This window comes from Mesorhizobium sp. B2-3-6 (assembly GCF_006442305.1).
Classification (GTDB): Bacteria; Pseudomonadota; Alphaproteobacteria; order Rhizobiales; family Rhizobiaceae; genus Mesorhizobium.
This window is the reverse complement of record NZ_VFVW01000004.1, coordinates 227,717-283,626: the sequence shown is the minus strand read 5'-3', so window position 1 is coordinate 283,626 and position 55,910 is coordinate 227,717. Positions and strand designations below refer to the sequence as shown.

Below are 55,910 nucleotides of genomic sequence, written 5' to 3'. Positions count from 1 at the left end.
CTTGTACTTGGCGAAGGCGAACCCCCGACCGCGGCCCTCCGGCATAGGATCATTGCTCCAGCCGAATTTTTGAGCCGCAACCTCGATCACCTTCCTGGCGCGCGGGTCCTTCATGTGCCTCAGCCGGTATTCCACCGGGTCGGCGCCGGCCGCGAGCGCCAGCTCGTCCATGAAGCTTTCGATCGAGAAGACGTTGCAGTAGGCGCCGAGACCGCGCAGCGACGAGACGCGCACCGGCATGTCGGCGACGAAATGCCAGTTCACCCGCTGGTTCGGCACGTCGTATAGCGGGATGGCGTTGCGGTCGCCATTGCCGAGCGGCGAGATCTGCAGCTTGGCCGGATCGGGCGGGAAATGCTTCGCCACCAGCCGGCCGGCGATCAGCGAACCTGCCGTTCCCGGCCGCGTGCCGTGACTGTTGCTCCACAGATCATAGTGCCAGTTGACGATCTTGCCGCCGGCGTCGAGCGTTGCGCTGGCGCGCGTCAGCATGCCAGGGCCATAGGGCTCCCACAAATGCTCCTGATCGCGCATCCACTGCACGCGCACCGGCGTGCCGGGCAGCGCCTGCGCGATCAGCGCGGCGTCGGCCGCCGCGTCGTCGGCACCATTGTGGCCGTAGCAGCCTGATCCCTCGGTGTGGATGCAGCGCACCTTTTCCGGCCCGACGCCGAGCATCTCGGCGATCGCCTTGCGGTCTGGATAGACGCCTTGCGTGTGCGTCCACACCGTGATGAGGCCCTTGTCCGACAGGGCAACGGCAGCGGAAGGGCCGATCGACCCATGCATCTGGTAGGCGCGGGTGAACTGCGCCTGCAGCGTCTTTGCGCCGGCTGCCGTTTCCGCGCCGACCGAAGTCACGGTGCCGACCTCGGCGACCGAGCGTTCGAGGAAGGCGGGGATATTGTCCTGGTCCGGCAAGACCGGCTGCTCCTGCCACTTCGCCTTGGCGGCCATGGCGCGCATGGCCTGGACCGCCTGGAATTCCTGCTTGGCCACCACGGCCAGGAAGTCGCCGTCGCGGATTACCGCCAGCACGCCGGGCATCGTCTTGATGGCGGCCTCGTCGACGCTGACGAGCTTGGCCAAATAGCTTGGTGGGCGAACGACGCGGGCATGCACCATGCCGGGAAGCCGCATGTCCTGGACGTAGGCCTCGCCGCCCGTCACCTTTGCCGGAATATCGACGCGGGCGAACGGCTTGCCGATCGCGTGATAACTGTCCGGCGATTTCAGCGCCGTGTCGGCCGATGCGTCCACATGCAGCAAATCCGCCACCACGAGTTCGCCATAGCCCACGGACTTCCCGTCCGACCCGGTGATCCTACCGCTTGCCGCCTTGAGCTGGTCGGCCGGAACGCCGAGCTTTTCGCTGGCCTTGGCGATAAGGATCTGGCGCACCTGTGCCGAGGCGTAGCGTATGGCGGTGCCGCTGTTCTGGATCGTCTGGCTGCCGGCGGTATAGCCTTCGTTAGGAGTCAGCGCGGTGTCGGCGGTGATGAGCTTGATGGAAGCCGGCTCGACCTCCAGTTCTTCGGCGGCGATCTGGCGTAGCGACGTCCTGGTGCCTTGACCGAGTTCGGCCTTGCCGGTGAAGACGGTGATCGAACCGTCGGCATCCAACCTGATCCAGGCGTCGAGCGAGGGGGTATCGGCAAGGCTGCCCGGCAGTTTCTTGGCCGGGGCCGGCGTCGCGGGCGTCTGTGCCGAGGGCGCCGCCTCCTGAGCCTGCACGGGAATGGTGAAGGACACGACCAGCGCGCCGGTTCCGGCGAGAAAGCCGCGTCGTGTCAGCTCGGGAAAGGTTGGCGCGTTCATCATGCCCTCCCCGCGGCCGCAGCCGGCGCCAAGCCAGCCGATTTCGATTTCATCAGGTCGCGCGCGCGGCTCACGGCCCGCAGGATGCGTATATGGGTGCCACAGCGGCAGAGGTTGGGTTCCAGCGCCTGCCTGATATCGGCCTCACCGGCATCGGGTTTGGCCTCGAGCAGCGCTTGCGCCCGCATCATCATGCCGGCGATGCAATAACCGCATTGCGCCGCCTGCTCCTCGATGAACGCTTTCTGCATCGGGCCGGGGTTCTCGATCGTGCCCAAACCTTCGACCGTCTTGACCTCGCGGCCCTCCACCAGCATCGCTGGCGTCAGGCAGGAGAAGACGGGCTTGCCGTCGACCATCACCGTGCAGGCGCCGCATTGGCCAAGGCCGCAGCCGAACTTGGCGCCGTTCAGCTTCAAATCGTTGCGCAGCACGTAAAGCAGCGGCGTCGCGGGATCGACGTCGACGTCGTGGGAGGTGCCGTTGACATTGAGATTGATCATCTGTCCTTCGCTCCTACATTGTCCGGGCCGCGCTCGATGCCGTCCGAGGGCCGGACGCTGACCTGGTATTTTCCGCTCCTGGTGTCGGCGATCCTGGCGGCCGCATCCTGCCAGGCCGGCTTGCCGGCAAAGGCATCGCGCAGATAGGCCAGCAAGTCGTTTACCTGGTCGTCCTTCAGCGTCGCCGCGAATCCCGGCATGATCGCGCTCGGGCGTCCACCCGCCGCCGGCAGGCCGAACAGCACGGTGTTGATGACGTTCTGCGGATCTGGCGCGTTGACCGCGCTCGACAGATGGAAATTGATACCGCCAAAAGGCGGCGGACGGCCGCCGTCGTGGCAGGTGGCGCATGCGGCCTGGTAGATGACGGCTCCACGCGCCGCCGGCGTATCGGCGGATGTCGGCACCACGGCGGCGGTGGACGCCGGGTCGGCCGCGGCGCGGCCGCGGATGGCCTGCGCGGCTGCCGTCCGTTCGGCGGATGGTTCGCCCATGAGCGACATGACGTAAGTGGCCATGGCGTCGATGTCGGCATCGGGAAGCCGGCCGAGATTGCCCGTCACTTCGCCCATCGGGCCATTGGCGACGCCGTGGTCGGCATGCCAGCCTTGCCTGAGATAGGCAAACAGGCTGTCATGCGTCCATGGTATCGGCGCCGGTGAAGTGCCGTCGAGCGCAAATGCCGTCCAGCCTTCCGCCTCGCCGCCGGCCATGTGCGAACCCTTCTCTTCCGCGCCGAACCGATTGCGCGGCGTGTGGCAGGCGCCGCAATGCCCGAGCCCATCGACCAGATAGGCGCCGCGGTTCCACTGCGCGCTTTGTGAAGCATCGTTTTGATAGGCGCCCCTGTCGAAGAACAGCAGCTTCCAGCCGGCCAGCACCAGGCGCATATCGAGCGGGAAAGGCAACTCGTTCGGAGGCGGCCGGTTGTTCACCGGCTGGCGCGTCATCAGATAGGCGTAGAGCGCGCGGTTGTCCTCATCGGAGACACGCGTGAAATGATCGAATGGGAAGGCCGGGTAGAGATGCCTGCCCTCGCGGTCGACGCCTTCGCGCATGGCGCGGTTGAAGGCTGCCTGCGACCAGCGGCCTATGCCGGTCTGCGGATCTGGCGTGATGTTGGTCGAATAGATGGTGCCGAACGGCGTCGGCACGGCGAGCCCGCCGGCAAAGGACTTTTCACCGGGCCTGGTGTGGCAGGAGGTGCAATTGCCGACCGAGGCCAGCACAGCGCCTTTCTCGATCAACGCCGGGTCGAACGACGATCGTTGCGGCGGCTCGACAGGATCGATTGCCGGCTTCCAGGCATAGGCGAAAAATCCGGCGCCGCAGACAATGATGATGGCAAGAACGCCCAGCCAGAAGCGTTTCAAGATCTGCTCTCCCTCATGGCGGTACGCTGAAACGCTGCCGCCCCGGCCGTTACCGGCGCCGCGGACGCGTTCGTGCGGGAGAAACTAGGGGCGCTGCCCTCTTCGTCAATTGTCTGATTTATGGCGCCGAAAAGCGCATCTTGCAGGCGCGACCTGCCCGGGCACATCGTTTGGTGCTGCCGGCCTTCGGCTTGTCCGCCGGCCCATCTTCGTGGGCAAAGGAAAGGCTAGCTCGTCTTCTCGTCCAAAAGTCCCGAGACGAAGTCGAACAAGCCGGGCCGACGATCGCGCCGCAACCGCTCGGCGACAACGATGCCGCGCACTTCGGCGAAGGCGCGATCGAGATCATCGTTGACGATGACGAAATCATATTCCTTCCAGTGCTCGATCTCGTTGCGCGCGTTCTTCAGCCGCGTCTCGATCACCGCTTCCTGGTCCTCGGCGCGGCGCTTCAGTCTTGCCTTCAACTCCTTCATCGAGGGCGGCAGGATGAAGATCGAGACGATGTCGGCGCGCATCTTCTCCTTGAGCTGCTGGGCGCCTTGCCAATCGATGTCGAACAGCATGTCGCGCCCTTGAGCGAGCGCAAGTTCCGCCGGTTCGCGCGGTGTCGCGTAGCAATTGCCATGCACCTCCGCCCATTCGAGCAGGGCGTCCGAATCGCGCAGCCGCTCGAACTCGCGCATGGTGCGGAAATGATAGTGAACGCCTTCGATCTCCGAGCCGCGGCGCGGCCTGGTGGTGACGGAGACCGACAGTTCGAGGCTGGAATCGCTCTCCAGAAGGTTGCGCGCAATCGTCGACTTGCCGGCGCCCGACGGCGACGACAGCACGAGCATCAGGCCCCGGCGGCGAATGCGGGACCCTAAATCCCTGGCGACCATCGGCTACTCCAGATTCTGGACCTGTTCACGGAACTGATCGACCACGGCCTTCAGTTCCAGTCCAATGGCGGTGACCGCGGCAGCGTTCGACTTTGAGCACAGCGTATTCGATTCGCGGTTAAATTCCTGTGCCAGAAAATCGAGCTTGCGTCCGATGGCGCCGCCGCCGGAAAGCAATGCACGACCGGACGTCACATGCGTCTTCAAGCGGTCGATCTCCTCGCGAATATCGGCCTTGGTGGCGAGGAAGGCGGCTTCCTGGTGCAAGCGGCCGACATCGAGGTTGGCCGAAGCATCCATCAAGAGCCGCACCTGTTCGGCGAGGCGCTCGCGGATGGCCGCCGGTTCGCGCGACGGATCCGCTTCAGCGCCCAGCGTCAGCGCCTCGATGGCGTCGATGTGGCCCAGCAGAAGCGTGCGAAGTGCCGCGCCCTCACCCTGGCGGGACCGCTCCAGCCCCTCCAGCGCCACCTCGAGTGCCGCCATGACGGCGTTGTCGAGCGCCGTGCGCACATCCTCGGTTTCGGTGGTCTCGGGAATATCGAGCACGCCGCGCAGCGACAACAATCCGTCGGCGGTCGCAGAAGCAACACCAAATTGTTCCTCGATCCGCTTGGCGAGCCCGGCCAGGTCCTTGAGGAAGGCCTCGTTGACAACGGGCTGGGACTGCATTCCGACGGCGCGCGTGATGGTCAGCGTCGCCTGAAAATTGCCGCGCGCGAAACGTTTCTGAAGCGTCTGCCTGATGGCCGGCTCCAGCCGCTCGAAGCCCTGCGGCAGCCGCAGCCGCACCTCGACGCTCTTGCCGTTGACGGATTTGACCTCCCAGGCAATCGAGGTGCCGTCATGCTCGGCGACAGCACGCGCAAACCCGGTCATGCTCTGCAAATTCATGGTGCCTGCATACCCCCTGGCGCGTATTACGGATACTGCGTGATCCGGCCTCGCGCACCTTCAGAAAGCCGAAATGCCCGCCTGCCAATCGGCTTACGAGGCCCCGATAAATCCAAACGCTCCTGCTTCAACCGACAGCGTGGACGAGCTGGAAAACCGTGCGCCGCTACTGGGCCGCCCCCCCGTCGCCGTCAATGGGCGCGTCGGTCTGCCCCTCCACCTTGGCATCAGCCTTGGCCGCGTCGTCGACTTGCTTCTTCTGCTGGGCTCGATAGCGCGCGACGTTCTCATTGTGCTCGTTAAGCGTGGCGGCGAAGACGTGTCCGCCAGTGCCGTCGGCAACGAAATAGAGGTCGTCGGTCTTTGATGGATTGGCTACCGCCTCCAGCGCCGCGCGGCCGGGATTAGCGATAGGGGTCGGCGGCAGGCCGTTGATCACATAGGTGTTGTAGGGCGTCGGCTTCTGGATGTCCGACTGATAGATCGGCCGGTCGGCGGGTTTGCCCTTGCCGCCGAACAGGCCGTAGATGATGGTCGGATCGGACTGCAGGCGCATGCCCTTGGCCAGCCGGTTCAGGAAGACCGCGGCGACGCGAGAACGCTCATCGCCCTTGCCTGTTTCCTTCTCCACGATCGAGGCCAGCGTGACGAACTCGTCAATGCTGGCGAGCGGCAGGTCGGCGGCGCGCCGCTGCCAGACCTCCTCGACCAGCCTCTTCTGGTCGGCCAGCAGCTTGTCTATCATCTGCTGGCGCGTGGCGCCGCGCGTGAAGCGCAGCGTATCGGTGGCGAGACTGCCCTCTGGAGGCACGGTGGCCGGCATGTCGCCGCTCAGGGCGGGCTCGCCTGCGATGCGCGCCAGCGCCTGCTCGACTGTCAGACCTTCGGGAATGGTCAGCGAGTACATGACCGACTTGCCGCTCTTCAGCAATTCCATGATGTCGCGCATGGACGCCCTGGGCTTGATCTCGTATTCGCCGGCCTTCAGCGCCGAATCATTGCCGAAGGCCCTAACGCCAAGACGGAATATGCGGGCGTCGCTGATCAGGCCGCGCCGCTCGAGCTGGTCGGCGATATCCTGGACGCCGGTGTTCGGCTTGACCAGGAAGGTGTCGCCATTGGCCGATGGGCCGGGCTCGGTGAATTCCTGCTTGCCGAAGTAAAGCGCGATACCCGCCGCCAGAACCATCAGCATCACCAAGGAGATGACGAAGTTCATGAACACGACGACCTGACTGCGCGAAGCACGCGAGCGCTTCGGCGGCGGCGTGCCGGCCTCCGGCCGCAAGGCTTCGGCGGCTGTCTTCGGTACGATCGGCCCCGATGTCGCCTGCCCTTGCCCGAACTCTCCGTTGCCGGCCGGATTTGTGTTCATTTCGCCCTACCGTTTGATCTCTCAACGAATCCCCTGCGGCAGAGTAGGGGCGAATATGGCAAAATTGACGACACGCCGAAGCGCCGTCCGGCAGGCGGACGGTCAGCCATTGTAGCGCTGGAAGACCAGTGAAGCGTTGGTGCCGCCGAAGCCGAAGGAATTGGACAACGCCACGTCGATCTGGCGGGCACGCGGCTTGTTCGGCACCAGGTCGATCGCGGTCTCACGCTCCGGATTGTCAAGGTTGATGGTCGCCGGCGCGATGTTGTCGCGGATGGCGAGGATCGAAAAGATCGCTTCGGCAGCCCCTGCCGCGCCGAGGAGATGGCCGATCGACGACTTGGTCGACGACATCGAAATCTTCGATGCGGCATTGCCGACCAGCCGCTCGACAGCGCCGAGCTCGATCGTGTCGGCCATGGTCGAAGTGCCGTGCGCGTTGATGTAATCGACATCGGCGGGCGTCAGCTTTGCCCGGTTCAACGCCGCCGTCATGCAACGGAATGCGCCGTCGCCATCTTCAGCCGGTGCGGTGATGTGATAGGCGTCGCCGGTCAGGCCGTAGCCGGTCACTTCCGCATAGATCTTCGCGCCGCGCGCCTTGGCATGCTCGAGTTCCTCAAGCACGACGACGCCGGCGCCCTCGCCCATGACGAAGCCGTCGCGATCGCGGTCATAGGGCCGCGAAGCCGTTTGCGGCGCGTCGTTGCGCTCGGTCGACAGCGCACGGCAGGCAGCGAAGCCAGCGATCGACAGTCGCGTCACCGGCGCTTCGGCGCCGCCGGCGACCATGACGTCGGCATCGCCCCAGATGATCAGCCGGGCTGCGTCGCCGATCGCATGCGCGCCGGTCGAGCAAGCGGTGACGACGGCATGGTTGGGGCCTTTCAGCCCATGCCGGATCGAAACCTGGCCGGAGACGAGATTGATGATCTGGCCGGGGATGAAGAAGGGGCTGATGCGGCGCGGGCCGCGCTCCTTCAGGATCATCGCGTTCTCGGCGATGCCTTCGATGCCGCCAATGCCCGAACCGATCAGAACGCCGGTGGCGCACTGCTCGGCATGGGTCTTCGGCTGCCAGCCGGAATCCTTCAGCGCCTCGTCGGCGGCTGCGATCCCGTACAGGATGAAGTCGCCGATCTTGCGCAGTTCCTTCGGCTCGAGCACCGCCTCGGGATTGAAGGTGGCGTTGCTGCCGTCACCACGCGGAACGACATGGGCGATCTTGCAGGCAAGATCCTCCACCTCGAACTCGGTGATGCGCTTGGCGGCGCTGCGGCCGGTCAGAAGTTCCTTCCAGCTGTGCTCGAAGCCCATGCCGAACGGCGACAGCAACCCAAGGCCCGTGACGACGACACGCCTCATCGCAGGTCCTCCCCGGTGATGACTGCGGAAAGCGTCAGGCCGAAGCCTTGTCGATGTACTTCACGGCATCGCCCACCGTCAGGATGGTTTCAGCCGCGTCATCGGGGATCTCGACGCCGAATTCTTCTTCAAACGCCATGACGAGTTCGACCGTGTCGAGACTGTCGGCGCCCAGATCGTCGATGAAGCTCGCCTGCTCCGTCACCTTGTCGGCATCGACGCCCAGGTGCTCGATGACAATCTTCTTGACGCGCTCTGCGGTGTCACTCATTTGGGGCATCCTCGTCTTTTGGTTGTCTGTCTTCGTTAGCGGGCGGAATGCCGCTAATCAAGCTGAAAGATGGTCCCGCCGGAAACGCAATGGCCGCAGACCGGTTTTTGCCCGAACCGCCGGGTTGCGGGCCGCATTACACGAAAAATCGTGGGCGTCCAAGCCGAAATGGTCGCTTTTCACAGCCCGCCCAGGCGTTGCCTGTCGCCGTCTCAAAGCCACCGCGAATGCCCGGGCCCGGCCCGAAATGCATGCTTTGGCCGACCCGATCAGATCATCGCCATGCCGCCGTTCACATGGATGGTTTGGCCGGTGACGTAGCCGGCCTCGTTGGAGGCAAGATAAGCGACGGCGGACGCCACTTCGGCGCTGGTGCCCATGCGGCGCGTCGGGATAGCGGCCATGATCGCCTCCTTCTGCTTGTCGTTGAGCTTGTCGGTCATCGCCGATTCGATGAAGCCCGGGGCGACACAGTTGACGGTTATGCTGCGGGTGGCGATCTCCTGCGCCAGCGATTTGGAAAAGCCGATCATGCCGGCCTTGGAGGCGCAGTAGTTGGTCTGGCCGGGATTGCCGGTGACGCCGACCACCGAGGTAATGTTGATGATGCGGCCGTGGCGACGGCGCATCATCGGATGGGTCAGCTCACGCGTCAGCCTGAACACGGCCGTCAGATTGACTTCGAGCACGCTGTCCCAGTCGGCGTCCGACATCCGCACGAACAGCCCGTCCTTGGTGATGCCGGCATTGTTGACCAGGATGTCGACGCCCTCGAGATCGGCCTCCGCTTTCTGGCCGAGCGCCTTGACCTCATCGCGGTTCGACAGGTCGGCCGGAAACAGCTTCACCCGGTCGCCCAGGTCGGCGGCCAGCGCCTCCAGTCTCTCGACGCGCGTGCCGTGCAGGCCGACGATGGCGCCTTGCGCATGCAGCACCCTGGCGATCGCCTCGCCGATGCCTCCCGACGCGCCGGTGACAAGTGCCTTGCGGCCGGTCAGTTCGAACATGTGTTTTCCTCTTTGGTTTCGGAAGCTCAGCGAGCAACCTTATCTGTATACGTCTCGCGGGTATCCGATTGCCATCACCAACGGAATATCTTCAGCGATACAAGCCGCGCCATCAAATTCACACGCGGCGCCTCACCCGAGCGCCGCCAGTGCGGTTTCGACCTCGGCCGCGGAACCGACCGATGCCGTGGCGATTTCGCGGTTGATGCGCCGGGCCAGCCCTGAAAGCACTTTTCCCGCGCCGACTTCATAGAGCGTGGTGACGCCGTTCGCGCCGAACCACTCCACCGTCTCGCGCCAGCGCACGCGGCCGATCACCTGTTCGAACAGACGGCGCGCAATGATTTCGGGATCGCTGGTCGGAGTGACCGTGACATTGGAGACGAGCGGCACGACAGGCGCGTTCTTGGTTACCCCGGCCAGCGCTTCGCGCATGATCTCGGCGGCGGGCGCCATCAGCGCCGAATGGAAGGGCGCGGAGACCTGCAGCATCAGCGCTCGCTTGGCGCCTTTTTCCGTGCACAGTTTGGCAGCCAGTTCGACCGCTGCCTTGGCGCCGGAAATCACCAGCTGGCCACCGCCATTGTCGTTGGCGATCTGGCAGACCGATCCTTTGGCAGCCTCGGCGCAGGCGGCTTCGACATCGGCCTGCTCCAGTCCGATGATCGCCGCCATGGCGCCTTCGCCGGCGGGCACCGCCGCTTGCATGGCATTGCCGCGGATGCGCAGCAGCCTGGCGGCATCGGCAACCGAGACGAAGCCGGCGGCGGCAAGCGCCGAATATTCGCCCAGCGAATGGCCAGCGACGTAGGTAATCTTGTCCTTCAGCGAGAAGCCGCGCGCTTCCAAGGCCCTGATCGCGGCCAGCGATACGGCCATCAGCGCCGGCTGCGCGTTGGCGGTGAGCGTCAGCGTCTCTTCCGGCCCTTCCCAGATCAGCTTCGACAGGTTTTCGCCGAGCGCGTCGTCGACTTCGCTAAAAACCCTACGCGCCTCGGGGAAGGCATCGGCGAGGTCCTTGCCCATGCCGACAGCCTGGCTGCCTTGTCCCGGAAAGGTGAATGCAACGGCCATGTGTGGGCTCCCAAAGCTCGGTTCTGCTTGCCTGATACACGAATTTTCCTGCCTGTGACGCAACGCGGCCTGCCAAGTCAAGCCCGGTTCGACCCGGCCCCTTGGCAGCTTTGCCGGCCGAGTGCCTGTTCCAAAAGGCTTTTTGGCGATCACTCCTGATGAAAACCGCTCACGAATCGTTTGCTGGCTCTTCTTATTTCCGCCACAGGCGCTAGCTTTGCGTGACAATTCCATGACAATCGAGTGACGGGTCTGTCGCTGGGTGGGGAAGTTAAAGTGGCTAGGATTTCGAAAGGCGCAGGCAAAGCCGCGCCACAGTTTCTGGAAGACGATCCTTCCACCGGCTACCTGCCGGGACGGAAGTGGCCGACCATACGCTATGGGCTGACCAGCCTGCTGATCGCGGCCGTCCTGGTGTTCGCCATCGAATTGATCGTGCGCGGCGACTTCGCCGGCACGGTTTCCTTCTTCCTGCAGCCGCTCAAGCCGGGCTGGACCACGATCGTGGTGTTCGCACTGGTTCTGGTCGGCCTCGATGCCGTTTTCGGCCGCAGCTATCAAAGCCTGATGATCGTCGCGCCGCTGACGCTCTCGCTGGCTTTCATCGGTCACCAGAAATCGCATTATCTCGGCGATCCCCTCTACCCGACCGATTTCCTCTACTCCCGCCAGATCGTGGCGCTGCTGCCGCTTCTGGTGCGTGACCGTCCGATGACTGCCCTTGCCATGATTGTCGGCATCGTCGCCGGCCTGTCGCTGCTCATCTATGGCTGGCGGGTCTGGCGTCGAAAAGTGCCCATACTCAGCCGCAAGGGCCGTCTCGCCCGGCTGACGCTGGCCGTGCCGCTGCTCGCCTTCTTCGTCTCGATCATGGACTATGCCACCTTCTCCTGGACCCGGGACCGGCTGCAGATCATCCCGATTATGTGGGACCAGAAGGAAAATTACGCCTCCAACGGCTTTGCGCTCGCCTTCGCGCTGAACGTGCCGATGGCGCATGTCTCGGCGCCGCCAGGCTATTCGGAAAAGGCGATCGCGGCCATCGACAGGCCGCAGGTGACCGCCTCGGTGCCCCAGGAAAAGCCCGACATCATCGTCGTCATGAGCGAATCCTTCTGGGATCCGACCAAGCTGCCCGGGGTCACCATCACGCCCGATCCGATCCCCAACGTGCGGGCGCTGCGTTCGGGCTCCATGTTCTCACCCGAATTCGGCGGCATGACCGCCAATATCGAGTTCGAGGCACTGACCGGCTTCTCCAACGCCTTCCTGCCGGCCGGCAGCATCCCCTACCAGCAATATGTGCGCACGCCGACGCCGTCGCTGGCGACCTTCCTGAAGAGGGAGGGCTACAGGGCGCGCGCCATCCATCCGGGCACCAACTGGTTCTGGAACCGCGGCGCGGTCTATGCCGATTTCGGCTTCGACGACTTCAGATCGGAAGAGACGTTGCCGCCGATGCAAAAGCGCGGGCCGCTGGCATCCGACGCGGCGATGACGGACGAGATCATCAGCGAGGCCGATGCCAGCGATGCCCCGGTGTTCTTCTTTGCCGTCAGCCTGCAGAACCACGGCCCTTACGAGCCGAACCGCTACTACAACCCGACCCACACCGTGCAGGCGCCGATCAGCCAATGGGCGCGTGAATCGCTGCTGAGTTACACCGAGGGCTCGGCCGACGCGGACCGCGGTCTCGAACGCCTGATCGAATGGGCAAAGAAACGCTCTCGCCCCACCGTCATCGCCTTCTTCGGCGACCATCTGCCGCCGCTTGGGCCGGTCTATGTAGAGACCGGGTTCATGAAGGACAATGTCGCGCCGCGCAAGGAGGCTTCCGCCGAGGCGGCGCTGGAGCATCATCAGACGCCACTGGTCATCTGGTCGAACCGCACAGGCCCTGCCAAGGACATGGGCGCCGTCAGCCCCGCCTTCCTGCCCTATCACATCCTGAAAACGGCCGGCATCACCCACCCCTACTATACCGGCTTCCTGGGCGAGATGCGCGAACGCTACCGCGTGGTCGACCGCAATCTGCTGCTGACGCCGGCGGGAGAAGCCACGCCCGATTGGGCGCGGCAAAAGCAGATCGACCCGGCGATCCGCGACTTCCGGCTGCTGCAATACGACATGATGTTCGGCAAACGCCACGCGGCGCCCGACTTCTTCCCCGAAACGGTGGACAAGGTCGTCGCCCATATGAGCTGAAATTCGCGGCATCCTTCCAGGATGCCGCCCAGCGGGGTCGAGCGTTCAATTCGTCAGTTGCAATTTCGAGAATTTGTTGGCGATCTGCTGGAACACGTTCGGCAATTTGTTTGGATCGTTGACGGCGTAGTAGTCGCTGGGATCCGAGGCGCAGGCGCTGTAAAGCGTGCGGTTGGCGGCGGTATCGGATTGCAGCACCATCGTGTAGATTTCGGCGCCCTGCTTCTTCAACTGCGTGCAGACGCTTTTGGTCCATCCGTCGACATTGCGCGCGGCGGTGGTCTGATTGTCCGATCCAAGCCGACCGGCAGCGCCATAGGTTGAGCCCGCGAGAAAACCATAGGACGTATAGTCTGACTTGGTCGTCTCGTTGCTGGCGCCGTAGACGACATTCTCGCCGTCGGTGAGCAACATGACGATCTTGCTCACCCCAGGCGTCTTCCAAGGCGTACCCTCGGCGTATGGCGCACCCGGCGACAACACCCGCTGGCCCCAGGCCAGGCCCTCGGAAACATTGGTGCCGGACCCCGCCCATGCAAGCATCTTGGCGGCCTCGTTGCGAAGTTTTGTAAAGTCTTCGGTCAAGGGGACGATTGGCGAGGGACAGGACCGGTTTGGCCCCACCGTCAATTGCAAGGCGTTTGGATCGTTTGTGACCGCGGTGGCAATGGCGGTGTTCTGCGGCGCCACATATTTGGCGACTGTTTCAAGATCACCCCGCAAAAGCCCGGCAGCACTTCCAAGCAAGCCGCTCAGGTCTATTCCGAGAATATTCAGTCCGCCATTCCGAGCAAGTTTGGCCTCATCAGGGGCGTCGTCGATAAAGGAATTGTTGTAGTGATAGGCATCGTTTGAATAGCCGCTGGAAGGTCTCGTCCCCTTTCCCGGACTGTCCGGCGCGAAATAAGGCACGAACAGAGTGTCAGGGTAACGTGGATCAGGCGGCGTATCGGCGATATTAAGGACACCAGGCCGCGCCTCGACGCAGCCTTTCCAACCCGTATCCTCCCCCTTGCCGTCCTTCCACCCCGTCAATTTGGCGGCAGAGGCCGGATCTTTCATCAACTGCCTGAACAGCGCCATATGATTGGGACGCTTGTCGTTGATGACGGGGAAATTGATTCCATTGGTGGATGACTTGCCGTCCATGTCGATCCAGGACGGGTCGAACCCGTCGCCGTTGACATTGACAGCCGTGACGAAGGGTACCAGCGCCACGCGGACCTTGCGCGTCGGTGATTGCGCCGCTTCCAGATATTTGAGCAGATTGTCCGTCGCTGTCTTGAGGGCAGCAATTTTGGCGCCGGCCATCGAGCCGGTGTTGTCCAGAACCAGCACGACTTCGAGCTGGTTGTTCGATTCGACCGTCGAGGCATCGACCACGATGTGCCTGCTCTCACCGAGCAGGAAGGCGAAGTTCAAATCGACGTCAGCCGAGGCGACGGCCTTCGTCTTGACGAAGTTGACGCCCCTGTCGACCGTCAACGTGGCCCGCGCATTTGTGAGTTCGCCATGTCCGGCTACGTTGGCCTGGAAATAGCGGTTGAAGGCGTCGGTGCGGGTGATGTCCAGATCGCCGAGATGCGAGGAGGCGAGATTTGCCGCGTCGAGCGCATTCTGCAGGTTGCTCTTGGCCCGCATGATGGTGGAGACATCGGCTGCGAAGGCCACCGCCGACAGGATGGCCGGCAAGCCGATCCCGAGCAAAAGCGCGAAGTTGCCGCTTTTCGAGCGCCAGAATTTCTTGAGAAGCATCCTTACCCCCGGAAATGCCTAGCCCGTTGCTGACAGCGGGATGCCGCTTTTTGCGCCAGACATGATGAATCGGCGGTTGATGCCGGGGCCGCAACCCCATACAACCTGTCATGGTGGTTAAGGCCTGGTTTCCGGGAACCACGGAGTCCTATCGCCGCACATGCCGGTTTTCCGGCCCTGCGACATCCGGGATTGCCGCCTGCTCTTGCCTTCCACGTGGATTGCTATATAGACGCCGCCAATCTGCCGGTCCCAGCTGGGGGCTGAACGGAGGGCCGGAGGTTTTCGAAAACCTTCGCGTGAAGCCAGAAGCGCTTCCGCCTCCCGTGTCTCCGCTCTCGACCGTCTCGTCATGCTCCTTTCTTCCCCGCTCCTGGCGGGTCAGAGAAGTTGCAGAGGCTTTTGCCGCCGGGAACCGGGAGAGAAACGAAGAAAGGCGAAAAGACATAATGGCTCTTTACGAACATGTGTTTCTTGCCCGGCAGGACCTCTCGCAGCAGCAGGTCGATGCGCTTGTCGAACAGTACAAGGGCGTCATCTCCGCCAATGGCGGGTCCGTCGGCCGGGTCGAGAACTGGGGACTGAAGTCCCTCACCTACCGGGTCAACAAGAACCGGAAGGCATACTACACGCTGATGGATCTTGACTGCCCGCCGGCAGCGCTCAACGAAATGGAGCGCCAGATGGGCCTGTCCGAGGACGTGCTGCGTTTCCTGACCATCAAGGTCGATGCGCATGAGGAAGGTCCCTCCGCCATGATGCAGAAGCGCGAAGAGCGCTCGGAACGCGGCGGCTTCGGCGACCGCGACCGCGGCGACCGTGGTCCGCGCTCGTTCGGCGACCGTGATCGCGGCGATCGTCCGCCACGCAGCTTCGGCGGCGACGCTGGTGGCGATCGTGGTCCGCGCCGTCCGCGCGAAGGCTTTGAAGGGGGTGCAGAATAATGGTCGACATTAACCAGATCCCGACCCGGCGCCCGTTCCATCGCCGCCGCAAGACCTGCCCGTTCTCGGGCGCCAACGCGCCCAAGATCGATTACAAGGACGTGCGCCTCCTGCAGCGCTACATTTCCGAGCGCGGCAAGATCGTGCCGTCGCGCATCACCGCCGTCAGCCAGAAGAAGCAGCGCGAGCTCGCCAAGGCGATCAAGCGCGCCCGCTTCCTCGGCCTGCTGCCCTACGTGGTTCGCTAATCCTTGGCGCGGGCGGCTCCGCCCCCCGCTTCTCTTCCACGGCGACGGGCGCCGCTGGGTTGCGCATCAAATCCCGAGTTGAGGCCAAAAGCCTCTAACTGCCGCGACAGGCAGGACAGCGACACCGGCGGCAACGCCCTTTTGCTTCCTGACCTGTTCCAAAGAATTTCGCACCGATCCCGTGATTGGCGCCCTAACCAAAAGGAACAAAACCATGGAAGTCATTCTTCTCGAACGCGTTTCCCGCCTCGGCCAAATGGGCGACACCGTCAAGGTCAAGGACGGCTTTGCCCGCAATTTCCTGTTGCCGCAGGGCAAGGCGCTGCGCGCCAACGAAGCCAACAAGAAGAAGTTCGAAGGCCAGCGCGCGCAGCTCGAAGCCCGCAACCTCGAGCGGAAGTCCGAAGCCTCGCAGGTCGCCGAACAGCTCGACGGCAAGAGCTTCATCGCCGTTCGCTCGGCCGGCGAGACCGGCCAGCTCTACGGCTCGGTGTCGACGCGCGATATCGCCGACCTGCTGACGGCAGAGGGCTTTTCGGTCAACCGCAACCAGATCCAGCTCAACCAGCCGATCAAGACCATCGGCGTGACCAATGTGGCGATCGCGCTGCATCCGGAAGTCGAGGTCACGATCACGCTCAACATCGCCCGCACGGCCGACGAAGCCGAGCGGCAGGCCAAGGGCGAGACGCTGACCACCGCCGAGGCCATCTATGGCGAGGACATCAACGACAATGCCCGGCCGGAGAACTTCTTCGACCCGAACGCCGAGTTCGAGGGCGGCGAAGAGAACGCCTGACATCGGCGCGGCGCGCCTGCCGGCGCGCCGCATTCGGCTTCGGCCAATCAGCTCCGATCAGACTGGCAGCTCCGATCAGACTGGCAGTTCAAGCCAGACTGGACCAATGCCCGGGTTCACCACCTGGGCATTTTTGTGCCAAAAGGAACTTTTCGAAACCCTATATATTGATGCAGAGTAGGACAGCCTGTCTGACCGAGAGGGGACATTTGGGTCATGAATATTCTGTTGAAACGCGTTCTGGACCGCCTGGTGCGCACAGGCAATCTCAAGGTGACCGGCCCACAGGGCACGACATTCGTGTTCGGTGACGGCAGCGGCGAGCCGGTGCACCTGCACATCAAAACCAGGCACGCCGAGCGCGCCATTACTTTCGATCCGATGCTGGCCGTGCCGGAAGCCTACATGGATGGCGAACTCGACATCCTCGAGGGCGGCGTCCTTGGCCTGATGCGCATCGCTTTCCAGAACATGGGCAGCGGCGGCATCGACGCGACGTGGTCGAAAGCCATCGAAGGCCTGCGCCACGCTTTCCGCCGCCTGCAGCAGATCAACACCGCGTCGCGTTCGCGCCGCAACGTGCAGCGCCACTATGATCTGTCGGGTGACCTTTACCGGCTCTTCCTCGATGAGGACATGCAGTATTCCTGCGCCTATTTCGAGCAGCCGGACATGACGCTGGACGAGGCGCAGGCAGCCAAGAAGCGCCACATCGCCGCCAAGCTCAGGCTGAAGGCCGGGCAGACGGTGCTCGACATCGGCTCCGGCTGGGGCGGGCTAGGCCTCTACCTTGCCAAGGCCTTCGACGTCGACGTACAGGGCGTGACACTGTCGACCGAGCAGCACGGCGTCGCCACCGACCGGGCGCATGCCCAGGGCCTGGAAAACCACGTTCACTTCGAGCTGAAGGATTACCGCGAACTCAACGAACGCTTCGACCGCATCGTTTCGGTCGGCATGTTCGAACATGTCGGGGTCAATCACTACCGCACTTTCTTCGACAAGAGCGCGACGTTGCTGAAGCCTGATGGCGTCATGCTCCTGCACACGATCGGCCGCTCCGGCGTGCCGTGGGCGACCAGCGCCTTCATCCGCAAATACATCTTCCCGGGCGGCTACATTCCCGCGCTTTCCGAAGTCATGCCGGCGATCGAGAAGTCAGGCCTCGTCGTCACGGACATCGAAATCCTGCGGCTCCATTATGCCGACACGTTGAAGCATTGGGGCCAGCGCTTCGCCGCCAACCGCGACAAGGCCAAGGCGATCTATGACGAACGCTTCTGCCGCATGTGGGAATTCTATCTGGCAGCCTCGGAAGCCGCCTTCCGCTGGCAGGATCTGGTCATCTTCCAGATCCAGCTTGCCAGGAAGAACGACACCCTGCCGATGGCGCGCGACTATATGGTCAAATGTGAAAAGGCGCTCGAAATGCGCGACATGGGCCATCGCGAAGCGGCTCCGGTCGAAGAGGCCGCCAAGCCCGCCCGGCGCCGCAAGGTGGCGGAATAGGAACAGACCGCTTTGCCGCATTGGCGCTTGCCATTCCCGGCTCGTGCCCTGAAAAAGGCCTCGTGATCGTCGCGAGGCCTTTTTCATGACCTACCTCCTCTATGCAGCCGCGGCGCTCGCCGAGATCGCTGGCTGTTTTTCGGTGTGGGCGTGGTGGCGGCTGGAGAAATCGCCGCTGTGGCTGCTGCCAGGTTTCGTTTCGCTCGTTCTCTTCGCCTGGCTTCTGGCCCTGGTCGACACCAGCGCGGCCGGCCGCGCCTATGCCGCCTATGGCGGCATCTACATCGCGGCGTCGCTGGCTTGGCTTTGGTTGGTGGAAAGCGTGCGTCCCGACCGGTGGGACCTTGCGGGGGCGACGCTCTGCATAGTGGGCGCCTCTGTCATCCTGCTCGCACCACGAGGGGCATGAGCCGTGGAACTGCCTGCCCCGCTTCGACAGGCTGTCGATCGTGCCCTCGAAAATGTGCCGCTACCGGTGCTCAGGCAGGCGGCGAAAACCCTGTCGGACCGTTACCGCGCCGAGATGCGCGACGGTCGCCTGCATATGGCGCAGGATATGGCGGTCAAGGCTTATCTGGCGACGCGGCTGCCGGCGACCTATGCCGCCGTCCGCGCCAGTCTCGACGCGGTGAACGAAGCGCAGCCGGAATTCGCGCCGGAAACCCTGCTCGATGTCGGCGCCGGCCCGGGCACGGTGCTTTGGGCGACGGCGGACCTGTGGCCCGGTCTTCAACAGGCGGTTTTGCTGGAAGCCAGTGCTGCGGTGCGCAAGGTCGGCGAGGCGCTTGCCGCCGATGCGATCGCTGCCCGGATCGCCTGGCAGGCCGGCGACGTGACCATCGACCTTGACGGTTTGCAGCCGGCGGACCTGGTCACCTGCGCCTATGTGCTGGACGAGATCGCACCGGCATCCCTGCCCAAAATGGTCGATCGGCTGTGGCAGCTCACGACAGACACGCTGCTGATCGTGGAGCCGGGCACGCCGGCGGGCTGGCAGCGTGTTCTCGCGGTTCGCCGGCAACTGATAGAAGCGGGCGCGCATGTGCTGGCACCTTGCCCGCACGAAGCCCCCTGCCCGCTCATCGCGCCCGACTGGTGCCACTTTTCGCGGCGCGTCGCCCGCTCGCGCCTGCACCGGCTGGCCAAGGACGCCGAAGTGCCATGGGAGGACGAGAAGTTCATCTATGTCGCGGCTTCGAGGCAGCCGGCGCCAGTCCGCGCGGCGCGGGTGATCGCGCCACCGAAAACCGGCTCGGGCAAGGCGGCGCTCAAGCTTTGCCGGCCGGACGGCAGTGCCGGAGAGACGCTTTTCAGCAAGCGTGACGGTGAACTGTTCAAGGCGGCACGGCGGTCGGACTGGGGCGATGTGCTCGATACAGCGTAGGGATTCGGGTGACGATCGTTCTTGCTTTGTTCCAAACCGTCGCGTAGAATCAGCACCTTGTCGAGTCAATCGGAATCAGGGCACGGGAATACTGTCCTGTGGACGGTTTTTTGTTTCTGTGAACAGTGGGCATCAAATCTGCTTGGGTGATAACTGTTGCAGATAAGTCAGCACTCAATTTTCCGATTCTGATATCGAGAGACCGGGATCGAAATCGGGGACATCATGGCAGAGGCAGCGCGGAAATTCGGCGTGGCGGAGCAACCGCTCTATCGCGAGGCGCCGAACAACATCGAGGCGGAACAGGCGCTGCTCGGCGCGATCCTGGTCAACAACGATGCCTTCTATCGCGTCTCCGACTTCCTGAAGGCCAGCCACTTTTACGAACCCCTGCATCGCAAGATCTTCGAGATCGCGGCAGAGCTCATTCGCATGGGCAAGGTGGCAACGCCGATCACGCTGAAGACCTTCCTGCCGGCCGACGAGAAGGTCGGCGACATGACGGTAGCACAATATGTCGTGCGCCTGGCGGTCGAAGCCGTCACGGTCGTCAACGCCGCAGATTACGGTCGCGCCATCTATGACCTTGCGACGCGTCGCGCCCTGATCACCGTCGGCGAGGACATGGTCAACATCGCCTATGACGCGCCGGTCGACATGTCGCCGTCCGAGCAGATCGAGGATGCCGAACGGCGCCTGTTCGAGCTGGCCGAAACCGGACGCTATGACGGCGGCTTCGAGAGCTTCACCGACGCGGTCAAGACCGCGGTCGACATGGCCAACGCCGCCTACATGCGCGACGGCCACCTGTCGGGGCTGGCCACCGGCATGCGCGACCTCGACCGCCGCATGGGCGGCCTGCAATCGTCCGATCTGATCGTCCTTGCCGGCCGTCCGGGCATGGGCAAGACGTCGCTCGCCACCAACATCGCTTTCAACGTCGCCGAGGCCTATGTGCCGGCGCAGCAGGCCGACGGGTCGTTCAAGGCGGCGAATGGCGGTGTCGTCGGCTTCTTCTCGCTCGAAATGTCGTCGGAACAGCTCGCGACCCGTATCATCTCCGAACAGACGGAAATCTCCTCCTCGAAGATCCGCCGCGGCGAGATTACCGAAATGGACTTCGAAAAGCTGGTCGCCTGTTCGCAGACCATGCAGAAGATTCCGCTGTTCATCGACCAGACCGGCGGCATCTCGATCGCCCAGCTCTCGGCCCGCGCCCGGCGCCTGAAGCGCCAGCGCGGCCTCGACCTCATCGTCATCGACTATATCCAGCTGATGCAGGGCTCCAGCGCCAGGGCCTCGCAGAACCGCGTGCAGGAAATCACCGAGATCACCACCGGCCTCAAGGCACTGGCCAAGGAGCTCGCGGTGCCGATCATCGCGCTGTCGCAGCTCTCGCGACAGGTTGAAAGCCGCGACGACAAGCGCCCGCAGCTCTCGGACTTGCGCGAATCCGGCTCGATCGAGCAGGACGCCGACGTCGTGATCTTCGTCTACCGCGAGGAATACTACCTCAAGAACCGCGAGCCGAAGCTCGGCACCGACGAGTACATCAAGTGGGAAAACGAGATGAACGAGATGCGCGGCAAGGCCGAGGTGATCGTGGCCAAGCAGCGTCACGGACCAACGGGCACGGTCACGCTAGCCTTCCACGGCGAATTTACCCGCTTCTCGGATCTGGCGGAGGAACATCATATCGCGGAAAGGTTTGAGTAGCTTTTTTGACTCACCGTCACGCTCCGTCAAACCCCCTCTGTCCCGCCCACCTATCCAGCATCGGCGATCCCGAAGCAGGCCTCGCTAATGGCTAAATCCCGCGTCCAGTTCATCTGCCAGAACTGCGGATCGGTGCATCAGCGCTGGGCCGGAAAATGCGACGCCTGCGGCGAATGGAACACGCTGGTCGAGGAAGGTACGTCCGGCGGCATCGGTTCCGGGCCGGCCAATACGCGCAACGCACGCAAGGGCCGCGCGGTGGTGCTGACCACGCTTTCCGGCGATATCGAGGACGCGCCGCGCATCGTGTCGGGCATCGGTGAGCTCGACCGCGCCACGGGCGGCGGCTTCGTGCGCGGCTCGGCGCTGCTGGTCGGCGGCGATCCCGGTATCGGCAAGTCGACGCTGCTCACCCAGGCTGCTGCTGCCCTTGCCTCGAGGGGCCACCGCATCGTCTATGTCTCGGGTGAGGAGGCGGTCGCCCAGATCAGGCTGCGCGCGCAGCGCCTCGGCGTTGCTTCCTCGCCGGTCGAGCTCGCGGCCGAGACCAATGTCGAGGATATTCTTGCCACGATCGCCGATGGCAAGCGGCCGGACCTGGTGATTCTTGATTCCATCCAGACGCTGTGGACCGACCTCGCCGATTCGGCGCCCGGCACCGTTACCCAGGTGCGTGCCGCCGCCCAGGCGATGATCCGCTATGCTAAATCCACAGGCGCTGCGATCGTGCTTGTCGGCCATGTCACCAAGGAAGGCCAGATCGCCGGCCCGCGCGTCGTCGAGCACATGGTCGACGCCGTGCTCTATTTCGAGGGCGAAGGCGGCCATCACTACCGTATCCTGCGCACCGTCAAGAACCGTTTCGGGCCGACCGACGAGATCGGCGTCTTCGAAATGTCGGACAAGGGGCTGCGCGAGGTTGCCAATCCGTCCGAGCTGTTCCTCGGTGAGCGCCACGCGAAATCGCCGGGAGCGGCGGTTTTCGCCGGCATGGAAGGCACAAGGCCGGTGCTGGTCGAAATCCAGGCGCTGGTCGCGCCCTCCTCGCTCGGCACGCCGCGCCGCGCCGTCGTTGGCTGGGACGGCGCCCGGCTGTCGATGATCCTGGCGGTGCTCGAGGCGCATTGCTGCGTGCGCTTCGGCCAACAGGACGTCTATCTGAACGTAGCCGGCGGCTACCGCATTTCCGAGCCCGCGGCCGATGTGGCGGTGGCGGCCGCACTGGTTTCCTCGCTCACCGGTCTTGCCCTTCCCGCCGATTGCGTCTATTTCGGCGAAATCAGCCTTTCTGGCGCCGTGAGGCCGGTTGCGCATGCGCAGCAGCGTCTCAAGGAGGCCGAAAAGCTGGGTTTCGCAAGCGCGGTTCTGCCCTTGGGCAGCGAGGAACTTGCCGGAGGAATCGGGGCCGGCGCTTTCCAGCCCACCGAGCTCGCCGACCTCGTGGCGCGCATAGCCGGCTCACGGCGCAGCCGCGCCAACGACGAAGAATGACGGGCTCACCTGGTGGTGAGCGACAGGGAGTGGGGCGACAAAGATGCCGATAACGCTGCTTGACGGAATTCTCGTCGGCTTCACCCTGGTCTCGGCGATGCTCGCCATGGTTCGCGGCTTTTCACGCGAGGTCCTGTCCATCGTGTCCTGGGCGGCGGCAGCCGCGGCGGCGTTCTTTTTCTACAAGCCCGTGCTGCCCTACCTGAAACCCTACATCGACAATGAAAAGATCGCCATGGCGGCCTCCGCCGGCGTCGTCTTCATCATCGCTTTGATCGTCGTCAGCGTCATCACCATGAAGCTCGCCGACTGGATCATCGATTCCCGCATCGGCGCGCTCGACCGCACGCTCGGCTTCCTCTATGGCGCCGCCCGCGGCATTCTGGTGGTTGCCGTGGCCCTGCTGTTCTTCAATTGGCTGGCCGGCGCCAAGGCACCGGCCTGGGTCACGGAGGCCAAGTCGCGGCCGCTGCTGGAACAGATCGGCGCCAAGCTTGAAAGCCTGCTGCCCGAGGATCCGGAAAACGCCATCCTCAAGAAGCTCAATCCGAATCAGCCGGCCGCCGAAACGCCCGCCGCACCGGACGCACCGGCCACGGATGCCCCGGCGGGAGGGGACGATGCCAATGCGCCGGCTCCTGACGATAGCGATGCCGGAACGCCTCCCGCTGACAACGCACCGGCCAATCCGGCCCCGGCGGCGCCGGCGAATTGATGAGTGATCGGGCGCCGCAGAACAGGCGCCCGAGACTGGCGGTGATCGTGAACCATCGCCGGGCGCGTTGCTTTTACGGCGCTGTCGCCTTATATGGCGATTTTAGCGGAGCTTGAGCCCCATGGCAGACGCAGACCACGTGCTTTCCGCGGAAGCTGACGATCACTTCCACGACGAATGCGGCGTGTTCGGCATTTTCGGCCGGCAGGACGCGGCGGCCATCGTCACGCTCGGCCTGCACGCGCTGCAGCATCGCGGCCAGGAAGCGGCCGGCATCGTCTCCTACGACGGCACCCAGTTTCATGTCGAACGCCATGTCGGCCTGATCGGCGACACCTTCACCAAGCAACGCGTCATCGACAGCCTGCAAGGCAATCGCGCCATCGGCCACACGCGCTACGCCACGACCGGCGGCGCCGGCATGCGCAACATCCAGCCCTTCTTCGCCGAACTGGCCGATGGCGGTTTTGCCGTGGCCCATAACGGCAATCTGACCAACGCCATGACCGTGCAGCGCGCGCTGCAGAAGCAAGGCGCGATCTTCTCCTCGACCTCCGACACCGAGACGCTTCTGCACCTCGTCGCCACCAGCAAGGAGCGCGATCTCAACTCGCGCTTCATCGATGCGGTGCGCCAGGTCGAGGGCGCCTTTTCGCTGGTGGCGATGACGGCCAAGAAGATGATCGGTTGCCGTGACCCGCTCGGCATCCGCCCGCTGGTACTGGGTGACCTCGACGGTGCCTGGATCCTGGCCTCCGAAACCTGCGCGCTGGACATCATCGGCGCGCGTTTCGTGCGCGACCTGAAGCCAGGCGAGATGGTCGTCGTTACCTCCAAGGGCATCGAGAGCCTGTTCCCGTTCGAGCCGCAGAAAACCCGCTTCTGCATCTTCGAATATGTCTATTTCGCACGCCCGGACTCTTCGGTCGAAGGCCGCAACGTCTACGAGGTGCGCAAGCGCATCGGCGCGGAACTCGCGCAGGAAAATCCTGTCGAGGCCGACATCGTCGTGCCGGTGCCGGATTCCGGCACGCCGGCGGCAATCGGCTTTTCGCAAGCCGCGGGCCTCCCCTTCGAGCTCGGCATCATCCGCAACCACTATGTCGGCCGCACCTTCATCCAGCCCGGCGATTCGATCCGCCACATGGGCGTCAAGCTGAAGCACAACGCCAACCGCCGCATGATCGAGGGCAAGCGCGTCGTGCTGGTCGACGATTCCATCGTGCGCGGCACCACCAGCCAGAAGATCGTGCAGATGGTGCGAGACGCCGGCGCCAAGGAAGTGCATATGCGCATCGCCTCGCCGCCGACCAGCGCCTCCTGCTTCTACGGCGTCGATACGCCGGAAAAATCGAAGCTTTTGGCATCACGTATGTCGATCGAGGAGATGGCCGAATTCATCCGCGTCGATTCGCTCGGCTTCCTGTCGATCGACGGACTCTATCGCGCCGTCGGCGAGGCCAACCGCGACAACGAGCAGCCGCAATTCTGCGACGCCTGCTTCACCGGCCAGTATCCGACCCGCCTGCTCGACTTCGAAGGCCACGACAATGTGCGCACGCTGTCGCTGCTGGCGACGAGCGGCGCATAGGATTGCCGCACTGCCAGTTGCCATAGCCATATTTCCGGAATCTATCGCATGACCTTCGACCTTTCCGGCCGCGTTGCGGTCGTCACCGGCGCCTCGCGCGGCATCGGTTACTTCATCGCCAGGGAACTGGCTGCCGCCGGCGCCCACGTCATTGCCGTGGCGCGCACCGTGGGCGGGCTGGAAGAACTCGACGACCAGATCAAGGCCGAGCGCGCCAAAACCGGCAAGGGCGAAGCGACGCTGGTGCCGCTCGACCTTGCCGACATGGCCGGCATCGACCGCCTGGGCGGCGCCATCCATGAGCGGTGGGGCAAGCTCGACATTCTCGTCGCCAATGCGGGCGTGCTCGGCGTGATCTCGCCGATCGGCCATGTCGAGGCGAAAACCTTCGAGAAGGTGATGACCATCAACGTCATCTCGACCTGGCGGCTGATCCGCTCGGTCGACCCACTGCTGCGGCTCTCCGACGCCGGCCGGGCCATCATCCTGTCGTCCAACGCTGCTCACTCGGCGCGCGCCTTCTGGGCGCCCTACGCGGCTTCCAAGGCGGCGGTCGAGACGATGATGCGCTCCTGGGCACATGAGACGCAGAGCCTGCCCTTGCGCGTCAATGCCGCCGATCCGGGGGCCACCCGCACCGCGATGCGCGCGCAGGCCGTGCCCGGCGAGGACCCCGAAACGCTGCCGCATCCCTCCGAGATCGCCAAACGCATCGTGCCGCTGGCAAGCCCCGACCTGAAAGAGACAGGATTGATCTTCCAGGCCAAGCACAACCGTTTCGTCGCCTACCGACAGCCGGAATAGCCGCATCTTTTTTATCGGAAGAATTCGGCTCCGGGCGGCGTTCCTCGAATGTACATTCGAAGCTCAAACCCGGAGGACCGACATGCGCAGACTTATTCTCATCGCCGCCACCGCCATTGCCTCAGCCTTGGCCGCCGGCACAGCCTTGTCACAAGATGCCAAGATGAGCTTCTTCGTCACCAGCGTCGGCTCGGGCAAAGGGGCAGACCTCGGCGGCCTGAAGGGCGCCGACGCGCATTGCGCCTCGCTGGCGGAAGCAGCCGGCGTCACCGGCAAGACCTGGGCCGCATATCTGTCGACCAGCACCGAGGATGCGCGCGACCGCATCGGCAAGGGACCGTGGGTGAATGCCAAGGGCGTCAAGATAGCCGACGACGTCGCCTCGCTGCACGGCGATGCCAACGGCATCACCAAGCAGACGGCGCTCACCGAGAAAGGCGAGATGGTCAACGGCCGCGGCGACACGCCGAACCGCCACGATATGCTGACCGGCTCGAAGCCCGACGGCACCAGGATCGCCGACCAGACCTGCGGTGACTGGACGATGAGCGGCACGGAAGGGGCAGCCATGATGGGCCATCACGACCGCACCGGGCTCGACGATTCAGCTGCCGCCAAATCCTGGAACTCTTCGCATGCTTCGCGCGGCGGCTGCGGCCAGGAGGCGCTGAAAGGCACCGGCGGCGACGGCTTGTTCTATTGTTTCGCAACGAATTGACCAGACCCCGCCCGCCCGCCACATCACGCGGCTGTGATGTGGCGGCGGAAAGCTGAGTCGCGGTCATGCTTTCGTCATTTCCGCAGAGTTGATAGGATCGCATAGATTCCCACAACAAGCCCGGCTGGGCAGAGCAAGGAAATTCCCATGGCTTCGAGCGTAGCGTTGGTCTGGTACCTGGTAATCGCCGGCCCGCAAGGCGGCATGGTCGTGTTGCCCAGCACGTTCGACAAGCGCGAACAATGCACCGCCGCCATCACCGAATACCAGAAGCAGCCGGCCCCGACCGGCTGGTCGCTGCAATGCGTGCCGAGCGCGTCACCCTTCACCGATGAGGGCGACGCGGAGGAACCGGCAGCGCAGTAAGGCGCGATGCGGCGTCAGCGCCGTGCGCTGACCGTCAGTTCCGGCTTCTGGTTGATGGTCTGGAACACCACGCAGTAGCGTTCGGTCAGCTTCAGCAAGGAATCGATGCGCTCCTGCGGCTCATCGGTGTCGAGACTGAAATTCAGCCTGATGGCGCGAAAACCGACCGGCGCATCCTTGGCAACGCCAAGCGTGCCGCGAAAATCAAGGTCGCCTTCGGCCTCGACCGTGGCGGCGCCGAGCTTGAATTCGAGCGCCGTCGCCACCGCCTTGAGCGTCACGCCGGCGCAGGCCACAAGTGCCTCCAGCAGCATGTCGCCCGAGCAAAGCTCGAGCCCCGAGCCGCCGGTTGCGGGATGCAGACCGGCAATCGCGAGAGCCCTGCCCGTCTCGACCTTGCAGGCGATCGACTGGTCATCGAGACTGCCTCTGGCCCTGAGCGTGATGAGCGCGCGCGAAGCATCATCGCGATAGGTCTCTTTCAGCGGCGCCTGCATGGCCTTCAGTGCGGTGGCGTCCATTTCGCTGCCCCTTTCGACGATCGTTTCTGGCGCTGGCATGCGTCAACCCACCAAGATTTGACCCGATCACACCGGAAAGCAAACATAATCATCGCGTTGGGACACAGGCGCGCAATCACTATCCCAAATGGACATTGACGGACGAGGTCTCAAAGACCGTCTGAGCCGTGCGAGTGCCGTCGTCCCATTTTCTGGTGACCGACTCGGGTCAACAAGGCTGGCGATGGGCAGTCGGGTGTGCCAACGGTTTCTCCTGATAGGAATTTTTTCTTGACAGGGTGAAGGCAGCTATGGTACATTTCTGGTTATGGTGCTGAGTTGCGCCACGGACCCGCCGTACAGGCGGTTTTTTTCATTCAATGCTCTCTCAATAGCGCGTCGAGAAGGCTTGCACGGAACCGCTGACCCGGATTCGTTGCTTGATGGCGGGCGATCCGTCTTCAGCCGGACAAGCCTTTCCTTTGACTTCGATCGCATCGGCTATAGCTATGCGACAAGCGTTCTCGCGGAGGCGTCATGCCGTTCAAGTTGAAACTGATCTCTCTCATCCTGCTGATGCTTGCTGCCTTCGCACAGCCTGTCCTGGCTGAAACGCCGGAGAGGCCGGCGCCGACCGGCGGTGTGCTGTCGCTGCTGCCGCCGCCGCAGGTCACCAGCCATTCGATCACGGTTGCCGGACGCAAGCTGGACTATCAGGCCAAGACCGGCACGCTGGCGCTGCTTTCAGGCAAGGCCGACGTCACGGCGGAGATCTTTTATGTCGCCTATACGCTGCGGCCACCGGCCGACGCGGCAAAAACGGCACCACGCCCCATTACCTTCGTCTTCAATGGCGGCCCCGGGGCGGCTTCCGCCTATCTGCATCTCGGTGCGCTCGGTCCGCGCATCATCACGACCGGAGCCGATGGCGAATTCCTGCCGCCACCGCAAAAGATCGTCGACAATCCAGACAGCTGGCTCGACATGACCGACCTCGTCTTTGTCGATCCGGTCGGCACCGGCTACAGCCGCGAGGCTCCCGGGCAGAACACCCACGATTTCTGGGGCGTCAACCAGGACGCCAGCTCGATCGGCGCCTTCATCCGGCTCTATCTGGCGCAGAACGGCCGCAGCGGCTCGCCGCTTTTCCTTGCCGGGGAAAGCTATGGCGGGTTTCGCGCGGCACTGCTGGCCAGGACTTTGCAGGAAGATGTCGGCCTTAGCCCGAGCGGCATCGTGCTGATCTCGCCGGCGCTGGAATTCATGCTGGTGCAACCCGACGAATTCGAGCCGCTGCACTGGGCTCTCGAACTCCCCTCGCTGGCGTCGGTGCGGCTCAGTGCCGACGGCGTTACCGGCGAGGCGCTGCGGGCGCAGTTGGCCGCGGTCGAGCGCTATGCGCTTGGCGACTACCTCACGGCGCTGGCCAGCGGGCTGGAGCAAGGCGGGCGGCTGGCGAGCCAGCGGGTGGCCGAGATCACCGGCCTGCCCCTCGACCTCGTGCAGCGGAATTTCGCGCGTATACCGACCAGCCTTTTCGCGAGGGAGTTTGCCCGCTCGAAAAGCAAGGTGCTCAGCCCCTATGACGCCATGATCGGCACGGCCGACATCGCTCCTGAAAGCGCTCGCACCGCCGGACCCGATCCTGTGCTCGACCGCAGCGTTCCAGCATTGACCTCGGCTTTTGTCGGCTATGCCCGCGACGAATTGAACTACCACACCGATGTCAGCTACCGGCTGCTCAATGGCGAGATCAGCCGCAATTGGGACTACGGCACATCGCGGCAGGGCTATGCCGGCGTGATGAACGATCTGCAGCGGGCGCGCTCGCTCAATCCCGCGCTCGGCGTCGTCATCGTCAACGGCTACACCGACCTCGTCACGCCCTATCTGGCATCTCGCTATCTGGTGAACCAGGTACCGACGCTCGCCGGTGCAAAGCCCATCCGCGTCGATGTGCTGGACGGAGGACACATGATGTATTTCAGGCCGGACGGAAGGCGGGCGCTCAAGGCAGCGGCGGCGGAGCTTTACCAAGCGACGCAGTAAGCGTCGCTTGGTAGCACCGGAGTGACGGGCAGTCCGCGATACGCTGGCGGGACCGTTCGCTCCTCTGTCCTCCAGGCAAAGGAGCCGCGAAGGACATCGCAGTTCATCTTGGCCGCCGGCTGCCTTCAACCGGCCTGCGGCGCCGAAGCGATCTCACACCCGTGGCTGTGACTTCACATGGGCAATGTAGCCGCGCACGTCGCTGGCCGGGTCTGCATAGGCCTTGCCGAGCTTCTTCTCCATCGCGGCCATGTAGTCGCTGGCCCATTCGGGCAGGGCATAGTCGATGACGGCGAGAAATTCGAGTGTCGCCGCCAGGCGGATATCGGCGATAGACGGGTTCTTGCCTCCAATGAAGGGCTTGCCGTCCCTGAAGAAGGAGTGGAACACCTCCAGCGGTTCGGAGATGGCGGCGATCGCCGCCTTCTGGGCCTCGGCCTTCCTGTCGGGATGAGCGTCGCTGTGGCCGACCTCTCCGGCATATTGCGGGAAACCGAGCGCCGGATAGGTGGCGCGCGCCACATAGGGATAGAGCGTGCCGATCAGGTAGAACATGGCGCTGTCGATCATCGCCCGCTTGGCAGGCGCCTTGGGGTAGAATTTCTCCAGCCCGTGCTTGTTGGCGAGATACTGCATGATGGCGCAGCTTTCCCAAAGCACCCCTCGCGGCAGGCCCTTGTCCTCGATCATCGGAGTCAGATGGGCCGGGTTGCGCGCCATGAATTCGGGCGAACGCGTGCTGCCCCAGGCGTCGGCCTCGGCATGGTCCAGCCCGGCGGCGCGGGCAAACACCCGAACCGTCATGTTGTTGACGCTGGGCTTCAGCATGCTGATCATCAGGGCGGGGTTCTTCGCCGATTTCCCCTTGGTCCTGGACGCGGTTTTGCCGGCGGTTGCTGCTTTTGACGCCGCCTTGGCCGAAGGCTTTGCCGATATTTTTGGTGCCGGCTTGGCTGAAGCTTTTGCTGCTGGTTTTGCCATAGCCTTTGGTGTGCCCTTGGCCGCCGGCTTCCTCGCACCGTTCGTCGCTGTCTTCGCCATGTGTTCCTCCCTTTGCTTGTTCAAAAATCAATATGAATTGCGCGGCGTCCTGTCGGCCGACAATGTCGCGCGCGAGCGCTCGACCAGCGCCTGGATGGCGTCGGCCAGATGCGCCTCGGCGATGTTGTAGTCGCCACGCGCGACGCGGAGCTTGTGCGCTTCCATCAGCACGTCGGCATGGCCAAAGCCGGCCGGCGGCTCGAAACGGTAGGAAGCAAGTTCGATCAGCAGGCCAAGCGGATCCTCGAAATAGATCGAATCCATGAAACCGCGGTCCTTGACGCCACTGTGCTTGATGGCGCGCTCGTCAAGCCGGGCGACCGCCTGCAGGAAGGTGACGCGCGACACGGCAAAGGCGATGTGGTGGACGCAGCCCGTGTCGGTCGGGGTGCGGCGCTTTGCCGGCGTGCGGGTCTCGTCGGTAAAGATGGTGATCAGCCGCCCGTCGCCCGGATCGAAATAGAGATGGCTTTCGGCTGCCTTGTCGAGGTTGGGTTGCTCGAAAATGAAAGGCATGCCCAGCACGCCTTCCCAGAAATCGATCGATGTCTGGCGATCGGCGCCGACCAGCGTGATGTGATGGACGCCTTGCGATTGCAGTTTCTGCATTGCGTTCTCCCCCTGATGTCGGCGTTTCGATATCCGTAAGTGCCAGCTGTCAGGCCCGCCGCGCATGATGCGAATGGCGTCTCTTATGCGAGTGCTGGCTTCCTGATCCGCACCGTTCCCTTGGCTCGCCGAACCTTACGCGCCGGCTTTGTGAGACGATGCTAAACCAATCAGTCGCGCCGCGCCAGAAGCCGCATCGGGGGCCCTGCCCCAACGCAAGCACGGCGCTGGAGCAGCGCCATGCAAGGTTTCGCCCCTATAGCTGGCGGGAGCGGAGCCGACAGGGGCCGGAGCCGTTTTCACACAAGGCCGCTTGTCGCATGGCCGATGTCGCCATTCTCGAAACACGCGAAAGGGTTCTCGCCGGTATCCTCCTGACCGGCGCCGCCTATTTGCTTTTTTCGACGCAGGACGCTTCGATCAAGCTGCTGGTAGCCGGCATGAGCGTCTGGCAGATCCTGTTCTTCCGCAGCATCACCATACTGACCGCCTGCGCGGCGATCGGCGGACGGCATCTCTATGCGGAGACGGCGCGGTCGCCGATCGTGTGGCCGATGCTGTTGCGCAGCGTCTTCACCCTGGCGGCGTGGCTTTGTTATTACAATGCCGCGCGCAGCCTGCAGCTCGCCGAACTGACCACCGTCTATTACGCGGCCCCGATCATCGTCATCGTGCTTTCGGTGGTGATGCTTGGCGAAAAAGTGCCCATGCTACGCTGGCTGGCGGTGGCGATCGGCTTCGCCGGCGTCTTCGTCGCCTGCGACCCTGCCCATCTCGGCCTGTCCGTGCCGGTGCTGCTGGTGCTGGCCGCCGCTTTCCTGTGGGGCGTCGCCATCGTGCTGTTGCGCAAGACAGCACTTGCCGAGCGCTCGATGATCCAGCTCCTGCTCAACAATTTCTATTTCCTGATATTCTCGGCGGTGCCCGCGCTACTCTGGTGGCAGATGCCCGGCTGGAGCGAACTGCTTCTGCTTGCCAGCGTCGGCGCGCTCGGCGGCTTGGCGCAGTATCTTCTCTTCGAAGGCATGAAACGGACGCCGGCCTCGATCATCGCGCCGCTGGAATACACTTCGCTGTTGTGGGCCTTCGCGCTCGGCTTCGCCATCTGGGGCGACGTGCCGCGTCGCGAAGTGTTTTTCGGCGCTGCTCTCATCATCACCGCAGGGCTGCTGATCGTCGGCGGCGAGCATTTCCGCAAACGGCTGTGACGGGCCAGACTTCTGACACTACGATGTCAGGACAGAACCACGTAAATTGGCTTTCATGACCGATGTAGCAGCCGCCACCGACACCGCAGAACGGACACTTGGCATCATCCTGGTGTCGTCGTCGGCGGCGGTGTTCGGATTGACCGGCGTGCTGACCAAATCGATCCATGCCGATCCGCTGACCATCACCTGCTGGCGCGGTTTCGTCGGCTCGATCCTGATCAGCCTTTATGTGCTGTGGCGCCGCCACCGCTCCGGCAACCGCGAAACGCTGCGGCTCGGCTGGCGCGGCTGGCTGCTGGCGGTGGAAGGCGCGCTGGCCAGCATCGCCTTCATCTGCGCCTTCAAATTCACCTTCGTCGCCAATGTCACGGTCATCTACGCGACGTCGCCTTTCATTGCCGCGCTGCTCGCCTTCCTGCTGGTGCGCGAGCCCTTCCGCCTTCAGACGATGTTAGCCGCCGCCGTCTCGCTTTGCGGCGTTGCGGTCATGGTCTGGTCGAGCTTCAGCACAGGCAATCTGTTCGGAGACGGGCTGGCGCTGCTGATGACGATCGGCAGCGCGCTCTACATGATCATGGTGCGCGCCTTCCGCGACACGCCGGCGGTCTGGGCAGGCGCGGTCTCGGCCCTGCTGTTGTTCATACTCGGCTGGTTCGTCACCGACCCGCTTGCCGTCTCGGCAAGGGATGCCGTGCTGCTCGTCGCCTTCGGTTCGAGCTTTGCGCTCTCCTCGATCCTGTGGACGGAAGGCGCGCGGCTCATCCCGGCGGCTGAATCCGGCCTGCTCGGCTCTGCCGAAGTGCCGTTCGCGATCCTGTTTGCCTTCCTTTTCCTGGCCGAGATACCGCCCGTGGCCAGCATGATCGGGGGCGCAATCGTGCTTTGCGCGGTCTTTGCCCATGCCGGCCGCGACTGGCTGTCGGCAAAGCAGCAACAAGCGCCAGGTCCGTTGTGAAAGCCGAGCCAAAAAAAATTTGCGCAGTCACGGAACCATCATCCGGTTCAGGCATTGTTGAGCCGACGGACCACCCCCCGAGTCCCCCCAAACCCCTCGGTCCGTCCTACTCCAAGCCGACCGCAAGGTCGGCTTTTTCTTTGGCCCCACGCCTGAAGACAGGCAGCTGTCAGCCAAAAAGTCCTGGCACAGCCAGGCCGGCGCCGAGCAGTGCGGCCAAATCCCGCGCCGGGTTCTCGGCATCGGCGCGCAGCCGGATGGCGAATTCGGCAACGGGCACGGGCGGCAGGTCGAACGTGCGCGGTGCTTCGACGATGCCGGAATGGGCAAAGCGCGCGGTGCGCAGCGTCAACGCAATGCCGGCCTTGACCGCCGTGCGCAGGCCGGCCAGGCTCGCGCTGCCGGCCGCAATGCGATAGCGCCGGCCGGCCGAATCGAGCGCCGAGATCGCCGCTTCGCGGAAGCCGCAATGCGGATCGAGCAGCGCAAGCGGCAATTCGTCCTGTCGCGCAGCCAGCCCTTTTTGCGAACAGAGCCACATCATCGGCTCGCGCAGCATGCCGATTTCGTCCGGCGTCGCAGCTTGCCGCATAACGATCGCCAGATCCAGGCTACCGCCCTGAAGGGCTTGCGCCAGCTCGGCGGAGCGGCCGACGCGCAGCTCGATCCTGACGCGCGGATGGCTTTCAGCGAAGGCACGCAGCAGATCGGGCAAGCCGCTGTCGGCGAAATCCTGTGTCGTGCCGATCGCGATGCGTCCATCGGCCTTTGCGCCCTTCAGGCCGAGCCAGGCTTCACGATGCGCTGCAAGGATACGCCGGGCATGGCCGACAAGCTCCTCACCGGTCGGCGTCAGGCTGCGGCCCCTGCCCTGCGGTGCCAGCAGCGGTTCGCCGACAGCCTCTTCCAGCCGCTGCATCTGCGCCGTCACAGCCGACGGTGAACGGCCGACGATAGAGGCCGCCTGCGCCAGCGAGCCGCCGTCGGCGAAGGCGAGGAATGTCCTCAAGAGGTCGGGATCGAGCGTTTTCATGATTCGATATTATCGAAGTATTCTCTGAAAACAATTCGATTTTCATGTTTCCTGGTTGGTGACAGGGTTGCGTCATCGGCTGACAGAGGCCGCCAGAACCAAGGAGAAGGACAATGCCCATCATCAACGTCAGCGTCACCGGGAAGCCCGACGCCACGCTGTCCGCCAGGATCGCCAAGGAGGCGACCGAACTCACCGCCACGCACCTTCGCAAGGATCCGACCATAACGGCGGTTGCCGTCTCCTATCTCGATCCGCAGCACTGGTTCGCCGGCGGCACATCGCTGGCCGAGCATGGGACCAATACGTTCTGGCTCGACATCAAGGTGGTCGACGGCACCAACACCAAGCTCGAGCTGGAAGCCTATCTCAAGGCGATCTTCGCCGCCTTCGGGCGCCTGCTCGGGTCCGTGCACGAAGAAAGCTACGCCTTCGTCCACGAAGTGCCGGCCGCCGCCTACGGTTATGGCGGCAAAACGCAGGAATTCCGCTTCATCAGCGGGAGACTGAAGGCGGCGTAAAGGATGCCGCTTTTGCCCTTCCCTTCGTGAGAGGCGGCAAGAGGCCCTTGCGCATTGACCTTGCCCGCACATCGTCTAGGTTCTTGCCGAAGCGGCCGCAGAGCCGAGGTGCAAGGAACGTTGGGAGAGACGCGGCATGATCCTGACACTGGCGCTGCTTGCGGGTCTGGTCGTGGCCTGGCTGCTGATCGGGGTAGTGGAAAAGTTCCGCCTCGGCCTGCGCTTTGCCCAGGCGCTGCTCTACGTGCCGTTCAAGCTCGCCTACCGGATCAGCGACAGCCGCATGGCAATCGCGCGCGATGCGGCGGCGCCAGTCATCTATGTCATCTCACATCAGTCGCACTTCGAACCGGCGCTGATGCTGTCGCTGCTGCCTGACGACACGCTGCACATCCTCGACGGAGCCTCGGCCAGGGCACCATGGCTAGAGCCGTGGCGCGAGCTTGGCCGCACCATCGCCTTCAACGCCGAACACGTCTTCGTCAGCCGCAGGCTGGTGCGCGTGCTGAAGGGCAAGGGCCGGCTTGCCGTCTACCTGCCGAACGCGGTCGAGCCCGACGTCAAGTCGTTCCGGCTGTTTCGCGCTGTCACGCGCATCGCCATGCAGGCCGACGCCCGCATCGTGCCGATCTTCGTCGGCGGCGCCCGCGACCTTCCGGTCTCGTTGACGCCGGCCAGCATCGTGCCAAGGCGCTGGTTCCCGCGCCTGTCGATCAGCGCATTGGAACCAATGACCATTGCCGAGCTGGTGGCGCGCATTCCCGAGCAGGCCTCGAACACCAACGCGCTGTTCGACCGCTTCGCCGAGGCGCGCTTCGCAGCCGCCGATCTCGATCGCGGCCTGTTCCTGGCCATGCGTGACGCCGCAACCAGGGTCGGCGCATCGCATCCGATCATCGAGGACGTCGTCTCGGGCGCGCTCAGCTATCGAAAACTGTTTATCGGCGCGCGCGTGCTGGGCAGGCGTTTCGAGACGGTGACGGCGCCCGGCGAAGCGGTCGGCCTGCTCCTGCCCAACGCCAATGGCGTGGTGCTGTCCCTGGTCGGGCTGCTCTCGGCCGGGCGGGTGGCCGCGATGATCAACTACACCGCGGGTCCGGCCAGCGTCACCGCCGCCATCCGCACGGCGGTGATCCGCACGGTCGTCTCCTCCCGCGCCTTCATCGAGAAGGCCGACCTCGGCGATATCGTGACGGCGGTCGAAAAGGGCGGCGCGAAATTTCTCTGGCTGGAGGATACACGCGCAAGCGTGACGGCGCTGGAAAAGCTTACCGCCGCCTTGCTGTGGCGCTGGCCGCTGCAGCGCCAGGACGCAGCCAAACCCGCGGTCATCCTGTTCACCTCCGGTTCGGAAGGCACGCCGAAGGCGGTGGTGCTGTCGCACAAGAACCTTTACGCCAACGCCATGCAGGCGGAAGCCCGTATCACCATCTCGCCGGCCGATATCCTGCTCAACGTATTGCCTGTGTTCCACTCCTTCGGGCTGACGGGCGGCACCATCCTGCCGCTGGTTACAGGCGTAAAGCTGTTCCTTTACCCTTCGCCTCTCCATTACAAGATCATCCCCGAGATCGCCCGTAAGGTGAAGCCGACGGTCATGTTCGGCACCGACACTTTCCTCGCCAATTACGCGCGCACCGCCAAGGACGGCGATTTTTCCAGCCTGCGCTTCGTCGTCGCCGGCGCCGAAGCGGTGAAGCCGGAAACCCGCCGCACCTATCGCGAGCGTTTCCAGGCCGAGATCATCGAAGGCTTTGGGCTGACCGAGGCCGCGCCCGTGGTTGCCGTCAACACCGCCATCCATAGCCGCGACGGCACCGTCGGGCGGCTGCTGCCGGCCATCCGCATGAAGCTCGAACCCGTCGACGGCATCGATGGCGCCGGCCGTCTGTGGCTCGACGGCCCGAATATGATGATGGGCTACATGACCGCCGACCGACCGGGCGAATTGCAGCGGCTCGAGGGCTGGCACGACACCGGCGACATCGTCTCGGTCGACCGCGAGGGCTTCATCACCATTCGCGGCCGGGCCAAGCGTTTCGCCAAGATCGCCGGCGAGATGGTGTCGCTGGGTGCGGTCGAGATGCTGGTGCAGTCGCTGTGGCCGGAAGAGCGCCATGCCGCCGTGGCGGTGCCCGACAAACGGCGCGGCGAGCGCATCGTGCTGGTGACCACCGCCGACGATGCGAGTGCCGAGGAACTGCGCCAATTCGGCAAGAAGGCCGGGGCGGCCGAACTGATGGTGCCCAACGACATCGTCAAGGTGGAAGAGATCCCGGCGCTGGGCTCGGGCAAGACCGACTACGTGTCGGCCCGCAGACTGGCCATCGATCGTCTGGGGCTGAGTGCGGCGGCGTAGGCGAACGGCCTGAAGGGTCGTCTCGCCTAAATCGCAGGCCCGGGCGCAAAGCGTTGGCGTTCAATGCACCCTCTGTCGCCTTCAAAGAGGGATAACAGCGTTATCCTATATCCGAAGGCGGCACCTGCTCGCCTTCCAGCCTGGCGCGCTTCGAATAGGCACGCACGCTGAAGGGCAGGAAGAGGAGATAACCGGCGACGGAGGCCGTCAGCGTGTACCAGGGATAGGTCATCAAGAGCAGGATGTAGAGCACGACCCCCAGGATGACCGGCAATACCTTGTCACCCGGCACCTTGACGCTCTTACCCGAATAGACCGGCAAACGGCTGACCAGCAGGAAGGCGACCAGTACGGTGAAGCCGGTGGCGATGAAGGCGGCCGGGCGGCCGGGCTCCAGCCCAAGCCGCAGGAAATACAGATAAAGCGGCAGCATCACCAGCACGGCGCCCGCCGGCGCCGGTACCCCAACGAAATATTCGGTCTGCCATGCCGGCCGCTCGGCCTTTTCCTCGTCAAGAACATTGAAGCGGGCGAGCCGCATGCCGCAGGCGATGGTGAACAAAAGGGCGGCAATCCAGCCCGGCGATCCCGCGCGGTCGAGCAGGAAAGCGTAAAGCACCAGCGCGGGTGCGACGCCGAAATTGACGATGTCGGCCAGCGAATCCATCTGCGCGCCGAATTTCGACGTCGCCTTCAGCATTCGCGCCAGCCGGCCGTCTATGCCGTCGAGAAACGCGGCGAGCAGTACCATGACCACCGCGGGCTCGAAGCGGTTCTCGAAAGCGAAGCGGATGCCGGACAAGCCGGCACAGATGGCGAGCACCGTAACCAGATTGGGCAGCACCATGCGCATCGGGATTTCGCGGATGCGCGGGCCGCCGCTGGCATGTGCCTCGAATTTCTTGAACGGCGCGCCCACCGGTCAGGATATCCGCACGAGAGGCGTGGCGGCGATACCGCCGAATTCCGCCAGCACCGTTTCGCCGGCGACCGCCGTCTGGCCGACGGCCACGCGTGGTGTCGCCGCCTCCGGCAGGAAGACGTCGACGCGCGAGCCGAAGCGGATCAGGCCGAAACGCTCGCCGATGGCGATCGAGCCGCCGGTCTCGGCCCAGCAGACGATGCGCCGCGCCACGAGGCCGGCGATCTGCACCGCCGCGACGGTGCCGTTGGGGCTGTCGATGACCAGCCCGTTGCGCTCGTTCTCGGTGCTTGCCTTGTCGAGTTCGGCATTAAGGAACTTCCCGGGCCGATGCTCGATACGGGAAATCTTGCCACGCACCGGGGCGCGGTTCACGTGGCAGGAAAAGACGTTCATGAACACCGATATGCGGGTCATTTCGGCATTGCCGAGGCCAAGCTCGCGCGGCGGCACGGCCGGGCCGACCGCCGAGATGACGCCGTCGGCGGGGCTCACCACCAGACGGTCGTCGACCGGCGTCACCCGCTCGGGATCGCGGAAGAAATAGGCGCACCAGGCGGTGAGGATGAGCCCGATCCAGAACAGGATCGAGGAGAAATAGCCGAGGAAAAGCGTGCCCGCGCCAAAGGCGGCGATGAACGGATAGCCCTCGCGATGGATCGGTACGAACGCGTTCTTGACCGTATCGACAAGGCTCATGGGATGGGGCAGTCCCTGTTTCAGGTCCGGCCTCAATAACCGAAACACCCTCTGCCCGCAACGCGACAATGGCGAGGGAGGGGCGCGCAGTAGCCTTTTAGAATTGTCGGCCGCCATGTCGGCAAGCCATACGCTCGCCCGTCCTTGGCAGGACAGTGCCCCGCGACGCCTTCGGAACGGTGACGTGGGTCACGCAGCCAAGGAGCCAGCCAATGTCATCCGTTGCCGAGAACGCCAAGATTATTGCCAAGGGCCTCGCTTTCGGGGAATCGCCGCGTTGGCATGAGGGACGCCTGTGGCTCTGCAACTGGGGTACCGGAGAGATCGTCGCCGTGAGCGACGAGGGCAAGAGCAGGGTGATGCTCACCGTGCCAGCGGTCCTGCCCTACTCCATCGACTGGCTGCCGGATGGCAGGTTGCTCGTGATTTCAGGCCGCGAAGGCCTGCTGCTAAGGCAGGAGGTGGATGGCAGGCTCGTCACCCATGCCGATCTGCGCGACCTTTCGAAAAGCCCCTGGAACGAGATCGTCGTCGATGGGCGCGGCAATATCTATGTCAATGGCGGCGGCCCGGCGCCGGCACCCGGCCAGCATTTCGGCCCGGGCACGATCGTGCTGATCACGCCGGACGGGACGGCCATGCAAGTGGCTGGGAATATCGCGTTTGCCAATGGCATGGCTGTGACCCCGGACAACAGGACGCTGATCATTGCCGAGTCCCACTCCAACCGGCTGACCGCCTTCGACATAGCCGCCGACGGCACTCTGGCTAATCGGCGGGTGTGGGCCGATGTCGACGGCTATCCCGATGGCATCTGCCTCGATGCCGAAGGGGCGGTCTGGTACGCGGATGTTCCCAACAAGCGCTGTGCGCAGGTACGCGAAGGCGGTGAAGTGATGCAGACCGTGACCGCCGATCGCGGCTGCTTCGCCTGCATGCTGGGCGGTGTCGACGGCAGGACGCTGTTCATCACCGCAGCCGAGTGGCGCGGCTTCGACCACATGACAAGCGACGCCCGCACTGGTCAGGTGCTGGGCGTCGCTGTTTCCTCGCCTGGCGCGGGATGGCCGTCTTACATTTCGGTCACACGCTGATTGGCGAAAGCGACGGAGATAGCCAACGCCGCTACGACAGCTCCGACGTGCGCCTGCGCACCACCACACCCAGTTCGTCGCTTTCGCGGGCGATGCGCAGACGCTCCTCGGCTTCGGTCGCCTCGCGCTGGCGGTCCCACATCGAGGCATAAAGCCCGTGCTTGCGCATCAGATCGGCATGTGTGCCGCGTTCGGCGATCTGGCCGTCCTTGAGCACGATGATTTCGTCGGCCGTGATCACCGTCGACAGCCGGTGGGCGATGACGATGGTGGTGCGGCCCCGGCTGACCAGGTCGAGCGCGGCCTGGATTTCCTGTTCGGTATGGCTGTCCAGCGCCGAAGTCGCCTCATCGAGCATCAGGATTGGCGGCGCCTTGAGGATGGTGCGGGCAATCGCCACGCGCTGCTTCTCGCCGCCGGAAAGCTTCAGCCCGCGCTCGCCGACCATCGAGCGGTAACCCTCGGGCAGCCGCTCGATGAAGGGGCCGATCTGGGCGAGTTCGGCCGCCTTGCGCACCTCCTCCTCGCTGGCGCCGATGCGGCCGTAGCGGATGTTGTAGGCGATGGTGTCGTTGAACAGCACGGTGTCCTGAGGCACCATGCCGATCGCCGCGCGCAGGCTCTCCTGCGTCACCTCCCTGACATCCTGGCCGTCGATCAGCACCTGGCCCGACTGGATGTCGTAGAAGCGGAACAGCAGCCGCGAGATGGTCGACTTGCCCGCGCCCGAAGGACCGACGATGGCGACGGTCTTGCCGGCCGGCACCTCGAAGCTGATGCCTTTCAGGATCTTGCGGTTCGGGTCGTAGGAGAAATGCACGTCACGGAATTCGACCTTGCCGGCCTCGATCGCGAGCGGCCTGGCATCAGATTTGTCGACGATCTCCTGCGGCACGTCGAGCAGGTCGAACATCTGCTCGATATCGGTGAGGCCCTGGCGAATCTCGCGGTAGATGAAGCCGATGAAATTGAGCGGCACCGAGAGCTGCATCAGCATGGCGTTGATGAAGACGAAATCACCGACGGTCTGCGTGCCACGTTGCACTTCGAGCGCGGACATGCACATCACGATGACCGTGCCCAGCCCATAGATGACGCCCTGGCCGAAATTCAGCCAGCCGAGCGACGTCCAGATTCTCGTCGCCGATATCTCGTAGCGCGCCATGGAGCGGTCGAAGCGCTCGGCCTCCATGGCCTCGTTGTTGAAATATTTGACCGTCTCGAAATTGAGCAGAGAGTCGATCGCCTTGGTGTTGGCGTCGGTGTCGCTGTCGTTCATGTCGCGGCGGATCGAAATGCGCCAGTCGCTGGCGCGAACCGTGAACCAGACATAGAGCCAGACGGTGACCGCCACCACGGCTACGTATTTCCAGCCATAGGTGTAGGCGAAGATGCCCGTGGTCAGCGCGAATTCGAGGATGGTCGGCGCCGTGTTGAGCATGATGAAGCGCACGATCGTCTCGATGCCCTTGGTGCCGCGCTCGATGATGCGCGACAAGCCGCCGGTGCGCCGTTCGAGATGGAAGCGCAGGGACAACTGGTGCATGTGGACGAAGGTGCGGAAGGCAAGCTGGCGCACCGCGTACTGGCCGACGCGGGCAAACAGCGCGTCGCGCAACTGGTTGAAGCCGAGTTGCACGAGCCGCACCACATTGTAGGCGACAACCAACATGACTGGGGCGAGCAGGAAGGCGGGCAGCGGCGGCGTCGATCTGCCGTCACCGGCCAAGGCGTCGGTCGCCCATTTGAAGAAATAGGGTCCCGCGACCAATGTCAGCTTGGCAACCACCAGCAGAATTGTCGCCCAGGTGACGCGCGCCCGCAGATCGGCACGATCCGCCGGCCACATATAGGGCCAGAGGTTAAGCAGCGTCTTGAAGGTCGGGGAATCGGCGGAGACGGTTTTTTCGGCCACTTTTCTTGCCTTTTGGGTGAGAGGGTCAGCGGCTGGTCGAGCAGGAAACGACGAGCGCGCTCAGCGAAGCCGACACGCCGGCAAGCGCGGCTTGGTCCACCTCGTAGCGCGAGCGCTGGCGGTCAGGCGCGAAGCGCACCAGCCCCGCCTCGACCAGGATCTTCAGATGCTGCGAGACGGTCGACTGGGCGAGATCGAGATGGTCGACAACGTCCCGACAGCAGCAGAAACCGCTGGCGGACAGGCGTTTCAGGATCTCGATGCGCGCAGGGTGCGAGAGCGCGGCGAAGCGGGCCGCGATGGAGTGGCTGTCGGTGGTGCAAGAGGTTGGCGCGCTCGTCGCGCGGTCCAATTCAGGCAGGGATTCGGTCATCGTTCATCGGCGATAGACGATGAACGATGACGAGGCAAGCTGGCCGGATGGGGAGATTGCAGGCGGAGGGCTGCGAAGGATCGGCTTCGGAACGGCTTGCAGCCGCCCCGCTGACGCTTGCCTACTCCGTCTTCGCCGAATGCGTCGTCATCTGGTCACCCATCGCTTTGAGGTCGGCGGCCTCGCCTTCCTTCGACCGTGGCGGGACCTTGAACACCTGTCCCGGCCAGATGCGGTCGGGATTGCGGATCTGGTCCTGGTTGGCGAGATAGATGGTCGAGTAGCGCATGCCATAGCCGTAAACGCGCCGCGAAATCCGCCACAGCGTGTCGTGACGGCGGATGATCACGGCTCCATTGGCATGTTCGAGCTTAGGTGAAACGGTCTCGGCCACATCGGAAGGCGGCGTAGCCGCTGCATCGGCCGGAGCCGGTTCCGCCGGGTTGGCGGGCGCTTCAGCGGCAGCCGACGGTTCGGCAGACTTTGCATCGGCCGCCTTGGATCCAGCAGGCGCCACGGCAGCGACCGCCTCGCCCGGTTCGCGCTCGAACGGTACGGCGGCGCGGGCCACCACCTTCACCCCGTCGGCATCGAGGCCATCGACACGGATGGTGTAACTGCCGACCGGCACGTCGCGCCTCGCCTCAACCAGGAAGTGGCCATTCGGCGATGCCTGCGCCTCGCCAAGCAGGATGTCGTTGGCATAGGCGCGCACCTTGCGGCCCGGGTCGGCGAGGCCGGCGACAAAAATCTTGCTGCCGTCAATCTCGACCGCTTCGACGACGATCTTGGGTTCAGCCACGGATGGCGCGGGCGGCGTTGTCGGCGCCGCAGGAGCAGGCGTTGCTTCGATGGCGGCGGACGTGCCTGGCGCCGGAGCCGCGGCTGCAGGCGCTTCCGATGTTGTCTGCGGCTGGGGCACGGTCAGCAGTTCGGCCGGCTTGCCCGGTTCCTCGACCATGGCCAGCACCTGGCCGCTCGCATTGGCGGGAATGGAGACGACGGCCGTCTGGGCGGAAGCGGTCGCGACATCGCCGGCGGTGGAGCGCAAGGCAATCGTATAGTCACCAGGCTTCAGCGGATCATCGAGCACGATGACGAAGGCGCCATCCGGACCGGCGACCGTCGAGCCGATCACGGTCGAACCGTTGAGGATCTCGACCTTTGAATTGGGCGCGGCATTGCCGGCGACGACGATCGAACCATCGCCTTCAACGCGCACCACGTCGAAGGTCGGGGCGATCGGACCCGCGACGGCAGGCGCGGTTGCCTCAGAGGTGGGAGCGGACGGTGCCGCAGCCTGCGGCAGCCGCGCTTCCGTGCCCGGATTGGCCGGCTCCGGCGCCACAGGCGGAGCCTGCGCCGCGACGTCCGCCGGCGGCGTGCGATTGAAATATGGGTCGAGCGCGCCCGACACATAGGCGGTTCCCGCGACCGCAACGGTCCCACCCGCCGCGAACAGAAACGCCTTCAACGGATTGATCGCCATCTACTTCCCTGCCCCTTAGCCACCTAACGCCGGTCTAGCCTGTTTTACCATCACCGACAAGAAAAAGCCCGGACTTCTCGGCCCTTAGGGCTTGACCGCGCTTTCAGACCCAATCACCAATCATCGGCATGAATACGATTCGATCCGTCTGCGTGTATTGCGGCTCGTCTCCGGGCCGTGATGAAACCTATGCCAAGGCTGGTCACCTGCTCGGGCGATCGCTTGCGCGCTCCGGCCTCAGGCTGATCTATGGCGGCGGCACCAAAGGTATCATGGGCGCCGTCGCTGAAGGCGCGCTCAAGGCCGGCGGCAAGGTCACCGGCATCATTCCCCGCTTCCTGATCAACAGGGAAGCAACCGAAACCGCGCTAGACCGGCTCGACGAGCTCGTGATCACCGAAAACATGCACGAGCGCAAACATAAGATGTTCGAGAAATCCGACGCCTTTGTGGCGCTGCCGGGCGGCATCGGCACAGTCGAGGAGATCGTCGAGGTCATGACCTGGGCGCAACTTGGCCATCACCGCAAGCCGATCGTCTTCGGCAATGTCGGCGGATTCTGGGATCCCATGCTGGCGCTTATCGACCATATGGCAACCGAAGGCTTCATTCACACCGCACAGCGGGTCAAGCCGCTGGTCGTCAATGACCCCGAGGCAATCGTCGCCGCCATCATGGTGGCAGGCTCCTCGGTCGATGCGCCGACGGAGGGCGTGCAGTCGGTGATAGACAAGATGTAAGGCAGTAGCTGAAGACAGAACCTACTGCCCTACTGCCCTACTGCCCTACTGCCCTACTGCCCTACTGCCCTACTCCCCTACTCCCCTACTCCCCTACTCCCCTACTGCCGGCCAGCCGCAGATCAGCGATTACCGCCCGCCGATCTTGGCGCCGCCAGGCAAAATGGATCGAGACCTTGCGCTCGAACCATGGCAGGTCCCGAAACAGGATCCCGGGAGGCGCGGCGATGCGCAGGCTCGACTGGACGGTGGCAAGGCCGAGGCCGGCGCTGACAAGGCCGAGCGAGGTCAACGGGTCCGCCGTCTCATAGGCGATATCGGGCAGGAAACCCGCCTTGGCGCAGGCGGCCAGGAACTGGCCGCGATTGGTGTCGTCGGGCTGGCGCACGACGGTGATCCAGACGCGGCCGTCGAGATGGTGCGGCTGGATATCGGCCACTTCGGCGAGCGGATCGTCTTCGCGCATCGCCAGCACCAGCGGCTCGTGGCGCAGCGGCGTGCTGGCGATATCGGGATCGTCTGCGGCGGGCGGCGAATAGACCAGGCCCAGATCCAGCGACCGCTGCCGCAGTTCCTCGATCTGCGCCGCCGAGCGCAGGCTTCTCAACTGGAGATGAAAATCCGGCCGGTCGCGGCGGAATTGGCGTAGCATCGCGGCGACAAGCCCGGCATGCACGGCGCCTTCGACATAGCCGATGGCAAGACGCCCGACAGACCCTCTGGCAAGGTTTCGACCAAGTTCCTCCAGCCGGCGCGCGTTTGACAGCAGCGCGCGGGCCTCGGCGAGAAAGGCGCGGCCCTCGGCATTGAGATGGACGCGCTGTTTTACCCGTTCGAACAGGGTCACGCCAAGCTGCTGTTCAAGCTGCATGATCTGCCGGCTCAGCGGTGACTGCGAAATATGCAGCAGTTCGGCGGCGCGACCGACATTGCCGGTTTCCGCGACGGCGACGAAATATCGGATCTGGCGCAAGTCGAACATTTTTGCTCCACGGCATCAAGTCCCCAAAGGTCTCAACTTTAGCCTAATCAATCTTGGACAGTCTGACCACCCAGCGCCATACCTGCTGTGATCAACCGCTGACAAACAGGAGACCAACATGCAGTTCTTTGCCCTTCTCACCCGCAACACCGAAAAATTCACCGATGCCGATTTCGCGCCGCTGCTGCCCGGCGAGGCCGAGCAGCGGCGCACGCTCTACGCCCAGGGCGCGGTTCGCCAGGTCTGGAACCGTGGCGACATTCCCGGGAGCGGCATGATGTTCGAGGCGGCCAGCGATGCCGACGTGCGCAGTCATCTCGGCAGCTTGCCGCTGGTCAAGGCCGGCATGATGGACATTGCCGCAATCGTGCCGCTGAACCCTTATCCCGGTTTCGGTCCGAAGCGCTAAGTGTGGCAGTCGCAATGCGGTGGCGGCGAAAGGCGCCGCCGCACTGACGCGGCCGCTGGAGAGAGTGTGATCGGCTGTCAAGGAACCGTCACACGAAACCCCGCCGCCCATGCTAGATGTTGCAATCACGCGCCGCCAAGCGGTGCGATGCTCGAAATATGCATCCGGCACTACACCATGGATACTGCTCTCGCCCCGGAAGGCGCCGACCTGTCGCCCTACCTGCCAGACGAGCATGGGCTGTTCTTCATCTATCATTTCACCGCCGACGGCCTGCGCACCAAGGATGCCGCCGGCGCGCATTGGACGTGGCGCAGCTACCAGCTTTCCGACATGCGCGCACGCCACGAGATCGCCGCCGAACAGGCCCTGCCGGCGCCAGTGCGCGAGGCCTTCCTGTCCGCCAGCCATGGCTGCCACATCGACCTCGAGGATGACTGGCTCTACGGCGACCTGCCGGACCTGCGTCACGACTATTCGGCGGAAGCCGGCGGGCTCGGCCATTTCCGTTTCGCCCTCAACGACACCATGCTGGTCGGCGCCCGCAAGCAGCCCTTGCAGTCGGTCGACAATATCCGCAAGGCGATCGAGAACGGCTCGCGCAAGTTTCGCTCGCCGGCCGAGCTGATCGAGGCGGTCGTGGGCCAGTCGTTCGACGGCATGGCGGTGGAACTCGCTGCACTTGGCGACAGTCTCGACGGCATCGAGGACCGCATCGTCTGCGACGCATGGCACAATGAGCGGCAGGCGCTCGTCGATGCGCGCCGGCACCTGGTGGTGATCCACCGGCAGATGGCGACCCTGACCAATCTGTTTCGCCATCTCGACCATTCGCACCGCAACGACCTGCCCGATTCGATCAACGACATGGCAGCACGGCTTTCGCACCGCGCGCAGACGCTGCACTATGATGGCGAGCAGTTGCAGGCGCGCGCCAGGCTGTTGCAGGACGAGCTGATGGCCAAGCTGACGACGCAGTCGAACCGGCTGCTCTACGTGCTGTCGGTGATGACCGCAGTGCTGTTGCCAATGACGATCATCTCGGGCCTGTTCGGCATGAATGTCGGCGGCTTGCCGCTGGTCAACACGCCGATAGGCTTCTGGGTGGTGACCGCGGTTTCGATGCTGATCGCCGGAGCGACCTATCTCTTCGTCAGGCGGCTCGGGCAGATGTAGCCCGGCGCGCCGTCGCCAGCATCGACCAGGAATACATGGCCAGCGCCGCCCAGATCAGGGCAAAGGCGACAGCCTGGGTGGTGTCGAACGGCTCTTTGAAGATCAGCACGGCGATCAGGAACACAATGGTCGGCGCAATATATTGCATGATGCCTATGGTGGAGAGACGCAAAAGCCTGGCGCCGAATGCGAACAGCAGCAGCGGCACCGCGGTCACCGGCCCGCAACCGGCCAGCAACGCCGCATCGACGCCGTTGCCGGAAACGAAATGGTCCTGTCCGGTGGCGATCAGCCAGGCGATATAACCCAAGGCCGGCACCGACAACAGAAGCACTTCGAGCAGAAAACCCTGGCTGGGGCCGATCGGCAGCGTCTTGCGGAAAAAACCGTAGGCGGCGAAGGAAAAGGCCAGCGCCAGCGATACCCATGGCAACTTGCCAGCCTCGATCGTCAGCACGGCGACCGCGATCGCCGCAAGCACCACGGCCGCGATCTGCAGCCGATCGAGCCGCTCGCCGAGCAGCAGGGCGCCGACCACGACGCTGACCAGGGGATTGATGTAATAGCCAAGGGCGGTTTCTACGGTGCGGTCGACGGCGATCGCCCAGACGTAGACGCCCCAATTGACCGAGATCAGCGCCGCCGTCAGCGCCGCCATGGCGATCGTGCGGGGCGAACGGATTGCCGCCTTGAAATCCGCCGTGCGGCCGGCCCAGACCAGAACCGCGGCGGCGATCGGCACCGACCAGACGATGCGGTGGGCAATCACCTCGGCAAGCGGCAGGTGCGCAACCGCTTTCATGTAGAAAGGCAGCAAACCCCACAAGAAATAGGCACCCAGCGCCAGCAGGAAGCCGCGGCGGGCTTTTGAAACTGCGTCCTGGGTAATTGCTTCAGCGGCCATGGCCCAACGCTATGGCCCAGTAACCTTGGCAAGACCATCGCAAAGTTCTGATGGATCAATGGACTTTCGCTGATGGTTCAAACTTACTCCGCCGCCACCAGACCCGCCATGTCCCGGTTCTTCATCAGCTTGTAGATGATGGAATCCATCAGCGCCTGGAACGAGGCGTCGATGATGTTTTCGGAAACGCCGACCGTCCACCAGCGGGCACCGGTCGCATCATGCGATTCGATCAGAACGCGAGTGATCGCCTCGGTGCCGCCATTGAGGATACGCACCTTGAAGTCGGCGAGTTCCAGATCGGCGATTTCGCCCTGGTATTTGCCGAGATCCTTGCGCAGTGCGATGTCGAGCGCATTGACGGGGCCGTGCCCCTCGGCCACCGACATCTTCTCCTCGCCCTCGACCAGCACCTTGACCACCGCCTCCGACACCGTCTTCAACTGGCCATTGGCATCGAAGCGGCGTTCGATCATGCAGCGGAACGAGGTGACATGGAAGAACTCGGGCAAACCGTGCAGCATCTTGCGTGCCAGAAGCTCGAAGGAGGCGTCGGCGCCCTCATAGGCATAGCCGGAGGCCTCACGCTCCTTGACCACCGATATCAATGCGTCGAGCCGGTGATCGTCCTTCGGCACATCGATGCCGCGCCGCTTCAGCTCGGCCAGGAAATTGGCCTTGCCGCCCTGGTCGGAAACCATGACGCGGCGGCGGTTGCCAACCGCTTCCGGCGGCACATGCTCGTAGGTCGCAGGTTCCTTGGCGAGCGCCGAAGCGTGGATGCCGGCCTTGGTGGCGAAGGCGGAAGCGCCGACATAGGGCGCCTGCGCCTCCGGAGCGCGGTTCAAGAGTTCGTCGAAGGCGCGCGACAAGCGCGAAATGCCGGTAAGCGCCTCGGCGGAAATCCCCGTCTCGAAACGGTCGGCGAAGGCCGGCTTCAACGCCAGCGTCGGCACGATGGAGATCAGATTGGCGTTGCCGCAGCGTTCGCCAATGCCGTTCAGCGTGCCCTGGATCTGGCGCACGCCCGCTTCGACCGCGGCCAGCGAATTCGCCACCGCCTGGCCGGTGTCATCATGGGCATGGATGCCGAGATGGTCGCCGGGAATGCCCGCGGCGACGACCCTTTTGACGGTTGCGCGTAGTTCCGAGGGCTGCGTGCCGCCATTGGTGTCGCACAGCACCACCCAGCGCGCGCCGGCATCATAAGCGGTCTTGGCGCACGCCAGCGCATAATCCGAATTGGCCTTGAACCCGTCGAAGAAATGCTCGCAATCGACCATCGCCTCCTTCCCCGCGGCAATGGCGGCTTCCACCGAGGCCTTGATGGACTCCAGATTCTCCTCATTGGTACAGCCGAGCGCCACACGGACATGATAGTCCCAGCTCTTGGCGACAAAGCAGATGGCGTCCGACCGCGACTGGACGAGTGCGGCAAGCCCGGGATCGTTGGAAGCCGACACCCCCGCCCGCTTGGTCATGCCGAAGGCGACGAACTTTGCCTGCGCGGTGCGCTTCTCCCTAAAGAAGGCCGTGTCGGTCGGGTTGGCGCCGGGGTAACCGCCCTCGACATAGTCGAGGCCGAATTCGTCGAGTAGCTTGGCGATGGCGATCTTGTCCTCGACCGAGAAGTCGATACCGGGCGTCTGCTGGCCATCGCGAAGTGTTGTGTCGAAGAGGTAGAGGCGTTGCTTTTTCATCGTCCTGTGGGCGCTTGAACGCCCCCCTCTGGCCTGCCGGACATCTCCCCCTCAAGGGGGGAGATCGGCAGTTCGAATGTCCCGCCATCACCTGCGGCGCTGAAAATTTGCGAAACCCCAGGTGATGGCCAATCTCCCCCTTTGAGGGGGAGATGGCCGGCAGGCCAGAGGGGGGTGAGCGCCGACATCAGTTTTTCCCCACAAACCGATCCGTCGCCCGGATCAGCCGGTCCAATATCCCTGGCTCGGAATAGGCATGGCCGGCACCCTCGATCAGGTGAAAATCCGCCTTCGGCCAGGCCTTGTGCAGCGCCCAGGCGTAGCGTGCCGGGCACGGCATGTCGTAGCGGCCGTGGACGATGGTGCCGGGAATGTCCTTCAACTTCCAGGCATCGCGCAGCAACTGTCCCTCCTCCAGCCAACCGGCATGGACGAAGTAGTGGTTCTCTATGCAGGCGAAGGCGACGGCGTAGTCGTCCTCACCAAACGGTCCGCTGGTCTCCGGCTCGGGCAAAAGCGTGATCGTCTCGCCTTCCCACAGGCTCCAGGCGCGGGCCGCCTCGATCTGCGCGTTTCTGTCGGACCCCACCAGCCGCTTGCGATAGGCGGCCATCAGGTCGCCGCGCTCGGCCTCGGGGATCGGCGCCAGGAAGCGCTCCCACTTGTCGGGAAACATCTCGGAGACGCCGAACTGATAGTACCATTCGAGTTCGGGGCGGGTCACCGTATAGATGCCCCGTACGACGAGCTCACTGACGCGTTGCGGGTGCGTCTCGGCGTAGGCGAGCGCCAGCGTCGAACCCCAGGAACCGCCGAAGACCAGCCATTTGTCGAAGCCGGCCATTTCGCGCAGGCGCTCGATATCGGCGACCAGGTGCCACGTGGTGTTGGCCTCCAGCGAGGCATTCGGCGTCGACTTGCCGCAACCGCGCTGGTCGAACAGGATGACGTCGTAGAGATCGGGATCGAACAGCCGCCGATGCTTTGGCGAGATGGTGCCGCCCGGCCCGCCATGCAGGAATACCGCCGGCTTGGCGCCTTTGGTGCCGGAGCGTTCCCAATAGACCTGGTGGCCGTCGCCGACGTCGAGCATACCGCTCTCGAAAGCTTCGATCTCGGGATAAAGCGTGCGCAGTTCAGAGCTCATAGTTGCAAACCTTTGGACGGCCAGTCCGTCGTTTCATGGTCGGGATGCTGGAAGGAGATGATCTCCTCCTGCCTTGCGTAATAGTCTGGATCCTGGTGGACGGGCTGTTCGAAGATCGTCTCCACCCAAGGCAGCCGCCCGGCGTAATTGACCTGGATCTGCGGCGCCAGGTCGGAGCGATCGTCGAAGGCGCCGATGGCGATCTCCAGGCCGCCGGGCTGGCGGTAGGTCAGCGGCGTGCCGCAGCGGGCGCAGAAACCGCGATCGATGTTGACCGAGGACTGGAAATAGCTCGGCTCCTCACGGGTCCATTCGACGCCGTCCTTCGGCGCTGTCACCAGGGCGCCGAAAAAGGAACCGAACTGTTTCTGGCACATGCGACAGTGGCAGATGGACGGGCGTCCAAGCTTGCCTTTGATGCGGAAGCGCACGGCGCCGCACTGGCAGCCGCCGGTTCGAATGGTCTCGCTCATGATGTTTTCTCCGGCGGCCATTGCTCGGTGTCGTGGTCGGGATGCTGGTAGGAGACAAGCTCTGCCAGATAGGGGGCCGAACCCATATCCGCCATCGTATCCTCGCCCGGCAATTCTGGAATGGAATCGACGTAAGGCAGCTTTGCCTCGGTGCCCCATTGGATGGTCGGCGCGATATCAGCCGGAGCGTCGAAGGCGGCAATCGCCAGCGCCATGCCGTCCGGCGCCTCGAAAGTCAGCGGCGTTCCGCATTCGGCGCAGAACCCACGCCAGGCAGCGTTCGACGAGCGGAAGCGCTTGGGCTCGCCGCGCGTCCAGTCCACCTTGGCGCCGCGCACCGAGACCAGCGGAAGGTAGAAATTGCCGCTCGCCTTCTGGCACATGCGGCAATGGCAGACCGAGGCATCGCCGAGTGCGCCCTCGACGCGAAAGCGCACGGCGCCGCACTGGCAGCCGCCGGTGTAGATCGGCCGGTTGTCGAGGCTCATGGCAGGTCACTCCGCATCATGGCAGACGGCCTCGACATTGTTGCCGTCGGGATCGAACACGAAGGCGCCATAGTAGTCCGCATGATAGTGCGGGCGCAGGCCCGGCCCGCCATTGTCCTTGCCGCCGGCGGCGAGAGCGGCAGCATGGAAAGCATCAACCTCGGCGCGGCTGCGCGCGGTGAAGGCAACGTGCTGGCGGGCCTTTTGGCCCTCCTTGCCTTCCTGGAGCCAGAACACCGGCCGATCGCGGCCGTAGCCACCGACCTTGGCGCCGCCGGTGTATTCCAGCGGCACCATATGGAGCAGCGAGGCCCCAAGCGGCGCCATCGCCTTGTCATAGAAAGCCTTCGAAGCGTCAAAGTCAGCAACGTCGATGCCGAGATGGTCGATCATGGAACGAACTCCTCCGTTGCTGGTTCCGGCATTTCCGCGCCAGCCAGGCCGGCCGCAATCACGATGTGCTGACAGACATTGTCGATATCCCGGATCACGTCATCATTCCAGAAGCGCAGGGCGGTCCAGCCGCTGGATGTCAAGTAGGCGGTCCGTGCCTCGTCGCGTTCCGCGTGCTCAGCGTCTGCATGCTGGCTGCCGTCGACTTCGACGATGAGGCGATGAGCTGAACAAGCAAAGTCCACGATATAGGGGCCGATCGGCACCTGCCGGCGAAAGCTTAGCCCCATCAGCCGATGAGCGCGAAGTTCATTCCATAGCTTTAATTCGGCGTCGGTCATGACGCGACGCATGGACTTTGCGTTCTTGCGCTGGCGTGCGGGAACGAGGTCGTGCCCCATGGCTAGACAACACCACGCTGAAGATTAGCGAAACCGCTGATAGCCGTCATCAAAGCCTCCGCCAACTTTGAAACGATGCTCTGCAGCGCCCTCACCGCTTCACCTCCCACGTTGTCACACGCGCGCCCGTGACCGGGTCCTTGCCGTCCTTCAGTTGCACGCCTTGCGCCAACAACTCGTCGCGGATGCGGTCGGCTTCGGCCCAGTTCTTGGCGGCGATCAATTCCAGGCGCCTGGCGATCGCCTTGGCGACCGCGGCTTCGTCGACCTTGGCCGCCCCCACATCGAAACCCAGGAAGGCAAGCGCACCCTTCAGCGAGGCCGCTGCGGCGTTTTCGCCATCGCCGCTGAAGTCGACCGCCTCGCCGGCCAACTGGGTCAAAACCTGGAAGGCGGCGTAGGTGGCGAGATCATCCGACAACGCCTGCACGACCTCGTCCGGCAATTGCCCGACCGCCGGCGCCAGATCGGCCGCGCGTTTCCACTTGCGCAGCGTGTTCTCCGCTTCCTCGAGCTTGCGCACGGAAAAGTCGATCGGTTCGCGATAATGGGTCATCAGCATAGCCAGCCTGAGCACCTCGCCGGGCCATTTGCGGCCGCCGAACGTTTCGGTCTCCAGCAGCTCGTTGATCGAGTAAAAATTGCCGAGGCTCTTCGACATCTTCTGCCCTTCGACCTGCAGGAAGCCGTTGTGCATCCAGATGTTGGCCATCACATCGGTGCCGTGCGCGCAGCGTGACTGGGCGATCTCGTTCTCGTGGTGCGGGAAGATCAGGTCGAGACCGCCGCCATGAATATCGAAGACCTCGCCCAGATAGGCGGCGGACATGGCCGAGCATTCGATGTGCCAGCCCGGCCGGCCCCTGCCCCATGGGCTCTGCCAGCCCGGCTCCTCCGGGGACGACAACTTCCACAGCACGAAGTCGCCAGGATTCTTCTTGTGCGCGTCGACTGCAACGCGAGCACCGGCCTGCTGCTCGTCGAGATTTCGCTTCGACAACTGGCCGTAGTCGGGCATCGAAGCGGTGTCGAACAGCACTTCGCCTGCGGCAACATAGGCATGGCCGCGTTTGATCAGGCTTTGAATCAAGGTGATCATGTCTGCCTTGCCGTCGGCACGGGGCTCGACGAACTCGGTGGCGCGCGGCTCGACTGTTGGCTCCAGGCAGCCGAGCGTCGCGACGTCCTTGTGGAATTGGCCCGCGGTCTTCTCCGTCACCCGCCTTATCGCCTCGTTAAGCGACAGTCTGCCGGCTGATATCTCGCTGCCGAAATCGCGCAGTGCGCGTGCGTTGATCTTGTCATCGACATCCGTGATATTGCGCACATAGGTGACGTGCGTCTCGCCATAGAGATGGCGCAGCAGCCGGAACAGCACGTCGAAGACGATCACGGGCCTGGCATTGCCGATATGGGCGAAGTCGTAGACGGTCGGACCGCAGACATACATGCGCACGTTCAGCGCGTCGATCGGGACGAAATCCTGCTTCGCGCGCGTCAGCGTGTTGTAGAGGCGCAGGCCCTTCGATGCGTCAGACATTCCATGCCTTTCCGGTTCAGAACTTTTGCCTGGATGAAGCCAGCTCCGCGCCGTGGCGCAAAACGGACTCCAGCCTGCTGGCCGGGGCGTTTGTCCAATCTAGGGGAAGATGAGGCGAAAACGTCCGGACCAGCGCGAAGCTAGCCAATAATGCAAATGCCACAAATGGCGAAAGACGTTTTCATAGGCGGCTTTATCGCCTTGGCCAGTGTTGCCGTCAAGTCGCTTATCCCGAGAAAAACGACGCCAGAACCTGCAAATGCGTCGCCCGATCACACGGAATCAGCCACTGAAACATTTTATTAAACATGTCGGCACAGTCATGAAACATACGCCGGCTAGATCAACCTGCGTCACGATTTGGTCGGATTCGGCCGCCAAACGCAGACACGGAAACGTTATCTGGGAAGAGACACATGCCTCGAAGCAAGCAGGAAGCCAACCGCGCCAAGCAACCAGCGCTGGCAAACCATTATCGCGCAATCGGCCCGGCCGCGATCGTCGCCGCCCTGCTCCACACCGCGAAGAAGAAAAAGCCGGTGCAGAAAATCGTATCGCCCCGCGCTGCCTGAAGCGGTGCGCGATCGGCCCAAGGGTCGGAACGAGGCGCCAAACCGCACCTCGAACAGAGTTCTTGCTAAAACAGCGTCATCTGACTGTCGTCCGCGCCGGGTTTCCGGCGCTTGACCTTCTCGGGCTCGGGCCCGATCTCCCCCTTCTCCTGAATCTCCGGCCCGGTGTTGGCGACCTTGTTGACGAGGTCGGAGACCGGAATCGCTTCGAAGAAGTCGCGTTGCGCCGGCCGCAACAGGTCGGCGACGTCGCGCGGCTCAAGTCCGCGGCAATCGAGCCAGCGGGTGAAGTCTTCAGGTGCGATCACCACGGGCATGCGGTCATGGATATGCGCGACGTCGGCATTGGCCTCGACCGTCAGAATGGCGCCGGTGTCCAACTCCGAGCCGCCCGGTTCCGCATAGGTTTCAACCAGCCCGGCAAAGGCGACCAACCCGCCATGCCGCGGCCTGATCCAGTAAGGCTGCCCCTTCCTGCCGCCCGCCTCTCCGGGCCGCGCCTGGCGCCATTCGTAAAAACCTGATGCCGGCACCAGCGCCCGGCGATGGCGCATGGCGGCTTTGAACGAGGCCTTTTCGATCACGCCTTCGGAGCGTGCGTTGAACAGCAGCGGAAATTCGCCGACATCCTTTACCCAGGCGGGGATCAGGCCCCAGCGCACCAGCATCGGCCGGCGGTCCGGCAGGTTGGAACCCGGCGCCCGCGGCGGGCCTGAGATCGCCATCAGCACCGGCTGCGTCGGCGCTATATTGTAGCGCGTAGGAAACTGCTCCACCTCCGCCAGCCCGAGGAAAGCGGCTGTCTGGTCCGGTGTCGCGGTCAAGGCAAAACGTCCGCACATGTCTATTGGTCCTGATGTCCGGTTTCGAAAGTGGCGATGGAACAGCAGCACTGCAACCGTTAAAGCTGTCCGGCGTCGGCCGGTCCACAACAGGCTGCCGTAAATCAGGGCGATCGGATATCCATGGACGAAGTGCGAAAAGTCATTCCCGCGGTCTCGGTCGCCGTTGTGCGCGGCGACGCCGTGCTTCTGGTCAAGCGGGCGCGACAACCCTCGCAAGGGTTCTATGCATTCCCGGGCGGCAAGGTCGAAGCCGGTGAGACGCTGGAACAGGCGGCACGGCGCGAATTGCTGGAGGAGACGCAATTGCAGGCCGAAAACTACCGACGGCTGCGCGAAATCCTCATCGACGGCACGCTCGACGGGCATCCGGTCGATTACCTGCTGACGGTGTTCGGTGCGGCCCATGCCGGCGGCGAGGCCGTGGCCAGCGACGACGCCGAGACCGCCGCCTTCTACACGCTGGCCGAAATGGCTGATCTGCCGCTTGCCGGTTCGGTGCTCGCGGTCGCCGAGGAACTGCTCGGACGGCCGTCGCAAACCCCTGAGCGACCCTGAAATCCG

At 64.0% G+C, this 55,910-nt stretch carries 55 protein-coding genes (1 of these 55 cut by a window edge); 25 read left to right on the top strand and 30 right to left on the bottom strand.

The features are described 5' to 3' along the window. The 10 genes from FJ953_RS13895 to fabD all read right to left on the bottom strand — a co-directional run. A protein-coding gene (locus FJ953_RS13895; RefSeq protein ID WP_140624559.1) for a molybdopterin cofactor-binding domain-containing protein crosses the window boundary here: on the bottom strand, positions 1–1,818 show its 5' portion. The gene continues 432 nt to the left of window position 1, outside the view; 1,818 of the gene's 2,250 nt are visible here — the first part of the coding sequence; its start codon is at positions 1,816–1,818; its stop codon lies beyond the left edge, outside the window. Next, positions 1,818–2,321: a (2Fe-2S)-binding protein gene (locus FJ953_RS13890; protein ID WP_140517851.1), complete on the bottom strand. Its 504-nt coding sequence runs from the start codon at positions 2,319–2,321 to the stop codon at positions 1,818–1,820. Before FJ953_RS13890 ends, FJ953_RS13895 begins: the two co-directional genes overlap by 1 nt. Then, positions 2,318–3,694 carry a cytochrome c gene (locus FJ953_RS13885; protein WP_140624558.1) on the bottom strand — a complete coding sequence of 459 codons (1,377 nt, stop codon included), beginning with the start codon at positions 3,692–3,694 and terminating at the stop codon, positions 2,318–2,320. The genes FJ953_RS13890 and FJ953_RS13885 overlap by 4 nt, the downstream gene beginning before the upstream one ends. 227 nt (positions 3,695–3,921) lie before the next feature. Continuing rightward, on the bottom strand, positions 3,922–4,578 hold the full coding sequence (gene gmk / locus FJ953_RS13880; RefSeq protein ID WP_140494448.1) for a guanylate kinase: 657 nt from the start codon (positions 4,576–4,578) through the stop codon (positions 3,922–3,924). A gap of 3 nt (positions 4,579–4,581) precedes the next feature. Further along, positions 4,582–5,472 carry a YicC/YloC family endoribonuclease gene (locus FJ953_RS13875; RefSeq protein ID WP_140624557.1) on the bottom strand — a complete coding sequence of 297 codons (891 nt, stop codon included), beginning with the start codon at positions 5,470–5,472 and terminating at the stop codon, positions 4,582–4,584. Positions 5,473–5,638: 166 nt separating this feature from the next. Continuing rightward, positions 5,639–6,847: an endolytic transglycosylase MltG gene (gene mltG, locus FJ953_RS13870; RefSeq protein WP_140624556.1), complete on the bottom strand. Its 1,209-nt coding sequence runs from the start codon at positions 6,845–6,847 to the stop codon at positions 5,639–5,641. A gap of 102 nt (positions 6,848–6,949) precedes the next feature. Beyond that, positions 6,950–8,212, bottom strand: a complete 1,263-nt coding sequence (fabF, locus tag FJ953_RS13865; protein WP_140494455.1) for a beta-ketoacyl-ACP synthase II — start codon at positions 8,210–8,212, stop codon at positions 6,950–6,952. A gap of 34 nt (positions 8,213–8,246) precedes the next feature. Next, positions 8,247–8,483, bottom strand: coding sequence for an acyl carrier protein (locus tag FJ953_RS13860; protein WP_006203723.1), 237 nt, complete (start codon positions 8,481–8,483; stop codon positions 8,247–8,249). Positions 8,484–8,752: 269 nt separating this feature from the next. Further along, positions 8,753–9,490: a 3-oxoacyl-[acyl-carrier-protein] reductase gene (gene fabG / locus FJ953_RS13855; RefSeq protein ID WP_140494457.1), complete on the bottom strand. Its 738-nt coding sequence runs from the start codon at positions 9,488–9,490 to the stop codon at positions 8,753–8,755. 132 nt (positions 9,491–9,622) lie between these two features. Continuing rightward, complete coding sequence (fabD, locus tag FJ953_RS13850) at positions 9,623–10,564, bottom strand: ACP S-malonyltransferase (protein WP_140517846.1); 942 nt, start codon at positions 10,562–10,564, stop codon at positions 9,623–9,625. Positions 10,565–10,840: 276 nt separating this feature from the next. Between fabD and FJ953_RS13845 the strand changes: the two genes are divergently transcribed. Continuing rightward, complete coding sequence (locus FJ953_RS13845; protein ID WP_224646406.1) at positions 10,841–12,769, top strand: LTA synthase family protein; 1,929 nt, start codon at positions 10,841–10,843, stop codon at positions 12,767–12,769. 45 nt (positions 12,770–12,814) lie between these two features. Here the strand turns inward: FJ953_RS13845 and FJ953_RS13840 are convergent, their stop codons facing one another. Continuing rightward, complete coding sequence (locus FJ953_RS13840; RefSeq protein WP_140624555.1) at positions 12,815–14,524, bottom strand: pilus assembly protein; 1,710 nt, start codon at positions 14,522–14,524, stop codon at positions 12,815–12,817. A gap of 449 nt (positions 14,525–14,973) precedes the next feature. Here FJ953_RS13840 and rpsF point away from each other — a divergent pair, with 449 nt between their 5' ends. From rpsF to FJ953_RS13775, 13 genes are all read left to right on the top strand, one after another. After that, positions 14,974–15,468 (top strand): 30S ribosomal protein S6, encoded by a 495-nt coding sequence (gene rpsF, locus FJ953_RS13835; protein WP_140494463.1) that lies wholly within the window; start codon positions 14,974–14,976, stop codon positions 15,466–15,468. Further along, positions 15,468–15,716, top strand: a complete 249-nt coding sequence (gene rpsR, locus FJ953_RS13830) for a 30S ribosomal protein S18 (RefSeq protein WP_006203718.1) — start codon at positions 15,468–15,470, stop codon at positions 15,714–15,716. The genes rpsF and rpsR overlap by 1 nt, the downstream gene beginning before the upstream one ends. Positions 15,717–15,930: 214 nt before the next feature. Then, positions 15,931–16,515, top strand: coding sequence for a 50S ribosomal protein L9 (gene rplI / locus FJ953_RS13825; RefSeq protein WP_140494465.1), 585 nt, complete (start codon positions 15,931–15,933; stop codon positions 16,513–16,515). Between the two features lie 216 nt (positions 16,516–16,731). Continuing rightward, complete coding sequence (locus tag FJ953_RS13820; RefSeq protein WP_140517844.1) at positions 16,732–18,024, top strand: cyclopropane-fatty-acyl-phospholipid synthase family protein; 1,293 nt, start codon at positions 16,732–16,734, stop codon at positions 18,022–18,024. A gap of 85 nt (positions 18,025–18,109) precedes the next feature. Continuing rightward, positions 18,110–18,433 carry a YnfA family protein gene (locus tag FJ953_RS13815; protein ID WP_140624554.1) on the top strand — a complete coding sequence of 108 codons (324 nt, stop codon included), beginning with the start codon at positions 18,110–18,112 and terminating at the stop codon, positions 18,431–18,433. Between the two features lie 3 nt (positions 18,434–18,436). Then, the gene (locus FJ953_RS13810; protein WP_140624553.1) at positions 18,437–19,408 is read left to right on the top strand and encodes a small ribosomal subunit Rsm22 family protein; all 972 of its coding nucleotides are present in this window, start codon (positions 18,437–18,439) and stop codon (positions 19,406–19,408) included. Between the two features lie 225 nt (positions 19,409–19,633). Then, a complete protein-coding gene (locus FJ953_RS13805; RefSeq protein WP_140494474.1) occupies positions 19,634–21,124 on the top strand; it encodes a replicative DNA helicase in 1,491 nt (496 codons plus the stop codon). Between the two features lie 87 nt (positions 21,125–21,211). Then, positions 21,212–22,615 carry a DNA repair protein RadA gene (radA, locus tag FJ953_RS13800; RefSeq protein ID WP_140624552.1) on the top strand — a complete coding sequence of 468 codons (1,404 nt, stop codon included), beginning with the start codon at positions 21,212–21,214 and terminating at the stop codon, positions 22,613–22,615. Positions 22,616–22,658: 43 nt separating this feature from the next. Next, positions 22,659–23,330 carry a CvpA family protein gene (locus tag FJ953_RS13795; RefSeq protein WP_140494478.1) on the top strand — a complete coding sequence of 224 codons (672 nt, stop codon included), beginning with the start codon at positions 22,659–22,661 and terminating at the stop codon, positions 23,328–23,330. A 121-nt stretch (positions 23,331–23,451) separates the two neighbouring features. Further along, positions 23,452–24,921, top strand: coding sequence for an amidophosphoribosyltransferase (gene purF / locus FJ953_RS13790; RefSeq protein ID WP_140624551.1), 1,470 nt, complete (start codon positions 23,452–23,454; stop codon positions 24,919–24,921). 48 nt (positions 24,922–24,969) lie between these two features. Then, the gene (locus FJ953_RS13785) at positions 24,970–25,725 is read left to right on the top strand and encodes an SDR family NAD(P)-dependent oxidoreductase (protein WP_140580931.1); all 756 of its coding nucleotides are present in this window, start codon (positions 24,970–24,972) and stop codon (positions 25,723–25,725) included. An 82-nt stretch (positions 25,726–25,807) separates the two neighbouring features. Beyond that, the gene (locus FJ953_RS13780) at positions 25,808–26,443 is read left to right on the top strand and encodes a hypothetical protein (protein WP_140555762.1); all 636 of its coding nucleotides are present in this window, start codon (positions 25,808–25,810) and stop codon (positions 26,441–26,443) included. 147 nt (positions 26,444–26,590) lie between these two features. Continuing rightward, positions 26,591–26,809, top strand: coding sequence for a hypothetical protein (locus FJ953_RS13775; protein ID WP_140494486.1), 219 nt, complete (start codon positions 26,591–26,593; stop codon positions 26,807–26,809). A gap of 14 nt (positions 26,810–26,823) precedes the next feature. On the opposite strand, the gene FJ953_RS13770 is transcribed toward FJ953_RS13775, so the two are convergent. Beyond that, on the bottom strand, positions 26,824–27,330 hold the full coding sequence (locus FJ953_RS13770) for an OsmC family protein (protein ID WP_140494488.1): 507 nt from the start codon (positions 27,328–27,330) through the stop codon (positions 26,824–26,826). Between the two features lie 516 nt (positions 27,331–27,846). Here FJ953_RS13770 and FJ953_RS13765 point away from each other — a divergent pair. Continuing rightward, complete coding sequence (locus FJ953_RS13765; protein WP_140624550.1) at positions 27,847–29,358, top strand: peptidase S10; 1,512 nt, start codon at positions 27,847–27,849, stop codon at positions 29,356–29,358. 153 nt (positions 29,359–29,511) lie between these two features. Here the strand turns inward: FJ953_RS13765 and FJ953_RS13760 are convergent, their stop codons facing one another. Next, on the bottom strand, positions 29,512–30,399 hold the full coding sequence (locus tag FJ953_RS13760; RefSeq protein ID WP_140624549.1) for a glutathione S-transferase family protein: 888 nt from the start codon (positions 30,397–30,399) through the stop codon (positions 29,512–29,514). A gap of 27 nt (positions 30,400–30,426) precedes the next feature. Further along, entirely contained in the window at positions 30,427–31,008 is a 582-nt protein-coding gene (locus tag FJ953_RS13755; RefSeq protein ID WP_140624548.1) for a VOC family protein, read from the bottom strand. A 320-nt stretch (positions 31,009–31,328) separates the two neighbouring features. On the opposite strand from FJ953_RS13755, the gene FJ953_RS13750 reads away from it, so the two are divergent. Both FJ953_RS13750 and FJ953_RS13745 read left to right on the top strand, forming a co-directional pair. After that, positions 31,329–32,216, top strand: coding sequence for a DMT family transporter (locus FJ953_RS13750; protein ID WP_140624547.1), 888 nt, complete (start codon positions 31,329–31,331; stop codon positions 32,214–32,216). A 55-nt stretch (positions 32,217–32,271) separates the two neighbouring features. Continuing rightward, entirely contained in the window at positions 32,272–33,174 is a 903-nt protein-coding gene (locus FJ953_RS13745; protein WP_140624546.1) for a DMT family transporter, read from the top strand. A gap of 169 nt (positions 33,175–33,343) precedes the next feature. On the opposite strand, the gene FJ953_RS13740 is transcribed toward FJ953_RS13745, so the two are convergent. Then, the gene (locus FJ953_RS13740; protein ID WP_140624545.1) at positions 33,344–34,207 is read right to left on the bottom strand and encodes a LysR substrate-binding domain-containing protein; all 864 of its coding nucleotides are present in this window, start codon (positions 34,205–34,207) and stop codon (positions 33,344–33,346) included. A 113-nt stretch (positions 34,208–34,320) separates the two neighbouring features. Here FJ953_RS13740 and FJ953_RS13735 point away from each other — a divergent pair, with 113 nt between their 5' ends. Together FJ953_RS13735 and FJ953_RS13730 are read left to right on the top strand one after the other, a co-directional pair. Further along, the gene (locus FJ953_RS13735) at positions 34,321–34,728 is read left to right on the top strand and encodes a 4-oxalocrotonate tautomerase family protein (protein ID WP_140494501.1); all 408 of its coding nucleotides are present in this window, start codon (positions 34,321–34,323) and stop codon (positions 34,726–34,728) included. Between the two features lie 136 nt (positions 34,729–34,864). After that, positions 34,865–37,087 (top strand): AMP-binding protein, encoded by a 2,223-nt coding sequence (locus tag FJ953_RS13730; protein ID WP_140624544.1) that lies wholly within the window; start codon positions 34,865–34,867, stop codon positions 37,085–37,087. A gap of 100 nt (positions 37,088–37,187) precedes the next feature. Here FJ953_RS13730 and FJ953_RS13725 read toward each other — a convergent pair whose 3' ends face one another. Together FJ953_RS13725 and FJ953_RS13720 are read right to left on the bottom strand one after the other, a co-directional pair. Next, complete coding sequence (locus FJ953_RS13725) at positions 37,188–38,006, bottom strand: phosphatidylcholine/phosphatidylserine synthase (protein ID WP_140494505.1); 819 nt, start codon at positions 38,004–38,006, stop codon at positions 37,188–37,190. Between the two features lie 3 nt (positions 38,007–38,009). After that, positions 38,010–38,708 (bottom strand): phosphatidylserine decarboxylase, encoded by a 699-nt coding sequence (locus FJ953_RS13720; RefSeq protein ID WP_140624543.1) that lies wholly within the window; start codon positions 38,706–38,708, stop codon positions 38,010–38,012. 212 nt (positions 38,709–38,920) lie between these two features. On the opposite strand from FJ953_RS13720, the gene FJ953_RS13715 reads away from it, so the two are divergent. Continuing rightward, positions 38,921–39,802, top strand: a complete 882-nt coding sequence (locus tag FJ953_RS13715) for an SMP-30/gluconolactonase/LRE family protein (protein WP_140555771.1) — start codon at positions 38,921–38,923, stop codon at positions 39,800–39,802. A 31-nt stretch (positions 39,803–39,833) separates the two neighbouring features. Here FJ953_RS13715 and FJ953_RS13710 read toward each other — a convergent pair whose 3' ends face one another. The 3 genes from FJ953_RS13710 to FJ953_RS13700 form a co-directional block, all read right to left on the bottom strand. Next, a complete protein-coding gene (locus FJ953_RS13710) occupies positions 39,834–41,717 on the bottom strand; it encodes an ABC transporter ATP-binding protein/permease (RefSeq protein ID WP_140624542.1) in 1,884 nt (627 codons plus the stop codon). 25 nt (positions 41,718–41,742) lie between these two features. After that, complete coding sequence (locus FJ953_RS13705) at positions 41,743–42,090, bottom strand: metalloregulator ArsR/SmtB family transcription factor (RefSeq protein ID WP_140624541.1); 348 nt, start codon at positions 42,088–42,090, stop codon at positions 41,743–41,745. A gap of 121 nt (positions 42,091–42,211) precedes the next feature. Continuing rightward, complete coding sequence (locus FJ953_RS13700; RefSeq protein WP_140624540.1) at positions 42,212–43,579, bottom strand: Ig-like domain-containing protein; 1,368 nt, start codon at positions 43,577–43,579, stop codon at positions 42,212–42,214. A 128-nt stretch (positions 43,580–43,707) separates the two neighbouring features. Here FJ953_RS13700 and FJ953_RS13695 point away from each other — a divergent pair, with 128 nt between their 5' ends. Further along, on the top strand, positions 43,708–44,319 hold the full coding sequence (locus tag FJ953_RS13695) for a TIGR00730 family Rossman fold protein (protein ID WP_140494518.1): 612 nt from the start codon (positions 43,708–43,710) through the stop codon (positions 44,317–44,319). A gap of 85 nt (positions 44,320–44,404) precedes the next feature. Here the strand turns inward: FJ953_RS13695 and FJ953_RS13690 are convergent, their stop codons facing one another. Further along, a complete protein-coding gene (locus tag FJ953_RS13690) occupies positions 44,405–45,301 on the bottom strand; it encodes a LysR substrate-binding domain-containing protein (protein ID WP_140624539.1) in 897 nt (298 codons plus the stop codon). A gap of 118 nt (positions 45,302–45,419) precedes the next feature. On the opposite strand from FJ953_RS13690, the gene FJ953_RS13685 reads away from it, so the two are divergent. Together FJ953_RS13685 and FJ953_RS13680 are read left to right on the top strand one after the other, a co-directional pair. Next, the gene (locus FJ953_RS13685) at positions 45,420–45,710 is read left to right on the top strand and encodes a muconolactone Delta-isomerase family protein (RefSeq protein ID WP_140555775.1); all 291 of its coding nucleotides are present in this window, start codon (positions 45,420–45,422) and stop codon (positions 45,708–45,710) included. A gap of 177 nt (positions 45,711–45,887) precedes the next feature. After that, complete coding sequence (locus tag FJ953_RS13680; protein ID WP_140624538.1) at positions 45,888–46,886, top strand: transporter; 999 nt, start codon at positions 45,888–45,890, stop codon at positions 46,884–46,886. On the opposite strand, the gene rarD is transcribed toward FJ953_RS13680, so the two are convergent. From rarD to cysS, 8 genes are all read right to left on the bottom strand, one after another. Next, positions 46,864–47,790 carry an EamA family transporter RarD gene (rarD, locus tag FJ953_RS13675; RefSeq protein ID WP_140494526.1) on the bottom strand — a complete coding sequence of 309 codons (927 nt, stop codon included), beginning with the start codon at positions 47,788–47,790 and terminating at the stop codon, positions 46,864–46,866. The genes FJ953_RS13680 and rarD overlap by 23 nt on opposite strands. A gap of 83 nt (positions 47,791–47,873) precedes the next feature. Continuing rightward, positions 47,874–49,490: a citramalate synthase gene (gene cimA, locus FJ953_RS13670; protein WP_140624537.1), complete on the bottom strand. Its 1,617-nt coding sequence runs from the start codon at positions 49,488–49,490 to the stop codon at positions 47,874–47,876. Between the two features lie 187 nt (positions 49,491–49,677). Next, positions 49,678–50,637 carry a prolyl aminopeptidase gene (gene pip, locus FJ953_RS13660; RefSeq protein ID WP_140559468.1) on the bottom strand — a complete coding sequence of 320 codons (960 nt, stop codon included), beginning with the start codon at positions 50,635–50,637 and terminating at the stop codon, positions 49,678–49,680. Continuing rightward, positions 50,634–51,110, bottom strand: a complete 477-nt coding sequence (locus FJ953_RS13655; RefSeq protein ID WP_140559467.1) for a GFA family protein — start codon at positions 51,108–51,110, stop codon at positions 50,634–50,636. Before FJ953_RS13655 ends, pip begins: the two co-directional genes overlap by 4 nt. Then, positions 51,107–51,598, bottom strand: coding sequence for a GFA family protein (locus FJ953_RS13650; protein ID WP_140494536.1), 492 nt, complete (start codon positions 51,596–51,598; stop codon positions 51,107–51,109). The genes FJ953_RS13655 and FJ953_RS13650 overlap by 4 nt, the downstream gene beginning before the upstream one ends. A 6-nt stretch (positions 51,599–51,604) precedes the next feature. Beyond that, positions 51,605–51,991 (bottom strand): VOC family protein, encoded by a 387-nt coding sequence (locus tag FJ953_RS13645; RefSeq protein WP_140580914.1) that lies wholly within the window; start codon positions 51,989–51,991, stop codon positions 51,605–51,607. Next, on the bottom strand, positions 51,988–52,392 hold the full coding sequence (locus FJ953_RS13640) for an endonuclease domain-containing protein (protein ID WP_140624536.1): 405 nt from the start codon (positions 52,390–52,392) through the stop codon (positions 51,988–51,990). The genes FJ953_RS13645 and FJ953_RS13640 overlap by 4 nt, the downstream gene beginning before the upstream one ends. Positions 52,393–52,483: 91 nt before the next feature. Continuing rightward, a complete protein-coding gene (gene cysS / locus FJ953_RS13635) occupies positions 52,484–53,932 on the bottom strand; it encodes a cysteine--tRNA ligase (protein ID WP_140624535.1) in 1,449 nt (482 codons plus the stop codon). A 416-nt stretch (positions 53,933–54,348) separates the two neighbouring features. On the opposite strand from cysS, the gene FJ953_RS13630 reads away from it, so the two are divergent. Continuing rightward, complete coding sequence (locus FJ953_RS13630) at positions 54,349–54,504, top strand: hypothetical protein (RefSeq protein WP_140494544.1); 156 nt, start codon at positions 54,349–54,351, stop codon at positions 54,502–54,504. 65 nt (positions 54,505–54,569) lie between these two features. Here the strand turns inward: FJ953_RS13630 and FJ953_RS13625 are convergent, their stop codons facing one another. Further along, on the bottom strand, positions 54,570–55,346 hold the full coding sequence (locus FJ953_RS13625) for an SOS response-associated peptidase (RefSeq protein ID WP_140624534.1): 777 nt from the start codon (positions 55,344–55,346) through the stop codon (positions 54,570–54,572). 123 nt (positions 55,347–55,469) lie between these two features. Here FJ953_RS13625 and FJ953_RS13620 point away from each other — a divergent pair, with 123 nt between their 5' ends. Beyond that, positions 55,470–55,904 carry an NUDIX domain-containing protein gene (locus FJ953_RS13620; RefSeq protein WP_140494548.1) on the top strand — a complete coding sequence of 145 codons (435 nt, stop codon included), beginning with the start codon at positions 55,470–55,472 and terminating at the stop codon, positions 55,902–55,904. Positions 55,905–55,910 lie beyond the last annotated feature (6 nt).

Excerpts from the sequence above, each read along its gene's own strand:
- purF (WP_140624551.1), top strand. The coding sequence starts at position 23,452 with ATGGCAGACGCAGACCACGTGCTTTCCGCGGAAGCTGACGATCACTTC.
- FJ953_RS13820 (WP_140517844.1), top strand. The coding sequence starts at position 16,732 with ATGAATATTCTGTTGAAACGCGTTCTGGACCGCCTGGTGCGCACAGGC.
- FJ953_RS13785 (WP_140580931.1), top strand. The coding sequence starts at position 24,970 with ATGACCTTCGACCTTTCCGGCCGCGTTGCGGTCGTCACCGGCGCCTCG.
- FJ953_RS13775 (WP_140494486.1), top strand. The coding sequence starts at position 26,591 with ATGGCTTCGAGCGTAGCGTTGGTCTGGTACCTGGTAATCGCCGGCCCG.
- gmk (WP_140494448.1), bottom strand. The coding sequence starts at position 4,578 with ATGGTCGCCAGGGATTTAGGGTCCCGCATTCGCCGCCGGGGCCTGATG.
- FJ953_RS13750 (WP_140624547.1), top strand. The coding sequence starts at position 31,329 with ATGGCCGATGTCGCCATTCTCGAAACACGCGAAAGGGTTCTCGCCGGT.
- FJ953_RS13720 (WP_140624543.1), bottom strand. The coding sequence starts at position 38,708 with ATGAGCCTTGTCGATACGGTCAAGAACGCGTTCGTACCGATCCATCGC.
- FJ953_RS13780 (WP_140555762.1), top strand. The coding sequence starts at position 25,808 with ATGCGCAGACTTATTCTCATCGCCGCCACCGCCATTGCCTCAGCCTTG.
- FJ953_RS13680 (WP_140624538.1), top strand. The coding sequence starts at position 45,888 with ATGGATACTGCTCTCGCCCCGGAAGGCGCCGACCTGTCGCCCTACCTG.
- FJ953_RS13890 (WP_140517851.1), bottom strand. The coding sequence starts at position 2,321 with ATGATCAATCTCAATGTCAACGGCACCTCCCACGACGTCGACGTCGAT.
- FJ953_RS13625 (WP_140624534.1), bottom strand. The coding sequence starts at position 55,346 with ATGTGCGGACGTTTTGCCTTGACCGCGACACCGGACCAGACAGCCGCT.
- FJ953_RS13860 (WP_006203723.1), bottom strand. The coding sequence starts at position 8,483 with ATGAGTGACACCGCAGAGCGCGTCAAGAAGATTGTCATCGAGCACCTG.
- FJ953_RS13640 (WP_140624536.1), bottom strand. The coding sequence starts at position 52,392 with ATGGGGCACGACCTCGTTCCCGCACGCCAGCGCAAGAACGCAAAGTCC.
- FJ953_RS13760 (WP_140624549.1), bottom strand. The coding sequence starts at position 30,399 with ATGGCGAAGACAGCGACGAACGGTGCGAGGAAGCCGGCGGCCAAGGGC.
- FJ953_RS13730 (WP_140624544.1), top strand. The coding sequence starts at position 34,865 with ATGATCCTGACACTGGCGCTGCTTGCGGGTCTGGTCGTGGCCTGGCTG.
- FJ953_RS13630 (WP_140494544.1), top strand. The coding sequence starts at position 54,349 with ATGCCTCGAAGCAAGCAGGAAGCCAACCGCGCCAAGCAACCAGCGCTG.
- FJ953_RS13755 (WP_140624548.1), bottom strand. The coding sequence starts at position 31,008 with ATGCAGAAACTGCAATCGCAAGGCGTCCATCACATCACGCTGGTCGGC.
- FJ953_RS13875 (WP_140624557.1), bottom strand. The coding sequence starts at position 5,472 with ATGAATTTGCAGAGCATGACCGGGTTTGCGCGTGCTGTCGCCGAGCAT.
- FJ953_RS13620 (WP_140494548.1), top strand. The coding sequence starts at position 55,470 with ATGGACGAAGTGCGAAAAGTCATTCCCGCGGTCTCGGTCGCCGTTGTG.
- FJ953_RS13740 (WP_140624545.1), bottom strand. The coding sequence starts at position 34,207 with ATGAAAACGCTCGATCCCGACCTCTTGAGGACATTCCTCGCCTTCGCC.
- cysS (WP_140624535.1), bottom strand. The coding sequence starts at position 53,932 with ATGTCTGACGCATCGAAGGGCCTGCGCCTCTACAACACGCTGACGCGC.
- FJ953_RS13645 (WP_140580914.1), bottom strand. The coding sequence starts at position 51,991 with ATGATCGACCATCTCGGCATCGACGTTGCTGACTTTGACGCTTCGAAG.
- rpsR (WP_006203718.1), top strand. The coding sequence starts at position 15,468 with ATGGTCGACATTAACCAGATCCCGACCCGGCGCCCGTTCCATCGCCGC.
- fabD (WP_140517846.1), bottom strand. The coding sequence starts at position 10,564 with ATGGCCGTTGCATTCACCTTTCCGGGACAAGGCAGCCAGGCTGTCGGC.
- FJ953_RS13715 (WP_140555771.1), top strand. The coding sequence starts at position 38,921 with ATGTCATCCGTTGCCGAGAACGCCAAGATTATTGCCAAGGGCCTCGCT.
- FJ953_RS13690 (WP_140624539.1), bottom strand. The coding sequence starts at position 45,301 with ATGTTCGACTTGCGCCAGATCCGATATTTCGTCGCCGTCGCGGAAACC.
- FJ953_RS13735 (WP_140494501.1), top strand. The coding sequence starts at position 34,321 with ATGCCCATCATCAACGTCAGCGTCACCGGGAAGCCCGACGCCACGCTG.
- FJ953_RS13685 (WP_140555775.1), top strand. The coding sequence starts at position 45,420 with ATGCAGTTCTTTGCCCTTCTCACCCGCAACACCGAAAAATTCACCGAT.
- rplI (WP_140494465.1), top strand. The coding sequence starts at position 15,931 with ATGGAAGTCATTCTTCTCGAACGCGTTTCCCGCCTCGGCCAAATGGGC.
- FJ953_RS13840 (WP_140624555.1), bottom strand. The coding sequence starts at position 14,524 with ATGCTTCTCAAGAAATTCTGGCGCTCGAAAAGCGGCAACTTCGCGCTT.
- FJ953_RS13745 (WP_140624546.1), top strand. The coding sequence starts at position 32,272 with ATGACCGATGTAGCAGCCGCCACCGACACCGCAGAACGGACACTTGGC.
- FJ953_RS13695 (WP_140494518.1), top strand. The coding sequence starts at position 43,708 with ATGAATACGATTCGATCCGTCTGCGTGTATTGCGGCTCGTCTCCGGGC.
- FJ953_RS13815 (WP_140624554.1), top strand. The coding sequence starts at position 18,110 with ATGACCTACCTCCTCTATGCAGCCGCGGCGCTCGCCGAGATCGCTGGC.
- FJ953_RS13705 (WP_140624541.1), bottom strand. The coding sequence starts at position 42,090 with ATGACCGAATCCCTGCCTGAATTGGACCGCGCGACGAGCGCGCCAACC.
- FJ953_RS13655 (WP_140559467.1), bottom strand. The coding sequence starts at position 51,110 with ATGAGCGAGACCATTCGAACCGGCGGCTGCCAGTGCGGCGCCGTGCGC.
- radA (WP_140624552.1), top strand. The coding sequence starts at position 21,212 with ATGGCTAAATCCCGCGTCCAGTTCATCTGCCAGAACTGCGGATCGGTG.
- FJ953_RS13700 (WP_140624540.1), bottom strand. The coding sequence starts at position 43,579 with ATGGCGATCAATCCGTTGAAGGCGTTTCTGTTCGCGGCGGGTGGGACC.
- FJ953_RS13770 (WP_140494488.1), bottom strand. The coding sequence starts at position 27,330 with ATGGACGCCACCGCACTGAAGGCCATGCAGGCGCCGCTGAAAGAGACC.
- rpsF (WP_140494463.1), top strand. The coding sequence starts at position 14,974 with ATGGCTCTTTACGAACATGTGTTTCTTGCCCGGCAGGACCTCTCGCAG.
- FJ953_RS13805 (WP_140494474.1), top strand. The coding sequence starts at position 19,634 with ATGGCAGAGGCAGCGCGGAAATTCGGCGTGGCGGAGCAACCGCTCTAT.
- FJ953_RS13650 (WP_140494536.1), bottom strand. The coding sequence starts at position 51,598 with ATGAGCCTCGACAACCGGCCGATCTACACCGGCGGCTGCCAGTGCGGC.
- fabG (WP_140494457.1), bottom strand. The coding sequence starts at position 9,490 with ATGTTCGAACTGACCGGCCGCAAGGCACTTGTCACCGGCGCGTCGGGA.
- FJ953_RS13765 (WP_140624550.1), top strand. The coding sequence starts at position 27,847 with ATGCCGTTCAAGTTGAAACTGATCTCTCTCATCCTGCTGATGCTTGCT.
- fabF (WP_140494455.1), bottom strand. The coding sequence starts at position 8,212 with ATGAGGCGTGTCGTCGTCACGGGCCTTGGGTTGCTGTCGCCGTTCGGC.
- cimA (WP_140624537.1), bottom strand. The coding sequence starts at position 49,490 with ATGAAAAAGCAACGCCTCTACCTCTTCGACACAACACTTCGCGATGGC.
- rarD (WP_140494526.1), bottom strand. The coding sequence starts at position 47,790 with ATGGCCGCTGAAGCAATTACCCAGGACGCAGTTTCAAAAGCCCGCCGC.
- mltG (WP_140624556.1), bottom strand. The coding sequence starts at position 6,847 with ATGAACACAAATCCGGCCGGCAACGGAGAGTTCGGGCAAGGGCAGGCG.
- pip (WP_140559468.1), bottom strand. The coding sequence starts at position 50,637 with ATGAGCTCTGAACTGCGCACGCTTTATCCCGAGATCGAAGCTTTCGAG.
- FJ953_RS13795 (WP_140494478.1), top strand. The coding sequence starts at position 22,659 with ATGCCGATAACGCTGCTTGACGGAATTCTCGTCGGCTTCACCCTGGTC.